Source organism: Amycolatopsis sp. WAC 04197 (assembly GCF_003947475.1).
GTDB lineage: Bacteria > Actinomycetota > Actinomycetes > Mycobacteriales > Pseudonocardiaceae > Amycolatopsis > Amycolatopsis japonica.
Map to the genome: position 1 here is coordinate 563,220 of NZ_QHJK01000001.1, position 54,808 is coordinate 618,027.

Consider the following 54,808-nt stretch of genomic DNA (forward strand, 5'->3'; position numbering starts at 1 on the left):
GCGCCACCCGGGTCCATCCCGCCGACGTCATCCGCGCGGTGCGCAAACTCGCGCCCGAAGACGCGATCGTGACCAGCGACGCGGGCAACTTCGCCCAGTTCATGCACCGCTACTGGTGTTTCACCGCGCCACGCAGCCAGCTCGGGCCGAGCAACGCGGCCATGGGCTACGCGGTCCCCGCGGCGGTCGCGGCGAAACTCGCCGAACCACGCCGCACGGTGATCGCGATGGCGGGCGACGGCGGTGCGCTGATGACCGGGCAAGAGATCGAGACCGCCGTCCGCTACCGGGTGCCGGTGACCGTCCTGGTGTTCCAGAACGGACTGCACGGCCCGCTCGCCGTGCACCAGGCGCGCAAACACGGGCGGCTGTCGGGCGTCACCGTCCCCGTCACCGACTTCGCGTCGTGGGCGCGCGGGCTCGGCGCCGCCGGGTACACCGTGGACGATCGGGAAGAGCTGGAGCCGATCATCGCCAGCGCGCTGGTGCGGCAACGGCCTTGTGTGATCGACATCCGCACGGATCCGGACGTGGTGACGCCGGACATCCGGCTGACGAGCCTGCTGGGCGCGTCGAGGCAGCAACAGGGCGGCCAGTAGGGGCCGCCACGCCGATTACCGGGCGGTACTTTTTCTCAGGGGATACACAGAAACCCTTGTGGTGCCGCCTTCACCTGCCCCAAAGGGTGGGAACGAGATGACGACTCGGCCGACTTTCGGTCGCGGACGCCGGATTTTGTCGGTCGGCCGTGGCACAATCGCGGCAACACCGAGAGTCCGATATGGACCGGGGCAATGGCCGGTGGGGTTGTTGGCACGCAGTACGTACCTAGAGCGTTGTGTTGACACTGGGAGAAAACATGGCTGACGAAGCGAAGCCACAGGACAAGTCCGTTTCCGGCGTGGTGCCGGTGCTGTTCAGCGCGGACGCGGAGACGCACGACATCGCCGTCGTGGCCACGAACCGGGAGGCGTTGCGCCGCTCGCCGTTCGGCAACGAGGCGCCGCTGCGCGCGGCCAGCGGGGAATAGCCCGGCCGGTCACCCCTCCTGCCGGAGGGGTACAGTGCGGCTGCGCACACCCGGGTGATGGCGCTTGTCGGCCTGCGTGAGGTGTGCTTTACTGCACCAGGTCTCGATTTTTGTGTTCGTGTTGGTTCACGCTCGCAGAACTCAGCGGGCGTAGTGTCTCCTCGTGTTTCCGGGGAAGCAAACCGTCTGGTCATGACCCGGGCTGCCGACGTGGCTTCCTGTTTGTTTGTGTTGCATATGGAGATTTTATGACTCAGGGCACTGTGAAGTGGTTCAACTCCGAGAAGGGGTTCGGCTTCATCACTCCCGACAACGGCGGCGGCGACGTCTTCGTGCACTACAGCGAGATCAAGGGCAACGGCTTCCGTACCCTCGAGGAGAACGCCCGCGTGGAGTTCGAGATCGGGCAGGGCGCGAAGGGTCCGCAGGCCACCTCGGTCACCGTGATCTGATCCAGGTTTTCCAAGCAGGGCCGTCATCCCCTCGGGGAGGCGGCCCTGCTGCTTTTCCGGGACCGAACCTGACGAAAGTCGAGGCCTCCGCCTGACTTTCGGGCGCTGTCCCGTGTCGCCCGTCCCGGCGACGATGCCGTCATGAACGGTGAAACCGGCCGATGGATCGGCGGAGTGGCCCTGATTCTCGCTCCACTCGCCTGGTTCGCGGGCCTGCTGCTGCGGCATCTGGTGCTCAAGGACTTCACGCCGGAGCAAGTCGCGTGGTTCGACGATCAGCCTTTCGCCGCACCCGGTCAGCTGGCCGCGTATGCCGCGAACCCCGGTTTGGTGACGGCCGCGTATTCGGTCTTCCTGCTCGGCGCGGTACTCCTGCTGCCGGCCTTCCTGATGCTGGCGAAGATCGTCGCGGAGAAGGCGCCGGCGTTGGCGGGCTGGGGATTCCTGCTCCTCGCGTTCGGTCTGGTCGCACGGGTCTACTTCGCGGGCGTCGACCTGACGGCCTTCGAGCTCGTCGACAAGCTCGGTCTGGACCAGGCGACGAAGCTCGTGATGGACGACTACGTCGACCTGTCCTACGGGTTGTGGCGGATCCCGGTCACCGCGTCGTTCGGCCAATACGCCGGAGGGCTGCTGCTGGCCATCGGGGCGTTCCGGGCAGGTACCTTCGGCACCGCGCGGGCGCTGCTGTTCCTCTGGCCGTGCACCCTCTGGATGGGGGTGCTCAAGGAAAGCGAGTTCCTGAGCGTCGTCACCGCGGTGGCCCTCGGCCTGGCGCTGGTGCCGCTCGGCGTCCGTGTCCTGACGGGCGGGCGGCCCGTTGACCGAAAGCCTCGTGCCCTTTCCTGGTGATGCAACCTCGTGCAACTCTTCCCTTCGTGGCCCGGACGTCGTTTCCTTGTAGGGACTTGGCGCGGCAGCGGAGGACATGTGGGCGAAGCGGTTGCGGGGATCGTGGCGAACCCCGCTTCGGAGCGTGACATCCAGAGCCTGCGTTCGGCACTGAGGGTGGCCGGCGTCGGCCGCGTGATGGTGTGGACCGACGCGGGCAAGATCATCGGCACCGTCCGCCGGATGGTGGACGCGGGTGCGAGCGTGCTCATCTGCCTCGGCAACGAGACCATGATGCGGGCCGCGGCGGCCGCCTGTGGCGACGTCCCGCTGCTGATGCTGCCGGCCGGGGGCGCCGACGAGTCCACCGTCGCCGGGCTCGCCGCGGGGCTGGTGGCCACCCACCAGGTGGACACGGACCTGGTCACGAACCGCGCCACCGTGCTCGAAGTCGTCACGAAGGCCCGGCGTGAGATCGCGCTGATCGACGTCAGCGTGTGCTCGGAGAGCCGGTGGGATCCCGCGTCGCTGACCGAGCTGTACTGCACGTTCGCGGTTCCGGACGGGGTCGGGCTGTCGAGTATCCCCGGACGGCTGTGTCCCAGCCCGAAGTCCACTGTGGACGGTGTCGCGGTCTCACTCGGACCGGTCGACGAGACGCCGTACGTCGTGCAGGCGCCGATCGCGCCCGGCGAGGTGCGGGCGGTGGGCGTACGCGGCTGGAGCGTGCTGGAAGCCGGGGTCCGCGTCGATCTCGCCGCGGGCGGCGGCTCCATCGCGCTGGACGGCCAGCCGCATTTCGTGCTCAAGCCTGGAGAGAGCGCTTTCGTGGAGTTGAAGCCCGACGGGCCGTGGTGCGTCGACGTCCGCGCCGTGATGGCCGAGGCCACCCGGACCGGCCTGCTGCTCGGCCGCAAACCGACGGCGGCCCTTCCCACGCCCCGCCTGGCGGACGCACCCTTCCTCTAGCCCAGGTCACAGAGACCTTCCGCTCCCCGGTGCGCCCGGGCACACTGGCCTGAACAGAGCAGAAGGAGTAGGCCAGGTGCAGCTCGAGGCGGCGCTGCCGGTCGGTGCGGATCCGCGGCGGCACGCGCGTGCCCTCGCCGAAGTGCGCGAGGCCGCGCTCGCCGGGACCACGCTCCCGGGCAGGCCACGTGCGGTGATCGGCGCGTCCTGGCAGCGTATGCGGCGGCTGGGCCTGGACCCGGACCGCGGCTCGCCGACCCCTCCGCTCGCCCCGGAACAGCTGGAAGCCCGGCGTCGGGGCAGCGGCCTAGCGACCGTCCTCCCCGCCCTTCGCGGCGGTCTGATCGGCCTCGCCGAGCAGGCCGCGCACATCATGGTCGTCGTCGACGCCGACGGCCGGGTGCTCTGGCGCGACGGCAGCGCCGCGGTCCGCCGCCGAGCCGACGGGCTCGGTTTCGTCGAAGGGGCGGACTGGCACGAACCCGCCACGGGCACCAACGCCATCGGGACGGCGCTGGTCGCCCGGCATCCGGTGCAGGTCTACTCGGCCGAGCACTACGTCAGCAACCAGCACGACTGGACCTGCGCGGCCGCGCCACTGCACGATCCGAGGAACGGCAGGCTGCTCGGCGCCGTCGACCTCTCGGGCCCGGCCTCCACCGTGCATCCGTCCACCCTCGCCCTGGTCGACGCGGTCGCGAAGCTCGCCGAAGCACATCTGCGCACCACGCATCTCTCGGATCTCGAACGGTTGCGCGGGCTGGCCACGCCCCTGCTCGCGAAGGTGAAGGGGCGGGCGGTCATCACCGACCCGCACGGCTGGATCGCGGCCTCGGCGGGGCTCGTCCCGGTCGGCCGCATCGCGCTGCCGAACGACGCCGCCCCCGGCCGCACCTGGCTGCCGACGTACGGCAACTGCCTGCTGGAGCCGCTGCCCGGAGGCTGGCTCGTCCGGCTCACCGAGGAGGAGGACGCGTCGCCGACCCGGGTCGTGCTCGATCTGAGGTCGTCGCGGGAAAGCACGCTGCGTGTCTCGGGCGCGGCAGGCACCTGGTCGCATCGGCTGAGCCCGCGGCACGCGGAGATGCTGTACGTCCTCGCGCGCCATCGTGCGGGGAGGTCGGCCTCGGAACTGTCGCTCGACCTCTTCGGCGACGCCGGGCGCACCGTCACCGTCCGCGCGGAGATGTCCAGGATGAGGCGGCATTTCGGCGGGTTCCTGCTGGCCAGGCCGTACCGGTTCGACGACGACGTCGAGGTCGTCATCGAACGGCCCGCCGACGGTGACGTCCTGCCGCATTCCGTCGCGCCCGCCGTCCGGTCTTGAGGTCCATCCCCGCCTCCACCCGCCGGTGGTCCCGCTCCACCCCTGGGCGTGCCTAACGTCCGTGACATGGGAAAAATGAACGTGAAAGGCCTGTTGGGGCTGGTGGTCGTGGGTGTCGTCGTGCTGCTCGGGTTCCTGGCCTACCGGCTGATCCTGGTCGAGATGATCACGCGACTGAGCGATCACTGAGGGGGGAAATGGGGAAGCGGGGGAAGCCGCTGCTGCCGGACACGATCGCGCCGAGCTGGCTGGTCGTCCAGGCGCTCGGCACGGCCGCGGTCGTGGTCGTGCTGCTGACCGCGAGCGAGTCCAGTCCGTGGATCTGGACGGCGTACGGCGTCAGCGGGGCCTGCTGGCTGGGTTTCGTGGCGGCCTCCCCGCGTTTCCCCCGGGTGGCGACCGTGCTGCTCGCGGTGGCGAGTGTCGCGCCGTCGATCGCGCTCGGCTGGGCGGAGGACTCCTCCGCCATCGTGCTGGCGGTGGTCACGGTCAGCCGGTTCGCCACCCTGACCGAGCCGTCGGTGGCCGCCATCCTGGGGGTGGTGGGGCTCGACGCGAGCCTCGCGGCGGTCACCGGCCTGGTCGCGGGCGCGACCGAACCGCTGGTGTTCGGCAACGTCGGTGTGCTGCTCGTGCTGATGCTGCTGGGCTTGAACCGGCGGCAGTACGAGGTGCAGGCGGTGCAGGCGGCCGCGTTGCTGGAGCAGACCAAACTGGCGCAATCCGAACACGCGCGGGCGGCGGCGCTCGACGAGCGCACCCGCATCGCCAGGGAGATCCACGACGTACTCGCGCATTCGCTGGGAGCACTGGGAGTCCACCTGGAGGTCGCCGAGGCGCTCCTCGCCGAGAAGTCCGATGTGGACGGTGCGCTCGGCAGGGTCCGGTCGTCGAGGAAACTCGCCGCGGACGGGCTCGCCGAGGCACGGGACGCGGTCGCCGCCCTGCGCAACGACGTCCCGTCGCCTGCCGAAGCCTTGCGGCAGCTGGCCGCCGCGCACCACGACGGGGCGACCTTCGAGGTGCTGGGGGCGCAGCGGCCGCTGTCGTCCGCCGCGGTGGTGTCGCTGGTCGGCGTCGCACGGGAGGCGTTGACCAACGCGGCCAAGCACGCTTCCGGGCGGCCGGTGTCGCTCCGGCTCCACTTCGCCGAAGGGGAGGTCCGCCTGCGAGTGTGGAACGAACTCGGCGAAACCGTCCGAACGGAGGACACCGGCGGCTTCGGTCTCACCGGGATGAGGGAGCGGCTCGCGCTCGCCGGTGGCACGCTGACCGCGGGCCCGGCTGACGGGCGCTGGACGGTGGAGGCGGTGGTGCGGGCGTGATCCGGGTGGTCGTGGTCGATGACCAGCAGGTCATGCGCGAAGGGCTCGTCGCGCTGCTCGGGCTGATCGACGGGATCGAGGTCGCCGGCGCCGCGGGCGACGGACGGCAGGCGCTGGACCTGCTCCACCACACCGCGGCCGACGTCGTGCTGATGGACCTGCGCATGCCCGTACTGGACGGGGTGGCCGCGACCAGACTGCTCAAACGCGATCACCCGGAGGTCGCGGTCGTCGTCCTCACGACGTACGCGGACGACGCTTCGATCGCCGACGCGTTGCGCGCCGGAGCCCGCGGCTACCTGACCAAGGACGCCGGACGCGCCGAGATCGGGGCGGCCGTCCGCTCGGCCGCCAACGGGCAGGCGATCTTCGCCGCGGAAGTCTCCGACAGACTTGTCGCCGCGCTCGACGCTCGATCGGTCACGCGGGCCAAGGTCGAGCTGCCCGACGGCCTCACCACACGCGAAGCCGAAGTGCTCGGCCTCATCGCGCGTGGGCTGTCCAATCCGGAAATCGCCGCCGAGCTGTTCATCGGTGAGGCGACCGTGAAAAGCCATATCAACCACGCCTTCGCCAAGATCGGTGTGCGCAATCGTGCGGAGGCCGTGCGGTACGGCCTGGAAAAAGGCCTCTGAACCGGCCGGGAGATCACGTGCCGATGACACACGCCGGTGTCACTGGCTGCGCTGATCCCGACTCGGATACCTTCTTTGCGGATGGAGCCAATGGGGAGGATCGGCGATGACGAGCACTGTGACCCGGCCGGGGAGCCCCGCGCCACCCCCCGCGCCGGAAGGCCGCGGCGGGATCGCCGGGCTGCTCGAGCTGCCGGGGAACGGGATCCGCGCGATCATCCGCTCCGCGGCGACCACGCCGGGCAGGCTGTCGGTGATCGCGATCGGGCTCGTCCTGCTGTCGCTGGTCGCGGGGCTGTTCGGCACGCTGGCGGCGCAGGACAAGAAGGACACGATCAACGGCCTGATCGACCACCGCGAACCGCTGGCCGCCGCCGCGCAACAGGTCTATCGCGCGCTTTCGGACGCCGACGCGACGGCCGCCAGTTCGTTCCTCTCCATCGGCACCGAGCCGCTCCCGATGCGCCAGCGGTACGACCGCGACATCGCGGAGGCCGGCGCGGCGCTGGCGAAGGCGGCGTCGGACTCGTCCGGCGCGGGCAAGGCGGCCGAGCAGATCAACATCCTCGGCCGCGAAATCCCCGTCTACACGGGACTGATCGAGACCGCACGCGTCTACAACCGGCAGGGTTATCCCGTCGGTGCCTCGTATCTGCGCGAGGCGTCGGAACTGATGCGGGCGAAAATCCTTCCCGCCGCACAGGATCTCTACCGGACCGACACCGACCGGCTCGCCGCCGAACAGGACGACGCCACCGGATTCCCTTGGCTGGCAACGGCTTTGCTGCTCGCCCTGCTCGCCGCGCTGATCGTCACCCAGGTGCACCTGACGCGGAAGACCAACCGGTTGCTGAACGTCGGGCTCGTCGTCGCGACCGCGTCGGTGGTCCTCGCCCTGCTGTGGGGCGCGGTCGCGCTGATCGTGCAGAGCACCCTCGTCGGCAGCGGTGAGGAGGACGGCTCGCACCAGGTGGACGTGCTCGTCCGGGCCAGGATCGCGGCGCTGCAGGCGCGAGCCGACGAAACGCTGACCCTCGTCGCCCGCGGCGACGGCGCGGCGTACGAAAAGAACTTCGGTGATCTCGCCGCGCAACTCGGCGGGACGGACGGCCAAGGCGGTCTGCTGGGCGAGGCCCGCGGACTCGCGGCGGGCGGCGCGGCCGCGGAGAAGGTGGACGCGGCCATCCAGGCGGCGTCGGAATGGTTCAAGGCGCACGGCGAGGTGCGGCGGCAGGACAACGACGGCTTCTATCAGGACGCCGTCGCCACGGCCACCCGCGACGACAAGAAGGGCGGCGCGGCCGGGGCGTTCCTGCGGCTCGACGAGAACCTGGTGGCCGCGATCAACGTGGGACGGCAGGAATTCCTCGACGACACCCGCGGCGCCGATCGCGCGCTGACCCTGCTCGCGCCGGGGATCGCGGTGCTGGCGGTGCTGGCGGCGGCGGGGTCGGCCTTGGGAATCCGTGAACGGCTGAGGGAGTACCGGTGATGCGGAACGGTCTGCGAACGGCCGTGCTCGGCGCGGTTTTGGTGCTGGCGACGGCTTGTGGCAGCGCGGGGGCGCCGGTCGACCCGGCACCCGTCGGCGACGTCGCGCCGCCGCAGCCCGCGAACGTCGGCGGGGCCGACAACACCGGCGGTGGCGGAACGACCGACACGAGCTGCAACCCCTTGGCCAGCCTGCGGCCGACCAACGGCACGTCGATCACCAGCGGCTCGACGATGGCGAAGATCAAGGAAAAGGGCAAACTCGTCGCGGGCGTCGACCAGACGACGTTCCTGTTCGGCTTCCGCAATCCGACGTCGGGTCAGCTCGAAGGGTTCGACATCGACATGGTCAACGAGATCGCGAAGGCGATCTTCGGCAACGCCGAAGGCCGTGTGCAGTTCCGGGCGATCCCGTCGAAACTGCGGGAAGAAGTGCTCGAGAAGAAGCAGGTCGACATCGTGGTGCGGACCTACAGCATCACCTGCAGCCGGCTGCAGAAGGTCAACTTCTCGACCGCTTATTACCAAGCGGGACAACGGATCCTGGTCGAATCCGGCTCGAAGGTCGGGCAGCTTTCGGACCTCGCCGGGCGGCGGGTGTGCGCGACCAAGACGTCGACCTCGCTGACGAAGATCGCGGCGGATCCGTCGAAGCCGGTGCCGGTGTCGGTGGACAACTGGTCGGACTGCCTGGTGATGCTGCAGCAGAAGCAGGTCGAGGCGGTGTCGACGGACGACGTCATCCTCGCCGGGATGCTCGCGCAGGACCCGACGCTGAAGATCGTGGGGGACCGGTTCACCGAGGAGAACTACGGCATCGGTATCCCGAAGGAGAACGAGGACATGGTGCGGTACGTGAACGCCGTGCTGGAGAACGTCCGCGGCGGCGCGTGGCAGGCGAGCTACGCGAAATGGATCGGGAACAAACTCGAGGGCGGGACGCCGCCATCGCCGGTGTACAAATGAGAACGGGCCGTTCGGGATTCGCTCCCGAACGGCCCGCTTCGTCTTACGGGGCCTTGTCGCCGATCACCGGCGGCACCGGTTTCATCTCGCCGTCGTAGCCGCCGAACAAGACGTCGGCGTCTTCCTCCTGCAGGTAGTTCGGGGCCTTCTTTTCCTTGTCCTCTTCCTTCTGCCCCTTGCCACCGGGCGCGCCCGCCCCCATCGGTCCGTGCCCGGCGTTCTTGCCCGCCGCGGCCGCGCCACCCCGGGTGACGCGCTCCTCCGGCAGCTTGCCCGACCCGGACCCGCCACCCTTGCCCGCGAGCTTCTCGGCCTCACCGGCCGAAACCTTGCCGCCCGCGAGCCGCTCGGCGACGTTGCCCGACCCGCCGTTGCGCCCGAACCCGCCGCCGCTGGTCAACCGGTTCGCCGCACTGCCACCCGGCCCGCTCGTCGTCCGGCCGGGTTTGCCGCGATACTGCTCGCTACCCAGCCGCCCGAGCCCGGTGGGACCAGGCCCGTTCATCGCCGCCAACCCCGGCCCCGGCCCCGGCCGGAACGACCCCGGCGGCCCGCTGACCGGCTGACCCGGCCCCGGCCCGCCGGTGTGCCCGCCGCCCGTGGTGATCCCGGGCCCCGGCGCCGGCCCGCTCGGACCACCCGGCACTCCCGGCCCTGGACCATTGGTGGGCCCAGGCCCCGGCCCGCCGCTGAAGCCCCTGGGTTCGGTACCCCCGGAAAACCCGGACGCCGTCGTCGACTCGCCCATCTCCGGCGGCGGGGCGAAGGTGGGCTGCTTGGAATTGACGTCGAAGAGCGACTGGTCGTAGTTGTGCATCACCTGCGCGGCCTGCTGATGCGCCTGGAACGACTGCTCCTGCTTGGCCGAGATGTTGCCGACCGTGTCCACCGCGCCCGCGAGGTTGCCCGTCGCGAGCTGGTTGAGGGCGTTCTTGTACTCGGCGTTGCGGTCGAAGGGGATCTCTTCGGGCATCGAGTTCTTCGCGGACGTGGCCGCGGCGGCGGACTGGGAGAAGCGGTTGGACGCGAGGTACGCGCCGTCGCCCGACGTTTTAGCCCAGCTGCTCAAGCTTTTGAAGAAGCCATGAGCTGAGTCGGCTGCCGTCCCCTGCCAATGAGCGCCTTCTTTGTTAGAGGCCCTCATGAGAGCGTCGCTGAATGTATGAAGCGCGTCTCCCTGGGTGTTCCAGAGTTCGCCCTGCCTGTCGACGTCAACCGGATCCAGGTTGTCGGTGACCATGTTCTTGAGTTCGCCATGTGGTCTCGCCTCATAGCGCTGGTCAGAAGCACTTAGGCATGATCGGAATTCCTGCCCCTGTGCTAGCTTCTCGCCTTGTTGTGCAGAGTATTCGCCTGCACGCATCTCGGCTGTCGCCTGAGCGGTGGCGGAATTTCCGCCAGGGCCTTCGATCGTCCTGTCATATTCTTCCGAATAGCGCTTCCCCTCATAGGTGCGGTGAACCTTGCCGGTCAAACTCACGTCGGTTCCGGAGTGCGTCCGGTCGAGGTCTCCAGCCATTGTCCCTCCGCTTCAGCTGCCTTGAGGTAGTTTCGGGGCGAGTAGTTCGGCAACTTCCCTGGAAGAGGCACACGCCTCTTCGTTCGAGCCCTTGACGAGAGTGGTCCCCACGGTCATGCGAGCTTTGGGGCCGACCGCGACACCGACCATGCAGGTGTAGGTGCCACCTGATCCCGGTATCTCCACGGCATCCCTGCCGGCGACCTGTGTGGCAGCCTTGGTGCCGCGACCCGGAGTGAGCTCATTGATCCCGGCTTCATCGACCAGGTAGGTGCTGATGACGCCATATTCGCTTTTCTGTGCCTGACATCCGTTGTCGCTCTCGTAGTTCTCTTCGGTGGGCTTCGAAAAGCCTTTCGATGTGGTCACGGGTTCGAGCAGTTCGCAGGCCTTCAATGCTCCGAATATCTTCTCAGGGGTCGCTGTCTGTGGCGAGGATGCGGCAGACGTGGGTGTTGGCACAGGACTCGGGGTACCTGCCTTTTCGGGTGAGCAACCCGAAGAAGTCAGTGCAATCGCTAGGATTGCGGGAATCGCCGCGCTACGGACGTTGGTCTTCATTGGCTTTTATCAGTCCCGATCAAGTTGCTTGAGATGGTCGGCGCCGTCCGAGTCCTGTTGCTTGTATTTCGTCATGGCGATTTCGATGGCTTCGCGCGCTCTGTTCGTAATCTCTTGCAAGGCGTCGAGCTGGGTCTTGGCCGAAAGGTCGTCACCCTCTGCCACGCGCACCGCGTGATCGCCGACCTGTTGGGAGTAGGGGCTCGTGCCGAGCTTGGGACTCTGGGCGAGATGTTCGAACCTCGTTTTCGTTCCCATCCAGCTGTCGATGTACTCGCGCAAGGCCGTCTTGTACGCCTCGCCCATTTCTGGACTGACGGCGAACCGTCCCTCTTTGGCTGCGGTCATCATTCGATCGGCCTGCGCCGAGAAGTCACCCAAGATGTCCGAGAAGTTGCCCGGCGGTCCGCCGGTGCCGTCCGTCATGGTCTCTCCCCTGTACCAAGTCCCGGTTACTCGTAGCGCTCGTCAGATCACGATATCAGCGGAAACGGCCCCGAAGGCCGCCTTCCGGCGAGGATCACGCGCTGCCGACGCGGGCGGCTTCGACCAGGTCGTGGACCCATCGCGCCAGGTGAGAGCCACTCGTCGGGGTGAACGTGCGGCGGACTTCGCCGTCGGGGAAGCGGTCGGTGGTGAGCATGAAGCGGCCCTGAAGGCTGTCGAACCACTGGACGCTCTTCTGCTGCGGTTTGCCCCGATCGTCGCGCAGGGTGACGCTGATCGTGCCCAGTCGCGCGAGCGGGTGTTCGAAGAAGCGGGCGGCCGCGCCCAGGCGGAGGTTGTTCGGGTCCTCGTCGAAAGGGTCGTCCGGTCGTTTGGCCGGGGGGAGAGTGCTGGACGTCGTCACTCGACCGGGGAACGGCTGCAGGGACGGCAGGTAGCCGAGCAGCGTCGCGACGACCTGTTCGGGGTAGACCGGCTCGAAGAGGATGTCGAAGCCGCGCTGCTGGCTCACGATGCCCAGGCGACTGTTCCACGCCCCCCGATAGAGGTATTCGGCGTCCTGCTCGACCTCGTGCGCCTCCATGGTGAGGACGAAATCCCCGGTGGCCCAGAGCCGGAGGGACTGTTCGTAGTCGCGCAGGAGTTCGCGGCCGCGGGCGAAGCCTCGGTCGGCCAGGCCCGCCCAGATCTCTTCGCAGTGCCGCTCGCGTTCGGTGATGGTGGTTCCGACGGTCGGGATCTCGAAGGGCAGCACGAATCTGCCGAGCCCGAGTTCTTCGAGTACGACGTCGAGCTGGGCCATCGACATCGAAAATGACGCAGGCACCGGTCCCTCCCCCTCATCACCTGCTGAATCGGTTCTCTCCCGCACCGTAGCGGGTTCGACCCGGCGCGGGCACGACCCGGCCGCTCACCTCTAGACTTGGGCCGACGTGGTCGCGGGGGATTTCGGGAGGTACCAGTGTCGGAAGAGCCGCGCCGTCCTCGGCACGCAGCGCCGGACGACGCCACGCCGGAGCGTGAGGCGGAGTCCGCGTCCTGGACGCCGCCGGCGCCGGTCCGCTGGGAAACGCCCGAACCGTCCATTTCCGGCAGGCTCGATCTCGCCGAGCCGTCGCGGCCCAAACCGGAGCCCCAGCCGGAGACGGACGCCGAGCGCACGATCTACCACGCGCCCGTCCAGCGTCCGCAGACTCCGCCGCGCGGCCAGCAGCGGCCGATCCCCGGCGCCGAGGACCCGACGCGTCCGCCGGGCGACATGGCCCCGGTGAGCCCGCAGACCCAGGTCGTCCGCCCCGCGTGGCAGGCACCCGCCGACGCGCCGCAGCCGACCAGCGTGCTCGCCTCGCCGGCACCGGAGACGCAGAGCATCATGCCGCCGACGCCGCGCGTCGACAGCGGACCCGGACCGTTGCCGGATCCGGGCACGGAAAGCGTCCTTCCCGAACGCTCCAGCGAAAGCCGGGGAACCGGCACCGGCACCGGATCGGGCAGTCGCGGCACCGGCACCGGGACCGGAACGGGTTCGTTCCCCGGCACCGCGCGCCGGACGTCGTCCCGCACGTCGCGCCGCGGCCGTCTCGGCGCCGGGCTCGTCGACGTCCCGCAGGTGCCGTATCGCGACCCGGCGTCCGCCGTCCTCGAGAACCCGATGGTGTCCGAGGAGAAACGCTTCTGCGGCAGCTGCAGTGCCAAGGTCGGCCGCGGCAAGGACGGCGAACCCGGCTCGCCCGAGGGCAAATGCGAGAAGTGCGGGAACCCGTTCTCCTTCGTCCCGAAGCTGCGGCCGAACGAGATCGTCGGCGGCCAGTACGAGGTGCTCGGCGCGCTCGCGTACGGCGGCCTCGGCTGGATCTACCTCGCACAGGACCACAACGTCAGCGACCGCTGGGTGGTCCTCAAGGGCCTGATCGACACCGGTGACGCCACCGCGATGGCCGCCGCCGCCAACGAGCAGCGGTTCCTCGCCGAGGTCGAGCACCCCAACATCGTCAAGATCCACAACTTCGTGCAGCACCCGGACGGCGACACCGGCAACTCGGTCGGCTACATCGTCATGGAGTACGTCGGCGGCCAGTCGCTGCGCCAGCTCGCGCTCGCGCACCACCGCGAGACGAAACGCCCCGAGCCGCTGCCGATCGGCCAGGTGATCGCCTACGGCCTCGAGATCCTGCCCGCCATGGGCTACCTGCACAGCCAGAACCTGCTGTACTGCGACCTCAAACCCGACAACGTCATCCAGACGCACGAACAGCTCAAGCTGATCGACCTCGGTGCGGTCCGCCGCATCGACGACTACGAGAGCCCGCTGTTCTTCACCACCGGCTACAGCGCGCCGGAACTGGCGACGCACGGCGCTTCGGTGGCATCGGACCTGTACACGGTCGGCCGCACGCTCGCCGTGCTCAGCTTCGAATTCTCCGGTTACACCAGCAAGTACAAGACGACCCTGCCCGGCCCGGACGTCGTGCCGCTGTTCGCGCTCTTCGGTTCGTATTACCGCTTCCTCAAGCGCGCGACGCACACCGACCCGGACCGCCGGTTCATCGCGGCCGAGGAGATGGCCGACCAGCTGACCGGCGTGCTCCGCGAGATCATGGCGCTGGGCACCGGGAAACAGCGTCCTGGCGCGTCGACCGTCTTCGGGCCGGAGACCCGCACGTTCGGCGTCGACATGGTCGTTCCGGAACACGGCGGGAGCGTGCCGCTGCCCGATCCGGGCGAGGTGGTCGCGGGGCTGCCGATCCCGCAGGTCGACACGGACGACCCGGCGGCCGGTGTGCTGGCGTCGACGGTCGCGCTCGATCCCGCGGGTGCGATCGAGTCGCTGGCCGGGGCACCGCGCGAGTCGATCGAGGTCCGGTTGCGCATCGTCCGCGCCCGGATCGAGCTCGGTGAGCTGGTCGAGGCGCAGCGGCAGCTGCAGGCCGCCCAGTACCTCGCGATCAAGGCGGGTTTCCCGCACGACTGGCGGATCGACTGGTACCGCGGCCTGATCGAGCTCGCGGGCGGACGGTCTCGCGTCGCGCAAGTCGCGTTCGAAGCGGTGTACGACGACCTGCCCGGCGAGATCGCGCCGAAGCTCGCCTTGGCCGTCAGCGCGGAAGGGGTCGGGGACTACTTCGGCGCCGCGCGCTACTACGAGCTGGTGTGGCGAACGGACCGCTCGTACGTCAGCGCCGCCTTCGGGCTGGCTCGCGTGTATCTCGCGCAAGGCGCCAGGGCCAGCGCGATCGAGGTGCTGGAAGCCGTCCCCGCGTCGTCGTCGCATCACGTCGCCGCGCAGGTGGCCGCGATCAAGATCAAGACCAGGATCAACGGCGGCGGCAAGGATCCGGTGATGGTGTCCGAGCGCGACCTCGTCGACGCCTCGACGCGTTTGGAACGCCTGCAGCTCGACGCCGAACGCCGCACGCGTTTGTCGGCGGAGGTCCTCGAAGCGGCGTACGGCTGGCTCAATTCGCAGAACCAGCCGACGCCGGGAGCGAAGGTCCTGGGCTGTGCCTTGGAGGAACGAGACCTTCGGTTCGGGCTCGAACGCTGCTATCGGACGTTGGCGCGGTTGGCCGGCTCGGTCGACAAACGGGTCGAACTCGTCGACAAGGCGAACGCGATCCGGCCGCGAACCCTCACCTAGCCCCGCATTTCGTCCTCTGAACGCGGTAGTTCGGTGTACGAACCACCGCATTCAGAGGACGAAATGCTCAGGGGTTGATGTCCCACTCGCGGGCGCGCTGGGCCTTTTCGTGCGCGGCGGCGAGCTTCTGCAGCGCCTCGGGATCTCCGTGGGTGCTGAAGTGCTCGAACTCGACCCGCACGAACAACGCCCGCGCGCGCACCGCGACAGGGCCGTCTTCGGCGTCCAGCCGACCGTCGGCGCTCACGTAGATCTTCCGGCCGGCGATGCCGTCCAGTTTCGTGGCGATGTACAGGGTCGAGCCGACCGGAACCGGCCGGAGGAAGTCCGTCTCCAGTTTCCCGGTGACGGCGGGGCGACGCAGCAGGTTGCCGACGGTCGCGCCGAGCGCCTCGTCGAAGGCGCAAGCCAGCAGTCCGCCATGGGCGAGGCCGGGCGCACCCTGGTGGGCGGAGGTGACGGTGAACTTGGAGTACACCGTCGTCCCTTCGCCCACCGTCGAGTGCAGGTGGAGCCCGGCCTCGATCTCGTCGCCGCACCCGAAACACTCACCGAAGTGGATGCCGAGGTGGCTGCCCTGCTTGGGGGCTTCCGGGTGGACGGTCGCCGGTTCGACTTCGACCGGCGGCCACGGCTGCGAGATACGGCTCATGGAAAGACGTTAACTCGCCGGTAGCTCCGAAGCGCCGCCGGGAGTGGCCGTTTCCGGTTTCCGGCGCCGCGCGATCCGCGAATTCACGATGCCGCGCAGCGACACCCCGGCCGTTTCGGGCAGCAGCAGGATCGGGATGGCCGCGATCGCCGCCGCGCCCATCAGGTAGTACGCGGGCCACAGGTTGTCGCCGGTCGAGGTCACCAGGCTGCCGATGATGTACGACGCCGTGCCACCGAAGGCCGCGGTCGAAACGCTGTACCCGATGGAGAAACCGCCGTAGCGCTCCTGCGTCGGGAACATCGCCGGCAGCGTCGCGGCCAGCACGGCCAGGATCAGCACCAGCGGCACCGCGATCATCAGCACACCGAGCGTGAGCTGCCAGCCGTTCTGGTCGTCCGCGGCCGCGCCCATCAGTGAAAACGCCGGGATCGGGAGCACCAGGAAGCTCGCACAACTCGCGATCAGGATGGGTTTTCGCCCGATGCGGTCGGACAGCATGCCGATCGGCACGATCAGGATCAGCATCAGCGCGATGGTCGCCAGGATGATCAGCAACGGCGCATGCCCGCTGAAACCGACCACGTCCTTGAGGTAGGTCTCCAGGTACGTGATCACGATGTAGTCGGCGACGTTCAGCATCACCACGATGCCGATGAGGTGCAGGATCGACGTCCAGTGCTTCTTCAGCAGCGCCCTCAGCGGCGACTTCTCGACCTGGTCCTTCTTCTCGATCTCCTGGAACAGCGGAGTGTCCTCCAGCTTGTTCCGCAGGTACAGACCGACGATGCCGAGCGGGCCCGCGATCAGGAACGGCAGGCGCCAGCCCCATTCGCGCATGGCCTCGTCGCCGAGCACTACGGTGAAGATCGTGACGAAGCCGGCGCCCATCGCGAAGCCGACGAGCGTGCCGAATTCCAGCCAGCTGCCCCAGAAACCCCGGCGCCGCGCGGGCGCGTACTCCGCGATGAACGTCGCCGCACCGCCGTACTCACCACCCGCCGAGAAGCCTTGGATGGTGCGCAACAGGATCAGCAGGACCGCCGCGGCCGGGCCGATCGTCGCGTAGGACGGCAACAGGCCGATGATGAACGTCGACCCGGACATCAGGATGATCGTCAGCGCGAGAACCTTCTGGCGCCCGATCTTGTCTCCCAGCGGACCGAACACGAAGCTGCCGAACGGCCGGACGATGAACGTGATCGCCAAGACCGCGAAGGTCGCCAGCGCGCCTTCGGAAGTGCTCGACGCGTTGAAGAAGACCTGTCCCAGAATGGCCGGCATGAAGCCGAAGACACCGAAGTCGTACCACTCGATGCAGTTACCCATCGCCGCTCCGGCGACGGCCTTTCTGATCTGCTCAGGTGGGGCTTCCGCCGGTTCCCCTTTTTCCTGATGTGACGCGCTCAGCGCCTCTTCGGCCATGGGTTTGACCTCCCGACCCACCCGTTTACTTACCCATCGTCGAGGGTTTGTTCCCTCGACCGTAGGGGTTCAAACGTGCGGGTTCAGCGTTTTGCAGCGGTCGTGCGAGCGCTGTTCCGCCAATACGGTGACGAACCACCAGGTGAAGCCGATGTCGGAGAATTTCCGATTACTTTGGGTCACACCTCGGGAATCGGACGTTCCGGACGCGAGATCAACGGGTCGTGGCCGTCGTCGGAGGCTCGCTCGGCTGCTTCGTCGGGGTGGGCGCGCGATGGGGACCGGTCGTCGTCGTACGGCCGGGCGGGAGCGTTTTCGGCGTCGAACGCGGCTGGTCGGTCATCGGCGCGGAAGAGGGGGGAACCGGCGTCCCGGGAGTGACCTCCGCCCGCGGGGGCGACTGGGCCGGGGCGGGGGAGACCGGTGCCGGGGCGATCGTCGACAGGCCCGGCCCGGCGGGTTGGACCGGCGCGGGCCCCTCACCACCGCGACCGCCGACGGCGATCGCGCCGAACACGATCACCGCGATCGTCGCCAGCGAACTGCCCGCCACGGCCAGCCGCTTGCGTCGTCGCCGGATCCGGCCACCCCGCTCGATGATGTCCGCCGCCCGGATGCCCAGCGGGGGACCGCTCGCGCCGTGCGAAAGCACGCCTCTGATGTCCTCGTCCATCTCCTCACCTCCCATCGTCGTGCGCTCCGCTCAAGGCCAGTTCACTGAAATGCGGACCGAGCCGTTTACGCAGGGTCGCCAGCCCCCGCGCGCCCTGGCTCTTCACGTTCCCGGTGCTGCAGCCCAGCGCCGTGGCCGTCTCTTCGACGCTGAGATCCTCGAAATAGCGCAGGACAAGGACGGCCCGCTGCTTCGGGGCGATGCCGGACAGGGCATGCCTGACCAGCATCTCCTGTTCCGTGCCGTTGTTTTCGCCCGGGATGTCGGGAAGAGCGTCCGTGAGCTTCTCCCGTTTGCGCCAGACGCGCCGATGCTCGGAGAGGAACGTCCGCAGCACGATCTTGCGCGCGTAGCCGTCGAGCGCGTCGTGCCGGGAGAGCCTCGGCCAAGCCAGGTACAGCTTCAGCAGCGCGGCCTGGGTGATGTCCTCGGCCTGGTGCCAGTCGCCGCACAGGAGGTACGCGGTGGCACGCAGGCTGTGCGCGCGCTCGTCGAAGTACCGGGCGAACTCGCCGTCCCACGGCGAGCCCGTCCCGGTCTTCGACGAGCGGCTCGGCGTCACCTAGTTACCGGCTCCTTCGACGATGGCGGGGAGGTGCAGATCCCCGGTCGGCCCGGCGGGAACGGCCTTGGGCACGCGGTGCTCGCCCGGCGCGGCGACGGCGGGGGTCTGCGGGACGCTCCGCGGCGGGGCGGTGGTGGCGCGGGGCGGCTCCGCCGGCCGCGTGGTGGTGGGCTCCTTGGCCGGCGGCTGGGGCGCCTGAGTGGCCGTCGGCGACGGCGCGCTCTGATCGGCCGACGCCAGCGACGTGGTCGCGAAGGCGGCGCCGCCCGCCAGCAGCAGCGCGCCGAGAGTGAGAGCGATACGAGTACGCAAGAGTGTCTCCTCGATCCGGGCGCCGCTCATTGGCCGCGGCGCCTTACGTCGTTAGACATGCGTCCCGCCCCGAGCGGGGTTGCATCGACTTTTCGGAACACGAACGGCCGGAGACCACAGGGGGTCTCCGGCCGCCCGGTTTCATGGAAGTCCCGTCAGCGCAGGGCAGACAAGCCCTGCCACTCCTCCCAGGAGTAGGTCCAGTCGCTGTAGTCACGCGCGCGGTTGATCTTCTGGGTGCTGCCCTCGATCTCGACCGGGTCCCCGACCAGGGCGCCGTCCATGTACGCCTTGGCGTTCGCCGGCGCCAGGTTCACGCAGCCGTGCGAGATGTTCTTCTTGCCCTGCGCCCAGATCGAAGGCGCGTAGCCGTGGATGAACTCGCCGTTGGTCGAGAACCGCACCGCGGACGGCACGACGATGTTCTCGTAGTCGTAGCGCTCGTTGGTCATCGAGTACGTGTCGTGCTTGGACATCACCACGTGCGTGCCGCTCGGCGTGACGCGGCCCGGGTCGGCGTCGAGGCCGTAGCTGGCCGGGTAGTCCGCGATCTGCTGCCCGTCGCGGATCACCAGGAGCCGGTGGGTCTGGGTGTTGCCCTTGACGATCTGCGAGCGGCCGATCGTGAAGCTCGCCGAGCGGTCTTCCTTGCCGTACACGCCTTCGCCGATTTTGACGCCGTAGATCTTGGCGTTGAACTTCACCGTGGTGCCGGGCTGCCAGTAGGCCTTCGGCCGCCAGTGGACCGAGGTGTCGTCGTGGACCCAGGCCCAGGAGCCCTCGGTCTTCGGCGTGGTCTCGACCGACAGCGCCTTCTCGACCGAGGCCTTGTCGGTGACCTTGGTCGGGAACGTCAGCGTGATCGGCATGGCGATGCCGTACGTCTGCCCGTCGAAGACGTTGATGTTCGCGCCCACCTGCTTGCGCGGCTTGACCGTGGTGAAGGCCCCGCCGATCTCGACGGGTTTGCCGTCGGTGCCGGTGGCCTTGCCGGACCACGTGTAGGACTTGCCGTAGCCGAGCTGCTCGGTGGTCGACCAGCTCTTCTTGTCCTCGGACGGCTGCCCCGCGACCTGCTTGCCGTCGGGGTTGGTCAGCACGACCTGGTCGAGCGTGCCGTCGGCGACGCTGACCTTGATGGGCTGCCCCGGCGCGACGTCCTGCGCACCCGCGGCGGGCTCGTACGTCAGCTTGGCCGGCGCGGGCGCCTTGCCGCCGGTGTCGCTGCTGATCGGCCCGCCGCCGTCCGGCCCGCTGGCCGACACGGTCGGCTCGCTGCTGCACGCCCCCAGCGTGAGAACGGCCACCAACCCCAGTGCCGCGATCGCCGCCCGGCGGCGCGCGGTTTCCGTGAACCTCAAAGCTTCCCCTTTGCTCCCCTGTACACCGACCATGACGTCCGGACAGCCCCGTAAGTTGATCCCATCGAGAGTGATGCGAGTCACAATTGGGTGGATCGTAGTTCACGATCGGGGCATGGCCGACTTCGGTCCGTGTCCGGCGATGACCTGAGGTCGGCGTGCGGCGACAGGCTAGCGAGGGGGTCCGACAGAAGCGGGATCGGTATACGACGTTCCGGTGACCTTGGTACTTGGGGGTGCCCAGAGTCCGATCACGGGCTTCAAATATGGCCAGATCCCGGTACGCTGCCATCAGGCCGTCGTTTTGCGTGTTCGTGGCTTCACACTCGCGGAACTTCTGACGCGAGCCATGAGCCGGTGACGCGCTCTTCGCTCGACTCGTTGGAACCGCCCGGGGCGGTCTGGGTGTCGCTTCGGAGGCACTCGAAGCGGATGTGCAACGAGGAGTACAGCGGTGGCGCAAGGCACTGTGAAGTGGTTCAACGCGGAGAAGGGCTTCGGCTTCATCGCGCAGGATGGCGGCGAGGGCGACGTCTTCGTTCACTACTCGGAGATCGAGGGTCGCGGTTTCCGCACGCTCGAGGAGAACCAGCGAGTGGAGTTCGAGGTCGGTCAGGGCCAGAAGGGCCCGCAGGCCCAGAAGGTCCGCGCGATCTGAGTCCGCCCTTCAGGCGTTGCTCAGACTGATCGGAAAAGCCCCCGGCGATCTCGCCGGGGGCTTTTCCCTTTGCTGTTCAAGCTTCTTCTGCTGTGCTGTTCCGTTCCGGGGCGACGGGTCAGCGGGGGACGGGCTGCTCCCACGCGTTGGCGTCGAAGCGGAATTCGTCGGTGTGGGCTTCCTCGTGGCGGCGCTGCTGGGCCGAGTTGGCCTGCGACTCCCACGAAAGACGTTCGAGGATCCATTCCTGCGCCAGCGCCTGCGGCGACAGGTTGCGCTCGGCCGCGGCGTCCTTGAGCTGTTCGCAGGCGATGAGGTTCATCCGCAGCTGGAAGACCTGCGCTTCGCCGAAACGCTTGCCGGTGCCGGTGCTCTCCGGGTCGTTTTCCGGGGCGAGGGCACGAAGGTAGCTGGTGAGCTCCGTGTCTTCGACGACCGCTTCGGCCTCCTTGGTGGGGGAGTTGCGGTGACGACCGGGGTTGACCGGCTTCAGGTTCGTGCGGCTGCCGCTACGACGGCTGAGGGAAGGAAGGGGCACCGGGCCACGATAACGGTTCGGTCTCGGCAAACCAACCACAGTGAGCCACGACACACCCATTTTCTTGTCTCGAATGGCCCAGCACCCAAACGGGGGACGCCACCGATGATCACTAAACGCGACCTCGGAGAGGCGAAGGAACCACTCGCGCGAGCGTCGCTGGGGCACGCGGCCGCCACCGGTCCGGGGCCCGCCAACCGCCACCTGAAGGAACCTGGGGTCTGGGGGTGGCCCCCAGAAAACGGAGCGACCCCCGCGCCAGGGGGAGGAACGCGGGGGTCGGAGGGGATCTCCACAGGCGCTGACCGGGGGTGTGTCAGCAAATCGATTGTTGCACGGTTTCCTGAGAAGGGCGAGTGGGCGCGGGCAGAATTCCGGTCAGGCGGCCACCTCTGGTTCGCCTGTGGTTCATGTGGCGCGGAGGTGCGCGTGATCGCTCTGCGTTGTGCGGAGCGTGGCGACAGGTTCACTCTCCGGGGGGCTGTGTGTCGCGGCCGGCTCTGGCTAGCCTCGCGGCCAAGCTGTTCGTTGGCCGTCTGGAGGAACCATGGGTGGGTCTGTGGAAGTGCGACAGTTCCTCCTTCGGTACGAAGGTGCCGATGGGGGAAGCTCGACGACGTTGGCCGGTGGTCTGCCAGCACAGCGCACGGGTCAGGGGGATGCCCAGCGGGTGTCCGACGACCAGGTGCGGCGTGCCCGGCTGGCGGTGGCCAACGGGGCGCTGGGCGTCGATGACTGTGTCCAGTTGCTGGACATGCTGGGGTTGACGCTGGACGAGGACGGGCAGGCGCCCGTCCAGCGCTGAGTTCGTTCGTTCACGAGGCCCGGTCGCGCGGGGTGTGCCGCGCGACCGGGCCTTCGTTCGTCCTCGACGGCTTCCCGGCAGTTGTGTAACACTGTTACTAAACAACTGGCGGGAAGGTGTGGCGACATGGCCGACGAAGCGGCGATCGTGGTGGCACGGGAGATCCGGGGTCCGGTGCAGGTGCTGGGCGGGAAGTTCATGACCTCGCCGGAGCTCGCCGAGGTCGAGGCGGAGGTGGGGCTGTCTCCGCGGTCGCTGTACCTCCGAGGCCGGTCCGCGGTGCTGGGCGACCCGCCGCCGAAGGTGGTCTCGGAGCTGTTCGGCATCTTCCCGTCCTGGCTCTTCGAGTTCGCCCTTCCGTCCGCGACGGCGGCGCTCGACGCGGCCTCCGCGGTCCGTGCCTACTCGCGGTCATCGGCGAACTGGGGGCGCGTCAACCTTTCGGGTGTCGACGACCCTGGCCGTTCGGCGGAGCTGCTGTTCCGTCTCGTGGACGCGGCGGACGCGAGCGGTCTCGCGTTGTTCGCCGGCTGGCAACGCGCCGAACGTCCGGCGGACGACGTCGAGCGGCTGGCGTTCGCGCTCATGGTCTTCCGCGAGTTCCGTGGCGGCATCCACTTCGCGGCCCTTCGCGCGGTGGGCCTGACGGTGCCCGAGGCGGTCGTCGCGGATCCGGAAGGCGGCCGTGGCCGTCTCCTGCGCACCGCGTGGTCCGAGGAGGCCGCCGACGGGCTGATCGCCGCGGCGGAGGCGAAGGGCGAGCTGCGGCAGCGGTGGCGGCAGGCGGAAGACCTGACCGATCGGCGCGTGGCCGAACTTCTCGCCGTCACTCTGACGAGCGACGAGCAGGACGAGCTTCTGCGCCGTCTTGGAGCCCTTCGGGCCGCCTCGGCCCTGATATCCTGAACTCGCCGCGTTCTCGCAGGTCCCAGCCCTGTGAACAACTAGAGGACCCCCTGTGCGGGAGCCGAAACAGGGGTGTCCTATAGTTATGTTCGCTCCCGGGGACACCGGAGAGCGCGGGTCGGTCGGTTCGCCGAAACCGAACCGGGCTCCCATCGTCCAGCGGCCTAGGACTCCGCCCTTTCAAGGCGGCAACGCGGGTTCGAATCCCGTTGGGAGTACGCAGTACGGTTACAAAGCAGTATGCAAGGCCCTGTGGCGCAGTTGGTTAGCGCGTCGCCCTGTCACGGCGAAGGTCGCGGGTTCGAGTCCCGTCAGGGTCGCAAGATCGTTCGGCTCCTCGCCGGCGTTCCCGGCCAGGTAGCTCAGTTGGTACGAGCGTCCGCCTGAAAAGCGGAAGGTCGCCGGTTCGACCCCGGCCCTGGCCACCGCTCTTGAAACCGCCTTGACCCAGGTCAAGGCGGTTTTTTCATGTCCGGGGTCGATCTTGAGTCTGTCCACTGTTGACCGTGGTTGACCCGCTTTGGCTGCCGCTTGTCGCACGTATGTTGCACGCCTCGGGGCCGCTGTCGCTCGCTGAAGGCTTCGCGTGCCTGTTCGCCCCCGTTCCCTCGCCCCTGCCATCTCTAGCGCCGGTTCGGTCGCGTCAAGGCACGCTTTCCCGCCTTGATGCGGGCGGGCCGGTGTTAGACGCTGAGAAGCGAGGGACCACCTGGTGACCACTGCGCGTCGGCTGGGTGGGGCGGGTGATCTCGCCGTGTGGCTCCTGGGTCTCCGTCGTCGTTGGCGGCGCGCTGCGGGTGCTGCCCTGCGGCGGGCTCGCCCGGCGGCGCCTGCCGGAGCGGAGCGGGAGGCCGGCGTCGCCTCTTGGGCGTAGCCCGCCGGACGGGTGGTGACCCGCGCGCCGCCAACGGCGGCGCCTTGATCCCATAGAGCCAAATTCGGCAGGACTCACTCGTCTGCGCTTCGGCGACCGCTCGGGGGCGCCAGGGTGAGCTACACGCGCAGCGTCTTAACGATCTCGTCGGCAAGGCTGGCGTTACCGGCGGCAACGAACTTTTGGCGCGGGTTCATCGCCGCGGTGATGTCAGCGAGCGAATCGAAGCTGTAGTCAAGGGAGAGCGGTCGGCCCTGGAGATCGACGACGGTTCCGCCTGCGGCATGAAGCACGTAGTGGCCTGGAGCTAGGTCCCAGATGGCGAACCCCTTTGCGAACTCGACAGTGGCGTCGGTCAGACCAGCGGCCACATGGCACAAGCTCACTGAACCGAAGTCGACACCGATGCGCCCCTTCTTCTTGTCCCCGGCGGACGGTGCGCTGAGAGCGGCTAGGAATCCCTCCTGCTGTGCAAGGGGAGCGAACCGCGCATCTGGACGCATCAAGTAGTTGGTCACCAGGGCTTCCGCGAGGCTGGCTTGCGAGGGCTGGTCGAGCGCGTACTTCATGGAATCGGCTGTGACCATGAACGCCCGGTCAACGCCTTCGTCGTCTCGCGCGCCGACGTAGAGCTGAATGTGGTGGAAGATATCTCCGATCACCGAAACGATCGGCCTGGCGAGAGTGCGAGAGTAGATCATGATGTGCGTATAGCCGTAGAGGCTTCGTACTGCGAGTTCGCTGGTATCCAAGGGATCGACAAGAACGCAAAGATCAGGATCGGAGTCCGGACCGATCACTTCGGGGTCGTCCTCCTCCGATGCGTAGACGAAGGACGTCAGGTGTTCGGCAATGGCCTCCTTGTAGCGCCGATGCATCCACAGGTCAAACTCCGAAAGGAAGTTGTCACTATGGCGAACGTTCTCGTGTTCTCCACGATTGCCTGTCAGGGCAGCGTTCACTAAGCGAGGCCGGATTTCGAGCATCATGACCTTGACCAGGTCGGCAATGCGTGCGGCTAAGTCAGGGATTGCCGGTTCGCTGTTCATCGAGTGGGCCACCTTCGTGATCTATCGCAGTTCCAGCGGAGGTTCAATGCCGGGAGGGCTCATGGTCGCGGCGATGAAGATAGCGGAGAAGTCTGCCTTCCGCAGGTTGTGCACGCCTGCAAGGTCATCGAAGCTGTAGGCGCGGGGATCGTCGCCCTTGGTCATGGCTCCGAATACGGCAAAGTACAAGTCAGCAGTCGGGTAGCGTGCGCGAACCTGCTTTTCTAGGTAGCCGATAGCGTCGGAATGCTTGACCTCGAAATCGCACAGAACGATAGTCGGGTGATCTTTGGCCTCAGGGAAAACGGAAGCGTCGTCAAGCTCGATACCACCGCGAACCTTGTTGCAGCGCAGGTAGCCGATGGGGCATCGCGAAAATCGTGAAGACGAAAGAAAAGTCGCCATGACCAAGCCTGCTTCGTTGATCCCGAAGCAGATATCGACGTCGAGGCGGCTGCCGAGATTCTTGATCTGATTGCCGAGTCGCTCGATTCCCAGTCCGAATGTTTCCCAGTTCAAGTCCAGTAACCGACCTGGCTGCGGGTTCGGTAGCGACAAGACGTCGATAGTAGAATCGCCGAATTCGGCCCTGGGGATCGCAAGGGCGAATTCTTCGCCGACCTGGTTTCCTGGGGCGGCTCGGGCCCCCTCTGTGTGAATCGTCTGAGGGGGAGACTCTTGGACAGGGGTTTCCGCCCTTGTCTGGGGTGGCTCGGGTACAAACTCGATTCCGCCTTCGTGTGGCCCGAAGAGTTGTTCGGCTTGCCAGCCGGGAAGCATTGCTTCGAGGATTCGGCAGTGGTCGGCGTAGGGCAGGCCGACGAGTTCGCCGGACAGCCATCGATAGAACTGGGCTTTGCTGGGAAAGCTGCCCCTCAGGCTCTTGTCGACCTTCTCGGCCACCTTGTCGTACTCGCGGCAGAAGGCGCGGTAGCTCTGCAAGTGTCGTCCTCTGAGCAGGACTTTGAGGACGATCGGCCGGGCTTCCTGAGCTGTGGTGTCGGGGCTCATGAGACCAAGCTAGCACGGGAGACGAGACAAGACGAGACAAGGTGAGTGCGAGACGCTGTGAGGCGAGACCTAGACGGTGTCGTGACGGGACACTCATTTGGCCGATTGTTGTAGGTACGCCGGTAAAGGCGTATCCGACAAGCGGGAAGGTTCACTACGACATGGCGATCGAAAAGGGCATCCGATTCAGCGTTGACCACGATGACGCGTTTCCGCAGGGTCTTGTGATGGTGGGCGAAGTGTCGCCGGACAACGAATATCAGTCGCGTGAGGAGAGGGCGCAGGGGCGGCCGACGAGGCAGCGGGTGGACGAGGTGACCGGGAAGCGGCAGTGGAAGTTCATGGCGACAGACCCCGGTGAGACGAAGGCGAAGCGGGCTTCGTTCGAGATCACGCTGCTGGCCGATGTGCAGCCGGTGCCGACGACGGGCGAGGTGATGCCGGGTATGCGCCCGGTGGAGCTGGACGGGTTGACCGCTGAGCCGAAGGTGGCCGGGCAAGGCGAGTACAAGTACCTGTCCTACGTTTTCCGCGCTACCGGATTCAAGGCGGCGGGAAGTGGCGCGGGCGGGAAGGCTTCCCGGTCGACGGCGGGTGAGTCCTCGGCCAAGGCCGCGTGACGGCACTGACTTCTAGAGGGAAGTGGTGTCGTGACGTCGAAAAAGCAGGTGTCCGCGTGGGAGTCGGCGTATCGCGTTTATCGGGACGCGGCGGACGTGGATGCACGGTCGCGGGGCGCGAATCCGGATGTTGCGCGAGAGATGGCGGCGGCGTCGCGGTTGGTCGCTCAGGCATGGCGAGCGCTGGGCAGTGATCCCGACCTGCCGTGGTGGGTGGTCGCCGCCGTGGTGTCGGCCGCGCAAGCCTTCGAGGAGCAGTCGCGGGAGTGGGAACGCAAGGCGGGAGGTGACGAGTATGCGGGAGGGGTTCGGCCCAACGTGGGTGATCAGCCCGTGGGACGAGGTGACGGTGGAGGAGACTGGTTCGGGTCCGGGGTCGCCCCCGGCGCTGGTGCTGTCGGGCACAGCGGGATCGCTGACGATCCGTCCTCCCGAACATCGGGGCGACTGGCTGAGCCGGGCCGTCTTCCTTCGCCGACTCCGCGATTGCGCGGACGAACTGGCGGCACTGCTCGAAAGCCGCGCACGGGCCGGGGTCTGTGATGACGACTCCGGGCAGGAATGAGCCGCAAACACTCAAGGATGCGCACGACGTTGCGGCAGCGACTCGTCCGCTGCCAGGGGCGAGCCTGTCGACGTGGCTGAAATGGCGGCAGGCCAACGCCAGAATGTATCGCGCGGTGTCCGATGTGGACCGTTTCCATCACCACGAGATTCGGTACTGGGTCGCGCACGAGGACGGCAAGGCGGAAGAACTGGCCGCGAGGATTCAGATGGAGAAATCGGATGCCAAGTAGGCGCGTGCAGGAATGGGGAGGCAACGGCGACGGCTCGATGCTGGACGGCAAGACGGCGGCGCAATGGTTGCGGCGGGTACGTCGGTTTCGGCGGCTGACTCAAGCTCAACTGGCCGCGCGATCCGGCATCAGCCCTCGGCACCTCGGCCAACTGGAGCGGGGCGAACGGCCGTTGACCACGGTGACTACAGCGGTCCGCCTGGCGGATGGCCTGGATATCGCACGGGAGCACGTGTGGTTGGTCGCGCTTCGGGAGTTCGAACGTAAGGAGCGCGCTCGGTCGCAGGACTGACTCGATAGGCAAGAACTGAATATCGAAATTTTCGCACGTGGGGACGTGTGGCGGATAAACGCGTCCTCACGTGGCTAAAAGTGTCCCTTAAAACGCAGAACCGGCCCTTGGCTACCAACCTGTTCCGGTTCTGCGCCTGTCCACTGGAGCAGTGAACAATGACGAAGATAAATGACGGCACACAGTGCGAGTCAACGGGGGTCACCCGAACGCGCTGTACGGAATGCAAACGGTTCACTCGGCTGCTGCCGGGTGAGGAGAAGTGCTCCCCGTGCCTGGGGATGCTGCCGCTGCCGATCGTGGTTCCCGCTGCTGGTCTGCGGGGTGGTCGGTGATGAACACGCAGGAGATCATGACCACCCTCGCGGTCGGCGGCGGCCTGGCGGTGGTGTTGTGGGTGCTGGCCAAGGTCGGCCGTGTCCTGGCGAGTGCGTTCGAGGCGCTGGCCGCGCTGGCGGTGCTCGGTGTGGCGCTGTGGGGCCTGCTGCGGGCGGTCGGCTGGATTGTTCGGCAACTCGTCGGACACTGGCGTACCTGCCTGGCGCTGCTGGGGTTGTGGGCCTGGTGCACAGTGCTGGGCTGGGTGTCCCTCGTCGTCACGGTCGGCGTGCTGGCGGTCGTGCTGCTGGCGTGGTGGCGGCTGGACGAGGTGGGCTACGACCTGTGGTGCGGGCGGTGGCTGCGGGCGTGGTGGCTGCGCTGGGCGCTCTACGGTCGCAAGCTCGCCGGTTGGCTGCACGCCTGCGGGCTGACGGTCCGCGATGACGCGATTCCCGTTGATGTGACGGTGAACCTGGTATCTCGTCGGCGCAAGCGTGAGGCGGTCGCGAAGGCGCGTCAGGCGTCCGGGGTGGCGGTGCCGAAACTGCTATCGGTCCGCTCCGGCCCGTCCTGGGATGAGGTCCGGGTCCGGTTGGTCCCTGGGCAGAAGCCGGAAGACTTCGATGAGGTCGCGCGAGAGCTGGCGGTAGCGCGCAAGGTCCAGCGGTGCCAGGTGCGGGAGCTTGAGCCGGATGTGGTGTCCATCGACTTCATGCGCCGCGATCTGCTTGACACGGCGGTGACGTGCCTGCCGGTCCCGGAAATGGTCTCCGTGGACGGCTCGGGCGTGGATCTGCGGGCGGTCTATGCGGGTTCGACCGAGTACGGGACCCCGTGGACGCTGCCGCTGGTCGGTGGTGAGGCGCACACGCTTGTGGCTGGTGCGTCGGGGTCGGGGAAGGGCTCAGTCCTGTGGGCTCCGCTGGTGTCGGCTGCGGCACCGATCCGCGCCGGTCTCGTCCGCGTGTCCGGGATCGACCCGAAGGCGGTCGAACTCGCCTACGGGCGCGGGATCTTCGCCCGCTACGGCGTGTCCGGCAAGGAAGCCTTGGAGGTCCTCGACGCGCTGATCGAGGAGCTGGAGAACCGGAAGCGCGTCTTCGCCGGAAACACTCGTCAGGTCCCGGTCTCGACGGAGTATCCGGTGGAGCTGCTGGAGTTCGACGAGATCGGCGCTCTGACCCGCTACACCGACCGCAAGACCCGTGACGCGATCGTGGAACGGGTCGCGATCCTGACCACTCAGGGGCGGGCGCTCGGGTTCGCGGTCCGGGGCTATGTCCAGGAGCCGACCAAGGAAACGGTTCCGGTGCGGGAGCTGTTCACCCGTCGTATCTGCCTGCGGGTGACCGCGAAGAGTCAGGTCCCGATGGTCCTCGGGGACGGCGCGTACGAGCGCGGGGCGTGGGCGAACCGGATTCCGGAGTCGGCGGCCGGTGTCGGCTACGTCTGGGGCGAAGGCATCCGCGAACCACTGCGCGTGCGGGCCGGTTGGGTTCCGGACCAGACCATCAAGCACCTGGAGCACTACGTCACCAACGGCGGTGCCTCGGTGACCCACCTGTCAGACCGGCGCGGTGAGAGGGGGACGGCATGACCACGACAGATTCGCAGGTCGGAGCAGGTCCGGCCTCCCCGCCGGCCACGAATGGACGAATCCGCGGTGCCTTGTCGGCGGAGGTCGTGAAGGCCACCGCGGAGAAGCACGGCGTGTGTGTCCGGCCGTTCACGATGGAGGTCGGAGACACCGAGACCGGCGAGATCCGCTACGTCCCGGTGCCGTGCGGGTCGACGGTTGAATCGGTGTGCCTTCCGTGTGCTCGCAAGGCAAAGGCGCTTCGTCAGGCGCAGTGCCGTGAGGGCTGGCACATGACCGAGGAACCCGTCATCGCCCGCGAGACGCCGTCGAAGACGCAAACGGAGCTGGTGGCGTTCCGGGCTGATCTGGCGGCGGCCTATCGGGAGGCGCTGGCGGTCGGTGATGAGGTCGAGATGGAGGAGCTGCGGGCAGAGGTCGCGTCGGTGGACGAGGAGCTGCGGGCGTCCGGGATGACGGGTCGCCTGCCCGCTCTCGATGTCCCGGAGAAGCGTCCGGTGAAGCGGTCGACCAAGCGGCGGCAGGACGCGCCGAACCTGCCACGCCGCAAGGTCACCAAGACCACCGTGGGCCGTGAGTACGCGGGACGGTTCCGGCCGTCGATGTTCGTCACTCTCACCTGCGACACCTACGGCCCGGTCCGGTCCGATGGTTCGCCGGTGAACCCGTCGACGTATGACTACCGGCGGGCTGCTCGGGACGCGGTGCACTTCTCGGCGCTGGTGGACAGGTGGTGGCAGAACCTGCGGCGCGTGGTCGGCTGGGACGTGCAGTACTTCGCGACCGTGGAACCCCAACGGCGGGCGGCTCCGCACCTGCACACCGCTCTCCGTGGCTCCATCTCCCATGAGGTCATCCGGATGGTCACGGAGGCCACCTATCACCAGGTGTGGTGGCCCAACCATGACGAGATCGTCTACACGGACCGGGAACCTTTGTGGGACATGCATTCCCGGACGTTCGTGGACCCGGACACGCGGGAGCCACTGCCGTCGTGGGACGAGGCCGTGGATACGGTGGAGGAACCGGCGCATGTGGTCACGTTCGGCCGTCAGGTGCACTCCAAGGGGATCTTGGGCGGTACCGAGGAATCCGGGCGTCACATCGGGTACCTCACCAAGTACCTGACCAAGTCCACCGGCGAGGTGGTCGACGCTGACACCCCGGCCCAGCAGGATCACCACGACCGTCTTCACGCGGAACTGTCGGTGACCCCGTGCTCGCCTCGGTGCGCGGTGTGGCTGCTGTACGGCATCAACCCCAAGGGAGCCAACGGAAAGACCGTCCCCGGTCACTGCAAGGGACGCGCTCATCGTCGAACGACGCTCGGGCTACCGGGGCGGCGGGTGTTGGTGTCGCGGAAGTGGTCGGGCAAGACCGTGGCCGATCACAAGGCAGACCGGAAGGGCTTCGTCCTGGACGCACTGGCCGCTGTCGGCATCACCAAGGAACAACCCGAACCGGACCGGTTCGTCTGGCGCAAGGTCGAACCCGGAGACACCCACTGCCCACCACGGGACCACCTGGTGATGCGCGCCATCTCCGAACGGATCACCTGGAAGGCCGAGTACGACCGGGCGCTACTCGCGGCACAGGGGCCACCCGGTGAAGGTCCGGAAACTTCGGCAACTCGGCAAGCGGCCTAGGAAGGGGGAGACGTGGAGAAGAACTATCTGACAGTCGATGAAGCGGCTGAGTACCTGAACACGGGTGTCCGGTTCGTGCGGCGGCTGATCGCGGAACGGCGGATCGCTTTCCACAAGGTCGGCGTTCACGTTCGGCTGGCGGTCGCTGATCTGGACGCGTTCGTGATGGCGGGACGCGTCGAGCCGGTACGGGTGAGCTGGTCCGCTGGTCGGGCGGTGGCGTGATGGCGAAGAAGCGGAGGCGGTTCGGGTCGGTTCGGAAGCTGCCCTCCGGCCGGTTTCAGGCGTCGTTCCTCGGTCCGAACGGAGTGCGCCAGTACGCGCCGGACACGTTCCGGACCAGGACAGACGCTGATCGATGGCTGGTCGGCGTAGAGGCCGATATCAACAAGGGCGCTTGGCTGGACGACAAGCTAGGACGAGAAACGTTCGGCAACTACGCGGGTGCCTACCTGCGCGACAGTCCGAACATCGGGGACAGGTGGGAGGAGACGTGTCGGCGGAACATGCGCCTTCACATGACTGAGCTGCTGGACCTCCCGCTGATCGCGATCACCCCGCCGGTGGTGCGGAGCTGGTACGCGAAGGCCCTGCTCGGAGCGGGCGGGAAGACGTCGATCGGGCAGTCGTACCGCTTCCTCCGTGCCGTGATGAACTCGGCCAAGAGGGACGGGGCGATCATGATCAACCCCTGCCAGATCCCCGGCGCGGGCACGGACAAGGCGAAGGAACGGGGCATCGCCACCCCTGGGCAGATCGTCGACCTCGTCGAGGCGATCACTCCTCGCTACCGGGCGGCCGTGCTGCTGGCGGCCTGGTGCGGCCTTCGTCGCGGTGAGGTCTGCGGCCTGCGAACGGCTGACGTCGACCTGGTGGACGGCGTCGTGTGGGTCCGGAAGAACCGGGTGGAGCTTCTGGAGAGTCCGAAGAAGTATGACAAGGACCCCAAGACGGACGCTGGGCGTCGGCCGGTGTCGGTCCCTCCGCACGTCATGCCGTACCTGCGGGACCACATGAAGGAGTGGGCGGGGCGTGATCGGTTCTTCATCGGCAAGGACGGACAGCCGATGCGGGGGAACGCGGTCTATCAGGCGTTCGTCCGGGCGCGGGTGAAGGTCGGCGTGGATGTGAGCTATCACGACCTGCGGCACACGGGGCAGACGCTCGCAGCGAGTGCGGGCGCGACGCTGGCTGACCTTAAGAAGCGGCTCGGGCACGCGTCGGCGGCTGCGTCCCTCCGGTATCTCCACGCGGTCGAAGGGCGGGATAGGGAGGTAGCCGACCAGTTGAGCAAGCTCGCCGCGCACGGGAACGCCGCCAAGCTGCCCAAGACGATCATCGTGAAGCACTGAGGGCGAACAGTCTCTTGAAGATCAATTCCCGGTGTCGTTTTGGCGACTTTGCAAACAGGTTCAATAGTCGTGCCGACTTGGAAGGCATGAAGTCGGACGTGCCGTTGTGGGTAGCTCTGCTGGTTCCTGCTGTCGGCTTCCTGGGCGTCTTGGCGGGCCAGTGGTTGACGTCCCGCCGGGACGCCCTCGGCCGTCGAGAGCAGCGGAAGCTGGCTAGGACGGAGACCTACGCCGAGTTTTACCAGTCTGTCGTCAAGTTGGTCGACAACGTCGAGCACGCGCGCCGAGACAAGTTTGGTGCATCTGGGCAGGCCGTCGTGCGCAAGTACTTCCCCCTCAGCATCGTGGCCTCGCGATCTGTGGATTGGGCCGCTGCGAAGCTTGCTGTTAAGGCGGGGTCGCTGACATCTGATCAGGCCATCTCTGACGCGGACGTGAAGGCGCTAGAGACGGATCTGTCCGACATGGCCGCTGTCGTCTTGAAGCGGATGAAGAGCGACTTAGATGGCGAGCATCGCGGGTGGGTGTATCCGCTCTGCGGGTGGGTCCGGCATCCCGGATGGTCGGCTCAGCGGTTGAAGCTTCGAGTACAGGACCGGTGGGGAGGGTTCAAGACGGAGCTTGAGGATGAATCCAAGGCACGGCCGGTTGTCGAAGGTCCAGAAAAGCACGATGTTGCACGTGTGACGCACGCAGCCGATCCGCAGCCCTCCTGACCAGCGGTAACGTCTGTGCCTGAAAAGCGGAAGGTCGCCGGTTCGACCCCGGCCCTGGCCACCGCTCAACGAACCGCCTCGATGCACATCGAGGCGGTTTTTTCATGCCTGGGGCCGATTACAAGGCAATGCGCGGTGGCGTCCGATGTCGCAGGAGCATCGGGCGCCACCGCGCGGTGCGGTGTCCTGGGTGTCCTACTTGCCGGTCTGCTGCTTGATCCAGTCGGTGAACGCGGTCACGTCGGTGTAGATGCCCGGCATCTCCGGGCAGCTGGCGGTCTGGCCGCGGCTGGTCGCGCCGACCAGCGTCCACTTGTCGCCGGCCTTCACGACGGCGGGGCCGCCCGAGTCGCCGTAGCAGGCGCTGGCCTTACCACCCTGGTTGTCCATGCACAGCTCGCTCTCCGCGTCGTAGGCCCCGGAGCCGGAACAGTCGGAGTCTTCGGCGATCTTGGTGTCGAGCTGCTGGAGGACCACCGGTGCCTCACCACAACCGCGCGTGGGGCAGGTCAGGCCCCAGCCGATCTCGCGCACGTCGGTACCCGCCTGCGGCGACTGGCCGATCTCGATTGGCGCCGCCTCGGCGGCCTTGGTCAGGTGCACCAGGGCGATGTCGTACGGGCCGGAGCCGTCGTACTTCTCGTGGACCACGAACTTGTCGACCTCGGCGACCTCGCCGCCCTTGGTGTGGTCGGTGGTGTTGATGCGGTACTGCCAGTTCGACGGCTGCTCGCCCTCGACGCAGTGCGCGGCGGTCACCAGCCACTCCGGCGCGATCAGCGACGCGCCGCAGTTGTGGTCACCGCTCTTGGTCTGCATGGACGCCATGAAGGTGTATGTCTCGGTCGCGTCCACACCACCCACGATCAGCGGCTGAACGCCCGAGGGCGGTTCGGCGGCGGAAGCCGGCATCGCCAACCCGAGTACGGCGGCCGCTCCGGTCAGCAGACCGGCGACGAGGGAACGAGTCCTCATCTGCTTTCTCCTTCCACACCGGTGTGTTTCACCGGTTCACTCCGGAAGGGTGGCCAATCGTCACTCGTTCGTGGAAGTGACGAAAGTCGGTGGCCGTTGCCAGTTACCAGTTGGCCGATCTTGACTTCGAGTTAGGTGGAGGTGTCAATCTCGAGGCATGACAATCACAGCTGAGCAGGTCGACGAATGGACCGTCGGCACCCTCGACCTCGACGCGTACCTCGGCCGGATCGGTCAGAGTCGCGCGACGCCCTCGGCCGCAGCGTTGCGTGAACTGGCGAAGGCGCACATTCTCGCCATTCCGTTCGAGAACGTCGACGTCGTTTTGGGGCAGCACAAGGGGATCGCGCTCGAAGACGTGGTCGGCAAACTCGTCGGCCGTAGTCGTGGCGGCTATTGCTACGAGCACGGAAGCCTTTTCGCCGCGGCCGCCGAGCAACTCGGCTATTCCGTGCGCCGCCTGGTCGCGCGCGTGCAGCCGCAGAAGAACGGCCCGTACACGCATATGACGCTCGCGGTCGAGGCGGACGGCGTGCAGCACCTGGTCGACGTGGGCTTCGGCGCCGGGATGCTGGTGCCGATGCCGCTGGTCGACGGCGCGGTCGTGGATCAGGCCGGCTGGCCGCACCGGCTCGTCGCCGACGGAGACTGGTGGCGCCTGCAGAAGAAGGAAGGCGAAGACTGGACCGACCTGCACGCCTTCACGCTCACGCCGATGCACCGGATCGACTACGAGGTCTACCACCACTACACGTCGACACATCCGCGGTCGCCGTTCACCGGGCAGCTGGTGGTCATGCGGCTGGAGGAAGGGCTCAGCCGCAAACTGGTCGGCGAGGAGCTCATCGTCGAACGTCCGGACGGGACCAAGGAGACCACCAAGATCCCGCCGGAGCGGCTCGACGCGACACTGCGCGAACTGGACGTCGTCCTCACCGAGGACGAGCTCGCGAAACTGCTGAAGATCTACCCGGGCTGAGGGGTCAGAGCTCGAATTCGGCGCGCTTGTCCTCGGGGACGAGGTCCTCGTACTCGCGGTGCTTCGCGATGAAGGAACGCACGTACGGGCAGTAGGGCAGGACGGACCTGCCCTGCGCCCGGACGTCGTCGAGCGCGGCGGTCACGAGCTTGCCCGCCAGGCCCTGGCCCGCGAAGTCGTCCGAGATTTCGGTGTGCAGGAACAGGATCGCGTCGGTGCGCGTGCGGGTTTCCAGGAACCCGGCGGTTTTCCCGTCCACGACGATGTCGTAGCGGTCTTCTCCGGCTTTGATCTCGACACTCATCCAGCTGCTCCGAAAAGTTCGTCCGGCGGCGCGGGGCGACCGAGATGGAAGCCCTGCGCCTGGTCACAGTGCAGCTCACGCAGGACCGCGAGCTGCTCTTCGTCTTCGACACCTTCGGCGACGACGATCAGGTCGACGGCGTGCGCCATCGCGATGATGCTCTTGACGATCGCGGCCGCGTCCCGCGATTCCGCGATGCCGATGACGAAGGTGCGATCGATCTTGAGCGTATCCAACGGGAGCCGTTGCAGCTGGGCGAGCGACGAGTAGCCGGTGCCGAAATCGTCGATCGCCAGCGAGACACCGAGATCGCGCAACGACGTCAGGACTTCGGCGGCCGCCGCCTGGTCCCGCATCAGCGCGCTCTCGGTGACCTCGAGGGTCAGCGCGTGCGGCGGCAGGCCGGTGGTCTTCAGCGCGTCCTGCACCCCGGCCACCAGATGCGGATCGTCCAGCTGCCGGGCCGACAGGTTGACCTTGAGGTTCAGGTCGATGCCGAGCTGCTCGCGCCGCCTGGCGATCTCGCGGGTGGTCGTGCGCAGGACGTACTTGCCGATCAGGTTGATGAGGTCGCTTTCCTCGGCCAGCGGGATGAACTCGGCGGGCGAGATCGTGCCGTGCGCGGGATGTTTCCAGCGCAGCAACGCTTCCACGGCGACCATCTCGCCGGATTCGATGTCCACCACCGGCTGATACGCCGTCCAGAGTTCCTCGTTCTGCAGGGCGTCGCGCAGGTCCTGCTCCATGCGCAGCCGCCGCTGCATCCGCTCGCGCAGCTCGACGTCGAAGAACTCGTAACGTGCCCGGCCGAGCGTTTTCGCTTGGTACATCGCGACATCCGCGTCGCGCAGCAGGTCTTCGGCGGTCCGGGTGTCGTCGTTGGCCGCGGTGACGATGCCGATACTGGCGTCGATGTGCAGCTGCCTGCCGTTGACGGTGATCGGCTCGGTCAGCGCCTCGCGCAGATGTTCCGCCAGCGCCTTGATCTCGTCCGGTTCGGTGATCTCCGCGGTGACGACGACGAATTCGTCGCCGCCGAGCCTGCCGACGAGATCGTTCTCGCCGATGCCCCGGCGCAGCCGTTCGCCCGCGATACGGAGCACCTTGTCGCCGACGGAATGTCCGAGGGAATCGTTGATCACCTTGAACTTGTCGAGGTCGATGAACAGCAGCGTGGTCAGCTCGGCGCGGCCGGCGCCGGACAGCGCCTCGGCGAGACTGTCCAGTACCAGCGTGCGGTTCGCGAGTTCGGTGAGCGGGTCGTGCGTCGCCTCGTGGGCGAGCCGCTCGCCGATGGCGCGGCGTTCGGTGATGTCGGTGAACGAGGCGACCACGGCCTGGGCCGACGGGTCTTCCGGGGTCAGCAGCCGCGACGTCAGCGAGATCCAGACGTCGTCACCGGCGGGCCTGCGCAGCCGCAGCACGAGACCGGTCAGCGTGGCCCCGGTGCGCCGGGTCACCACCGATGGCATCCGGGCGGGCGGGATACGGCCCTGTTCGTCGTACAGCTCCAGCGTCACGCACGGGACACCGATGAGGTCGTCGTGGCCGACGCCGATGATCCGGCACGCCGCGGGGTTGGCCGATTCGATGAGCCCGCCAGGGCCGATCACGACCACGCCTTCGTCGAGCGACGCGACCACCGTGCTGTAGTGCTGTTCCGCCCGTCGGCGGGCCGTTTCGTCGGCGCAGACCAGGACGAAACCGTCGTTCATCTCGGCGGCGGAGATGCGGATGGCCAATGTCGAACCGTTGCGGTGGCGGTGGGTCGTCTGCATGACGCCGCCCCGGCGCAGCACCGTTTCCGGGTCGAGCGCGGCGCCGACGAGCTCGCTCACCGTGCCGCCGATCGCCTCGCCCGCCGTCCAGCCGTAGACGTTCTCGGCGGCGGGGTTCCAGCTGGTCACCACGCCGCTGCCGTTGGTCGCGATGATCGCGTCGCTGACGTGGCTGATCAGCGCGGCCTGGTAGCGCAGCGTCGCTTCGGCGGCCTTCTGCGCGCTGATGTCGCGCATGATGACCTGGAACGCGGGCCTGCCTTCCCAGGTCGTGCGCACGGAAATGCTCTGGACCAGGTACTTCGTGCCGTCGAGACGGAGCATGACGGTGTCGGCGGGAACGGTCGACGCGCCTTGGCGGTGCAGTGACGCGATCCGGTCCAGCAAGGCCGGAAGCGATTCGTCGGCCACGAAGTCCATGATCGGCCGCCCGATCAGCTCGGCGGTCGAGGACGCACCGAGCGCGGTGAGGGCCGCTCGGTTGACGTAGGTGACAACGCCGGCTTCGTGGACACAGACCGCGTCGGGGCTGAGTTCGACCAAAAGCCGGTAACGGTCAGTGAGATCTTCGAGGGTCTGCCGGTTCTCGCGGACGTCGGTCACGTCGGTGGCGATGCCGAGCAGCCCCGACGAGCCGTTGTCGTCGCCGATGGTGCGGGCGCGCAGCCGGACCCAGCGGATCTCGCCTGCCGGGTTCCGGAACGACTGCTCGAGCTCGAATTCGCGCCAAGGCGGGGAGGTGCGGGTGCCGGCGGTCAGCGGGGCCACCAGATCGGCGAGCCTGGACTCGATCTCGGCTTCGGTGAGCGCGCCTCCGCCGAGGAGGTTCTCCAGTCCGGGCAGCCAGGACAGGGTCTCGGCCTCGAAGTCGTACGACCAGATGGCGGCGTGGTCGCCCGCGAGGCCGAGATCGCCGAGCGGCTCGTTTCCGAGCGGCGCGCCTGCCGAACGACCGGAATTCCCGGCCCCGGGCACGGCGAGGGCGTCAGCCTCCATGATCCGTCCGAACCCCCTCTTCCGGTGCTGGCACCGTCGATTACACCACCCGCGGAGGGCGCTGTATACGCGAGCCGAAGGTGGGCCACCGCCGATATGCGCGGGAGCAGATGAATACACGCTGTGTGACTGGCCTACGCTGGCGTGTTCCATCGGGTGAATAATTTTTGGTTAACTTCACCCGTTCGGCGGTGAGTTGCGGTAAAACTACTCCTCGCTCGTTCCCGGTGCGAAAGGTTTCAGCTGGTGGATGACGACGATGTTTCGGTCGCCGACCTGCTTATTCGTGAGGGCTGGGACGACCACGAGGAGTCACGGGCAAAGTCACGCTGGAGAGTTATCGCGGTGGTGATCGCCGTGGTCGTCGCCTGCGGTGCGGCCGCCGTTCTCGTCGGGTTCGACGCGGATCCGGAACAGAATGCGGCGCCGAACCCGATCAGCGTCATCGAGATGCCGAAGCGGCCTTCGGAAAACAGAGGAGCCGACGCGACTTCGGCCGTTCCGTCCACCGAAACGGTCGAAACCGGCGACGGCGGGACGTCGACGCGGCCCAGCAAGACGACGTCCAGCCGCCGTACGTCGAGTTCGGCCGCGCAGACGTCCGACTCGCCGGACCCGGCCACGCCGACTTCGTCGAACGAGCCCGCGGATCCGCCGCGGACCACCGGGTCCACGGTCGTGCCGCAGCCGCCCAACCCGACTCCGCCGCCGCCCTCGACGACGCCGACCGAAGAGTGCAATCTGTGGCCGAAGTGGCTCTTCTGTTAGGGCGCTTGCAATAGGTCAGGGTCTCGGCGTTTGCCGAGGTGGTTGAACAGCAGATTGAGGGTGAACGCGACGATCGCGGCGACCGTGATCGGGCTGCCGCAGATGGTCTGCAACCACGCCGGGAAGTGCTGGAAGAAGATCGAATTCCCGAACTGGTTCGTGGCGAAAGCGGGCAGCAGGCCCACGCCGACCGACACCGCGACGATGAAGGTGTTGTGGTTGCCGGAGAACTCCACCTTCTTCAGGTTCTGCACGCCGACCGCGGCGACCATCGCGAACATGACCACCGCGACCGCGCCGATCACCGGCTCCGGCACGGCGGCGACGAAGGCGCCGACCTTCGGCACCAGGCCCATCAGCACGAGCAGGCCGCCCGCCATCGCGACCACCCACCGGCTGCGCACCCCGGTCATCTGCACGAGGCCGACGTTCTGCGCGAAAGCCGTGTCCGGGAACGAGTTCATCGCGCCGCCGAGGATGGCCGAGAGACCATCGGTGGCGAGACCGCGCGCGAGGTCGGAGTCCGTCGCCGGCCGTCCGGTGATCTCCCCGACGGCGACCAGGTCCGCGGTGGATTCGGTGTAGGTCACCAGCATCACGACGCACATCGAGAGCACGGCCGCGATCGGGAAGGTCGGCGGGCCGAAATGGAACGGCGACGCGAGGCCGAACCAGTCGGCGTCGGCGATGCCCTTGAAGCTCACCAGTCCCATCGGGATCGCCGCGACCAGGCCGATCAGCAGCGCCAGCAACGGGCCGATCTGGCTCGCGAATCCGCGCAGGACCCGGGTGAACAGGACGATCACCGCGATCACGCCGAACGCCAGCGCGATATTGGCGGGCTTCGCGTACTCCGGCGATCCGGTGTCGTGGCCGGCGATCAGGCCGACGCCCGGGCCGATGAGCGAGATGCCGATGACCATGAGCAGGGTGCCGGAAACCAGCGGCGGGAAGAACCGGATCATCTTCGCGAAAGGTTTGGCGATGAGCAGGCCGAACACACCCGACGCGATCATCGCGCCGTAGACGGCCTGCATGCCGTACTGGGACGCGATCATGATCATCGGGTTGACCACGGTGAACGTCGCGCCCGCCACCACCGGAAGCCGGATGCCGAAGATCCGCCCGATCCCGATCGCCTGTATCAGCGTCGCGATACCCGCGACCAGCAGATCCGCGTTGACCAGCAACGCGATCGTCGCCGCGTCCAGTTTCAGCGCGCTGCCCACGACGAGCGGGACGGCCACGGAGCCCGCGTACATGATCGTCATGTGCTGGAGGCCGAGCAAGGTCAGCTTCGGCAGTGGCGGGCGGGCGTCCACCGGGTGGACCTCGGGACGGCTCATGGGCATGACCGTAGCGCGTCCGCCGCGCGCGGATCACGTGTCGAAAGGGCCAGAGCTGTGTTGAATGGAGGTCGGGCACAACGGAAGGAGCGCCGATGGAGACCGTCCTCGTCGTAGGGGCCGGGCAGAGCGGGTTCGGGGTGGCGACCTCGCTGCGGGACAAGGGGTTCGGCGGGCGGGTGGTGCTGATCGGTGACGAACCCGGGCTGCCGTACCAACGGCCTCCGTTGTCGAAGGGCTATCTCGCCGGGACCGCGGGCGACGCCCAGCTGCGTCTGCGGCCCGAAGACTTCTTCGCGGAGAAGAACATCGAGCTGATCCCGGGCCGCGTCGCGTCGGTGGATCGCGACGGGGCGAAGGTGGTGCTCGAAGACGGGAGCGCTCACGAGTACGACCATCTGGTGCTGGCGACGGGATCGGTCAACCGGGTCCTGCCGGTTCCCGGGTCCACTTTGGACGGCGTGTTCACCTTGCGCACCAAGGACGAGGCCGATGTGCTGCGCGCCGCACTGGAAAGCGCGGAGAACGTGGTCGTGGTCGGGGGCGGGTTCATCGGGCTGGAGTTCGCCGCGCACGCCGGGCGGCCCGTGACGATCGTCGAGGCGCAGGACAGGCTGATGGCCCGCGTCGCGACTCCGGAGGTCTCGGCGTACTTCGCCGCTCTGCACGAAGAGGCCGGCCACACGATCCTGCTCGGCAAGGGGGTCGCCGCGCTGCGCGGCGAGGGCCGGGTGGCCGAGGTCGAACTGAGCGACGGCAGCCTGCTGCCCGCCGATCTGGTGCTGGTCGGGGTCGGGGTCGAGCCGCGGACACGGCTCGCCGAAGGGGCGGGGCTCGCCGTGGCCAACGGTGTCGTCGTCGACGAACACCTGCGCACGAGCGACCCGAAGATCTCGGCGGTCGGGGACTGCGCGAACTTCCCCTGTGTCCAGGCGGGTACGGCGACGCGGCTGGAGTCGGTGCAGAACGCCGTCGACCAGGCGCGGGCGGTGGCCGCCGTCATCGCCGGCGAACCCGCGCCCTACGACAGCCTGCCGTGGTTCTGGACCGACCAGCTCGGCGCGAAACTGCAGATCGCCGGGATCCTGACCGGGGCGGAGAAGACCGTCGTGACCGGCGATCGGGAGGGTGGGAAGTTCTCGGTGCTGTCGTTCCGCGACGGTGTGCTCGCCGGGGTCGAGTCGGTGAACCGGCCGCCGGACCACATCGCCGCGCGCCGTCTGTTCGCCGCGGATCCGGCGCCCCGATTCGAGACGCTGGAGGCCAACGGCTTCGATCTCAAGGCGACCTTTGCGTCAACCCGTGGTTGACGATTGGCGAGCGTCAACCTAGAGTTGACGGCATGACGAATCCAGTGCGGCTCGACGACCTCATCTCCCACATCAAGCAGCAGCATCCCGACGGCGACGTGCTCGGCCAGCTTTCCGACGCGGTCTTCCTCGGCGAGCACCTCGGCGAAGTGGCCGACCATCTGATCGGCCACTTCGTCGACCAGGCGCGGCGTTCCGGCGCGTCCTGGACCGAAATCGGCAAGAACATGGGGGTTTCCAAGCAAGCGGCGCAGAAGCGCTTCGTCGAGTCCAGCGGCTCGTCGCTGGAAGACCTGGTGAAGGTGTTCAGCCGCTACACCGATCGGGCGCGGCACGTCGTCGTCGCCTCGCGGGACGCCGCGGTGTCGGCGAAGAGCCCGCAGATCGAGCCCGTGCACCTGGTCCTCGGGCTGCTCTCCGAACCGGCCGCGCTCGCCGCCGGGGCGATCGTGGCACAGAAGGTGACTCTCGAAGCCGTCCGCGAGGCCGCGGAGGCGAAGCTGCCGGAACCCGCCGCCGAACCGGTGGAAGCGGCGAAGATGGCGTTCGGCGCGCAGGCCAAGAAAGCGCTGGAGCTGACCATGCGGGAGTCACTGCGGCTCGGGCACAACTACATCGGCACTGAGCACATCCTGTTGGCCCTGTTCGAACTCGGCGACGATTTGCTGACCGGGCTCGGCCTCACGAAGGAGAACACCGAAGCGGTGATCGTGCGGGCGCTGGCGGAGATCGTCGCCGCACGCGGGGAGGGCTGAAAGCGTCCTTCACTGCGTCAGACGCGGTGAAGGACACTTTCGTTTGTCAGGCGGGGGATTCCGGGCGACCGTCGGCGGCCCAGGCGGTGTGGAACGAGCCCTCGCGGTCGACGCGGCGGTACGTGTGGGCACCGAAGTAGTCCCGCTGGCCCTGCACCAGCGCGGCGGGGAGCCGCTCCGCGCGCAGACCGTCGTAGTAGGCCAGCGCGGTCGAGAAGCCCGGGGTCGGGATGCCCAGCCGCACCGCGGTCGAGATCACCGAACGCCAGGAGTCCTGGGCGTCCTCGACGGCCTTGCGGAAGCCGCCCGAAGTCAGCAGCGTCGGCAGCGCGGGCTCTTCGGCGTACGCGGCCGTGATGTCGTTCAGGAACTTCGCGCGGATGATGCAGCCACCGCGCCAGATGGACGCGACCTTGCCGAGGTCGATGTCCCAGCCGTATTCGGCGCCGCCGGCCTGGATCTGGTTGAAGCCCTGGGCGTACGCCACCACCTTCGACGCGTACAACGCCTGCTCGACGTCGTCCGCGAAAGTGTCCAAAGCGGACCCCGTCAGCGGGGCGCGCGAGGGGCCGCCGAGACCGCGCGAGGCCTCACGAAGGTTCGACGAACCGGACAGTGAACGGGCGAAGACGGCCTCGGCGATGCCGCTGATCGGCACGCCGAGGTCCAGTCCGATTTGGACGGTCCAGCGGCCGGTGCCCTTCTGCTCGGCCTGGTCCGCCACGATGTCGACGAACGGCTTGCCGGACGCGGCGTCGGTGTGGGCCAGCACCTGCGAGGTGATCTCGATCAGGTACGAATCGAGCCGCCCCGAGTTCCAGGTGCGGAAGACCTCCGCGATCTCGGCGGGGGAGTAGCCGCCCGCGCCGCGCAGGAGGTCGAACGATTCGGCGATCAACTGCATGTCGGCGTACTCGATGCCGTTGTGCACCATCTTCACGAAATGCCCGGCGCCGTCCGCGCCCACGTGCGTGCAGCACGGCTCGCCGTCGACCTTCGCCGAGATGTCCTCGAACAACGGCCCGAGCGACTGGTACGACTCCTTGGACCCGCCCGGCATGATGCTCGGCCCGTGCAGCGCGCCCTCCTCGCCGCCGGACACACCGGTGCCGACGAAGTGGATGCCCTTCTCGCGCAGCGCGGCCTCGCGGCGCCGGGTGTCCGCGAAATGCGCGTTGCCCGCGTCGACGATCACATCGCCCTTCTCGAGGAGCGGGACGAATTCGTCGATCACGGCGTCCGTCGGCGCGCCTGCCTTGACCATGATCACGACCTGGCGCGGACGCTCCAGCGCGTCGACGAAGTCCTGCGCCGAATACGCCGGGATGAAGTCGCCCTCGTCGCCGAACTGTTCGACCAGTTCCTTCGTCCGCTGCTCGGAGCGGTTGTGCAGGGCCACCGTGTGCCCGTGCCTCGCGAGGTTCCTGGCCAGGTTGCGGCCCATGACCGCCAGGCCGGTGACCCCGATGCTCGCCTTCTTGCTCATCCGCACCCTTCCGCTTCGATTCCCGTGCCGAGCCTATCCCCGATGAGGGATACGGCGCCGGGGCGAAAAGGGATCAACCGGGAGTTGTCCACAACCGGGCCCACCTGTGGACAACTCGCCTCGCGCGGCCTGGCGCGGCGCTTGCGGCGGTACGCTGGGATCGGGGTCGCCCCCCAGGGACGGGTGGGGGCTGCTTGTGGGGCGCTGGGCGGGATTTCGGTGTCTTGAAGGGAGCCTTTGGGACGTTGAATGTCTCGAAGGTGGCCTTCGGGACGTGCGGGGACGCGGGCAGCGGCCGGGAGGGTTGCGAAAGCCACTTTCGCAACCTTCAACGTTGCGAAAGTGGCTTTCGCAACACCCGCCGCAGGAGAGCGCCGGCGTCAGGAGAAGCACCGGATGGGCGCACCGTTGAAGGTGACCATGTCCGCCAGCGCCGCCCCCAGATCGATCGCCCCGCCCCACGCCAAACCGTCCAGTTCGGCATAAGCCCGGTGCAGGTTCGCCGGAAGCCGTTCCTGTTCGGACAGTGCCTCGTAAGGCCCCAGATCCGCTTCGCGAGCGGCCTGCAGGGGCGTCAGCCCGGCGGCCTTCCCGTACGAAGCGAGTTTCTGCAGGAAACCCAGGTATCCGTCGACGACGTCGATCGCCTCGGGGCCGCACACCGCGCCGTGGCCCGGCACGATCGTCTCCGGCTCCAGCGAGCGGACCAGCTCCAGCGCCTTCCGCCACCCGGCGGGTGAGCCCATCAGCGCGAACGGGCTGCCGCCGTTGAAGATCAGGTCACCGGCGAACAGCACCCGCCGCTCCGGCAGCCAGACGAGTACGTCGTTGGTGGTGTGCGCGGCGTGCCCGGGGTGGATCAGCTCCAGCCGGACGTCGCCGGCGTGCACGGTCAGCCGGTCGTCGAACAGCACCTCGGGCGGCCGCAGCTCCAGATGACCCCAGTCGTTCCCGGTGAACGAGTTCTCGTAGGTGTTGATCCCGGTCGCGACCATCACCTCGCGCGTCTTCCGGTGCCCGACGATCGTCGCGCCGGTCGCCAGGTAGTTGCCGTTCGTGTGGTCGCCGTGATGATGCGTGTTGACCACAGTGGTCACCGGCGCCCCGGCGGTCGATTCCGCCGTCGCCAGCAGCGCCCTGGTGCGCCGTTCGGTCGAACAGGTGTCGATCACCACCGTGTGATCGCCCGCGGCGACGAAGCCGCAGTTGTTGATCCACCACGAGCCGTCGGGCTGGACGTACCCGAACACACCATCGGTGACCTGCCTGGCGAAGGGGGATTGGTCCACTCGGTCACTATGCCCGACCACCGTGCCCGAAATGTGACGAGATCGCTCCGCCACCAGGGTGACGTACCAGGTGACTGGTGTTTTCGGCCGTTTCCTGGAACGCTGCGCAATGTCATCATCGAACCCCGCAAGGTGAAGTACCCTGGGTGGGTTCGAGTATTCGCGCGCAGGACGGCGGGCAGCCGCGGTCCTGGTCTATGTGGTCCGGGAGAGCAAGGCGATGGCCAGCACCGTCACCTCGCGCCGGAAGCAGCTCGGGAACGAGCTCCGGCATGCCCGCAACGCCGCGCGGATGACACAGCAGCAGGTCGCCGAAGTGCTCGGCTGCACCCAGGGCAAGGTCAACAAGATCGAGTCCGGTGCCGTCGGGGTCAAACTCGGGGATGTGCGATCGATGCTGAACGCGTTCGGGATCAACGGCGACGAGGCCGACACGTTGATGAACCTGGCCCGCGCCGCGGCCGGGCAGCGCGGCCACTGGTCCGGCTACCGATCCGTGGTGCCGCACTGGTTCCGCACCTTCACCGACCTCGAACCCGCGGCCGCGGAGATCCTCACCTGGCACGGCGAGCGCATCCCCGGCCCGTTGCAGTCCGAGCACTACATGCTCAAGCAGTTCACCGAAGCCGGCGCCACCGACGTGACTTCGCTGGTCCGCAACCGCTTGGACCGCAAGGCCGTCTTCGAGCAGCAACAGCCGCCGTACTACCGGTTCATCATCAGCGAGGGCGCCTTGCGCCGCGCTCCCGGCGGCTCCGCCCCTGCGGTGATGCTGGACCAGGTCGAACATCTGCTGGCGTTGGACAAGCATCCGCGCGTGTACGTGCACGTGCTGCCGTTCGGCGCGCGGCTCGCCGCCGTGCCCAACGACTTCACCATCATGCGTTTCCCGGACCGCACCAGGGATTTCGTCTACATCGAACATTCCGCGGGCGGGTTGTACCTCGACGACGTCAAGGACTTCAACATCTTCGTGGACTCTTGGGACAGATTGCGCGGCGCCGCGCTGGAGCGTCAGGAGACCCGGCAGTTCCTCAAGGAACTCGCCGAGCTGTACAGAACACAGATGCAAGCCTGAGATGGACCCGCGGTTCCTCCCCGAAGGCGTCGATCTCGAGCGGCCCAACGCCGCCCGGATCTACGACTGGGCGCTCGGCGGGACCGCGAACTGGGCGGTGGACCGGGAATTCGGCGAACAGCTGGTCAAGACCTTCCCGCTCATCCGCGCCCTCGCCAGGGCCAACCGCGCCTTCCTCGGCCGCGCGGTGCGGCATTGCGCCGAGCACGGCGTGAACCAGTTCCTCGATCTCGGTTCCGGCGTGCCGACGGTCGGCAACGTCCACGAGATCGCCGGCGAGGTCGACGGCGACAGCCGGTGCGTGTACGTCGACAACGAGCCGGTCGCCGTCGCGCACGCCCGCATCCTGCTGGAGAAGAACGGCGACCCCGCCAGGCACGCGGTGATCGGCGGAGATCTGCGCGAGGCGGACGAAGTCTGGGAACACGCCTTCGACACCGGCGTGCTCGACCCGGCGAAACCGGTCGCCCTGCTCACCGTCGCGGTCCTGCATTTCGTGCCGGGCCCCGCGCTCGGCGACGTCATCGCGCGCTATCGGCGGCTCCTGCCCGCAGGTTCCTTCTACGTCCTTTCCCACGTCACGATGTCCGGCGTGGAGGGTGACGAGCTGGCCCAGATCCAGCGCGTCGTGAAGCAGTACGAACAGTCGAGCACGCCCGCGTCCTTCCGCGACAAGGAAGAGATCCTCGGTTTCTTCGGGGATTTCGACCTCGTGGCACCGGGTCTGGTCCCGGTCGGCGCATGGCGGCTGGACGACCCCCGCTCGCCTGCGCTTAACTGCGCCATCGGCGGGGTCGCCCGCAAACCCGGTTCCTGACGAGGTGTGACGGAATGACGACGCAGCACGACCCCATCGACCCGGTGGCTCCCGAGGGGGTCGATCTCGAACGCCCCAACGTGGCCAGGGTGTACGACTGGTTCCTCGGCGGTTCGGCCAACTGGGCCATCGACCGCGAGTTCGGCTCGCAGGTGCTCAAGCAGTTCCCCGAGGTCAAGACGTTCGCCCGCGTCGGCCGCGACTTCCTCGGCCGCGGCGTGGGATACCTGGCCCGCCAAGGGATCACGCAGTTCCTCGACATCGGTTCCGGCGTGCCCACCGTCGGCAACGTCCACCAGATCGCGAGCGCGATCAACCCGGACAGCCGGGTCGTCTACGTCGACATCGAACCGGTCGCCGTCGCGCATTCCCAGCTGCTGCTGGAACGTGAGGGCCTGCTCGGCAGGCACGCGGTACTGCAGGGCGACGTCCGGGATCCCGCCGACATCTGGAAACGCGCCCTCGAGACCGGGGTGATCGACCCCCGCCAGCCGATCGGGCTGGTCCTGGTCGGCTTGCTGTACTTCCTCGGCCCGGAGGAGCCCGTCCACGAGATGGTCCAGCGCTATCTCGATTTCCTGCCGTCGGGTTCGTACTTCCTGTCCTCGCATCTCACCGAGGACGGCGTCACGCGCAAGGAAGGCGACAACCGGGAGAACGTCCAGGAGCTGTACAAGAAGACCAGCGCGCCGTTCCATCTGCGGTCCCGCGCGGAGTTCACCGCGTTCTTCGACGGGCTGGAGCTGGTCGAGCCGGGTATCGACTGGATGGCCACCTGGCATCTCGACGAGGCGGATTCCCGGGCCAGCGACCGGTTCGCGGACGACCCGACGGTCACCGGAGGCCTCGGCGGCTTGGGCCGCAAGCCCTGATTTTCGTCAGGCCCGGCCGGTCAGATGCCCGATCAGGGGCGTCAGCTCGAACTGACCTTCGAGCGGCCGGCCGGTCCTGATCAGGTCCCGGTGCGCGCTCGGCGAATCGACTTCGGAATTCCACGGCGGCTGCTTGCGCAGCGGAGCCTGGATGAGGCTGAACCCGAACCGCCGGCGCAGTTCCAGTCCGATGGTGTGGTGGTGCTTCGCCGAGGCCAGGCGTTCGTCCTCACGGCGGAACAGCAGCGTGGTGAGGCGGACGGCCATGGCGGTCACACCCCCCGGCTCGGACGCGGCAGCCGCGTCTGGTCGGCCGAACCGGCGAGACCGAGGCAACGTTCACAGGGCATCCCCGAACCGACGGGGACCCATTCCAGGTGGTCGTACGGCATCGCCGCGCCACAGCGGGCGTGCAGGAACTCGGGGTGCGATCCCCCGGAGTGCAAGTCGAAAAGATGCGCGGAGCGGCGGCTTTCGCCCGCCGTCCCGGCCATGAGCCTGCCGACGGCGAGTACCGTCGCCGGCATGGTGTCCTGAATGATCACGCTGATCCTCCCCCACGAGGTCGGCGGTGGGTGGTCATGCGCCGCGGGACCGGTGTCCCCGCTGGTCACCTGCCGTCGATGGCCTGCCGGAACGGCGAAACGCACTGCGAGCGATTCACCAACAACCGAGCCCCGGCCGCTGCGATTAATCCTACTCCTGGAATAATCTTCATGTCGAGGGTGGGCGGAGTTGATCACCCACTTGGCCGTGCGGGATAGTCCCGTTGAGGCAGGGAGAAGCCGGGACCGTGACGGTTCGCGCAGGTCGCGACCCGCACCCCCGACCGACGTTCGGAGGTACGACCAATGGCCGATTATCCATCGGCGGCGGATTACGATCCGACCACGGCCGTGTCGCTGTTCGACGACTCCGCGTGGGAGAAGTCCTTCGCGAGCGAGCCCAACGGGGGGAACTGCGTCGAGGTCAACCTCGCCCGCGAAGGCCTGGTGGGGGTCCGTGACACCAAACTGGCCAATAGTCCCGTCTTCGTCTTCGATTCCGGTGAGTGGAACGCCTTTCTCAAGGCGGTCAAGGCCGGACAGTTCGATTTGAGCCCATGACGAAAGGCTCGCGCGTCCATCGGGACACGCGAGCCATCCGATCTTCGTCACTTCGAGTCACACCGTCGCGGGAAGTCCGTTCCCGCGCAGCCGGGATTTCGTGCGCCGCCAGGCGACGGCGATCAGGACGGCGAGGACGATCAGCGGGATCAGGCTGATCGACCAGCTCACCGCCATCGGCGGCCCCGGCTGTTCGAGCACCGCCAGATCACGGAGTTCTCCCGCGCCCTTGCCCGCGGGCCCGTCGATCTCGAACCGGAACGTCCACGAGCCCTGGGTCTGCAGGGCCCGGATGTCCAGTCCCCACACCTCCAGTTTCCGCGGATGTTTCGCCAGCGGCTGGGGACGGCCCAGCCGCCCGGTCTCCGGATTGAGGAACGCGAGCGTCCCCGACTTCCCGGCGATCCCGTCGTCGGGGATGAACGTGAAGTCCAGCGATTGCATGGCGCGCAACGGCCACGTGCTGAAACCGACGGTCATCCCGTACGGTCCGACCTGGACCCGTTCGGTGTGGACGATGTTCACCGGTTCGTAGGCGTTCGCCGCGGGCGTGGTCGCGAACAGCAATCCGATCGCCGCCGCCAAGGCCAGCAATGTCTTACGCATGTGCGTTCTCCCCCTTCGCCGGGGCCAGCAGCCTCAGCATCCCGCCGAACCGCCACCCGGCGAAGCCGCCGAGCAGCCCGACCACCGCGCCGGCGGCACCGGTGGCGAACACGACCGCCCAGGGCATCCGGTCGGAGCCGTAGACGATCGCGTTCTGGATCGGCATGCTCGCGCCGACCAGCAGCCCGCCGATCACGCCTGCCAGCACCGAAACCCGGCCCGCCGTCCAGCGGCGTGAGAGCAGGTACACCGCTTCGAGTACGGCCGCGATCGGCAGCAGCGCCATCGGCATCATCGAAGGCATCGCGGGAACGCCGTCGATGTAGTCGCGCATCGGCAACCCGACGGCGCTCGCGTACGCCTCGGCGGCCCACGGCGAGAACCACCAGGTGATCGCCTGGATGACCGCCAGCGCCGCGGCGACCCGGACCGCGCCGCCCGGCCGTCCCCAGAACCCGGCGCCCGCCGAGACCAGCAGCACCGAAAGCAGCGCGATGCCGACGGAGACGACGTCGAGCCCGTCGATGTCGATCTGCTGCAGCCCCAGCACGGTCACCGTGCTGAACGCGATCAGCACGCCGAGGCTGCCGACCACACCGACGGTTCCCCAGCGGTGTTCCCGCGCGGCCGCGAACACCATGACCGTGCCGATGATGCTCAGCGTGATCGACAGCAGCAGCCCGATATGCGGCGGCGAGTCGATCACCGCGTCGAAGCCGTACAGGCCGTGCCACCACTGATCCCACAGGCCGTACAACAGGAACATCGCCGCGCCCGTCCCGGTCACCAGGTAGCCGGCCGGTGCGGCGAAGATCTTGCCGAAGACGTTGATCGCGCGGCCGCCGACCCGCGCGTCGACCGGACGTCCCGCCCGGCGCGCGGCCGTGGTCATCAGCACGACCACGAGGCTCGCGAGCCCGGAGATCGCGCTGCCGGAATACAGGAACAGATGCGGCATCGTGAAGAACGTGTCCGGGCCGACGTCGCCGTGCCACTGGATGTCCCAGGTCAGCCCGACCAGTGAGATCACCGACCCGGCCAGCACCGTGCCCGCCGGTACGAGACCGGTGCGTTCACTGCGCGCCACCGGGACGGCCCTCGCCCCTCCCGCGGTGAGATCCATACCCCCGACCTCCCTCTCTTACTTGACCAGCAAAGGAAAAACGTGCTGCGTGGCGCCGGATGGCCCGCGCAGTGAAACGGTGATCTCCCATTGCCCCGACATCGGCAGCAGGACATCGCCGGTGCGGAACCGGCCCGGCCCTTCCGCGATCGCGGGCGACGGCGCGAGCGCGTGCCCCATCTGGGGCATCACGGGTTCGAGCGTGACGACGTCCGGCGTGGCACCGGAGACGGTCAACGCGAAGACATTGCCGCCCTGGTGCGGATCTTCGACCGACATCTGCACCGTGTACGGGCCCTGCGTCGAACGCTGTACCTGCGCCCCGCCGCTGCTCGGCCACACCAGCCAGGCCACGATCGCCACCGCGAGCACGGCGACCACGGAGATCAGCAGCACCGGTTTTCGTCTGTCCACTGTGGAACTCACTGAGGTGCCCCTTCCGCCGGGACGTCGATCTCCATGGGCACGGTCAGCACCGTGTAGTCGCGTTCGGCCTGCAGCCAGACGCGGTACTTGCCGGGCGCGGCGAAGGTGTAGGTGAACGGGACGTCGGGGCCGTACGCGGCGACCGTTTCATCGGGTTTACCCGGCATTCCCGGCGACTGCGGGATCATCGAGTGAACGTGGGCCCAGGTCGGCGCGGCAGCGGCATCCGCGCCGACCCGGTGGTCGCCGGTGATCGGGCCGACGACGATGAGGTGGCCGAGCATGCCCAGCCAGGGTTGGAGATCGGCCTTCCCGAACCGCGCGGTGATCGTGGTCGGCGTTCCCGGCCGGATCTCGACATCGACCGGATTCCCTTGTATCACTCGTTTTCCGGCTCCGGTGGGCACGGGTTCGGCGGGGGAGTCCGTTCCGGCCGCGACACCCAGTGTGGTGCGGAGCAGTTGCACGCCGCCGCCTCGCCGGGCGAGTTCCGCGGCGACGGCGTAGGTTCCGGCCTCGGGCGGGGTGAACTTCATCCGGTAGTCGCCGGGTCCGACGCGCACCGGATGCAGATGCCAGAGCCTGCCCGTCGGCGAGATGACGACGAGATGGATCAAAGCGTTGTCGTGCACCAGAAGGTCGTCGACGGGGCGGCCGGTCGAGCCGTCGGCGAGGGCGAGGCGCACCTCGGCGAGCGCGCCGGCTCGCGCGTTCGGTGACCGCACGGCCAGATTCACCGGCGGTCGCGAGAAGTCCACTGTGGACATCTGAGCGTTCGCGTACGGGTCTTGGATGTTGTCGATCGTCGGATCCAGGGCCGTACCGGGCGCGGGCGGCGGCGGAGTGGACGCCGACAGCATCGCGCCGGTGATCGCGACCGCGAGCGCGGCGACCATCCCACCGGCGGGGATCAGCGCGAGTTGTGGCCGCCGGACGCGCAGCGCGACGACGAGACCGAGCACCAGGAACACGCCCGCGGCGACGAAGCCGCCGAAGGTGGCCTTCTCCCACGGAGGGATGACCCTGGCCGGGACGATGAACGGGATCGACGCGGTGTCCGTCCCGTCGTCCAGGCCGAGCTCCCACGGGCCCGGCTGATCGACCCGCAGCTGTGCCGCATGGGCGCCGGGTTTCCCGTCGAGCCGCACCGTGGTTTCGGAAAACGTGGTCCCGGCGGTGGACGCGCGCAGTTTCAGCGTTCCCGGCGCGCTTCCGGTGTGCGTCACGACGTCGACGTGCAGCGGCCCGGGCGCGACGTCCATCCGCCGCAGGATGACCGTGAGATCCCGGGTGCCGAGCGTCTGCGCGACCTGGACGTCCGCGCCGCTCGACACGCCGTCCGCCCGCGCGGTGCCGGACAGCAGAACGGACGCCAGCGCGCAGAGCACGAGTACGCGGGCGATGACCATCGGCGCCGTGCGCCGCCCCCTCGGTGAATTCCCCATCCCGGCTGAAGTTAACGTCGACGGCCCCGGAAAGCGTCACAGCGCCGGGTGAATCGGGGTCCCCCGTACAGGGGACTTCGCCCCTTACTCCGGTGGGGGTCAGCCCCCGAGGAAACGATACGCGCGTGGATGCGCCCGGAACCAGACGTTGAGCCTGCCGATCCGCCGCACGAGCGAAGACCGCAACGTCACCGGCACCAGGCCGCCGATGAATCGCACCGCGCGACGGAATCGGTCGAATCGGCGCTGGTCACGGTCGGTCCACTGTAGACCGAGGCGGTCTCGCAGCGCGGGTGGCAGCGTGGCGCGGATGACGAACATCTGTCCCCGATGCTGCCACCGCTGAAGCCGGACCCACCGTTTGTCGGGCAGCCATCGCCACGGTTTCTTCACCGTCCGGATCGTTTCGAACAATGTCGAAATCGTTTCGTTCGGGCCGAAACCGTCGATCATGTCCGCGTAATACCGCTCGAATTCGGGCCACGTCGGCGGCAGGTCTTGTTCGCGCAGGCCGAGAAGCCGCCCGACGTCGCACATCTGCGCGTAGTATTCGTCCACTTCGGACGGAGTCATCGGGGTGCCGTAGAACCTTTGCGTGTCAACGGGAACCATGACGAGCGTGGCGTGCACCCAGGCGTACGCGTGCGGGTTCAGCGCGCTGTAGCGGCGGCCGTCGTCGACGCCGGTGAACGACCGGTGCAGCGCGCGCAGCCGGTCCGCCTCGTAGCGCGCGCCCTCCGGGCCACCGTAGATGTAGATGGACAGCGACGCGGCCGTGCGCATCAGCCGGGTCCACGGATCCTCGACGTAGTCGGAATGATCCCGCACCCCGGCCGCGACCACCGGATGCGCGACCTGCAACACCAGCACCTGGCCCGCCAGCAGCCCGGCCCGGAAGTCGCCGAAGTACTTCCACGCCGCCGTCCCCTTGACGATCGGCGGACCGGTCATGACGCGCCGCGGACGAGCATCATCAGCGACTGCGCCACCCCGACGCCGTCGTCTCCCGTGGCCAGCCTGCGCAGCTGCAGGCCGGCGATCAGCGCGACGACCGGACCGGTCAGCCGTTCCGGCGACGGCACACCGAGCGTTTTCAGGATCACCAGCGCGAGTTCGTCGTACGCGGCGAAGCAGCGGGCGGCCGCGTCCTGGAGTCCGGGGTCACGGGCGGCCTGCAGGTACAGCTCGTGCGCGCCGAGTTCGTCGGTGCCGAACGGCAGCTGCGCGATGACCTGCTCGACCACCGACGCGGCCTGCTCGACGCTCAACCCCTGCTCGCGGTACGCGTCGACGAACCCGGTCAGCTTCGTGGTCTCTTCTTCGACGAACAGCAGCATCGCCTCGCGCAGCAAGGCGGTCTGGCTGGGGAAGTGGTAGGTCAGCGTGCCGAGCGAGACGCCGGCCGCGGTCGCGATCCGGCGGTTGGTCAGCCCGCCGACACCCTGTTCCCCGACCACCTTGAGGGCGGCGTGGAGGATGGCCTCGCGGGTGTTCACCAAGCGGTCTCGGGTTTGCGGTCCTGCCACCGTTCGACCTCTTCCAGTTGCGCGGCCAGCGAGATCAGCCGCTCCTCGGCGTGCGAGGGGCCGAGCAGCTGACCGCCGAGCGGCAGGCCTTCCGGGCTCAGCCCGGCGGGGACGTTGACCCCCGGCCAACCCAGCACGTTCCACGGCCAAGCGTAGGGGCACGCGGCGATCATGGCCTGGTCGGTCTGCCAGCCGGAGAGCCGGTCGAAGCTGCCGATCCGCGGGGGCGGGGTGGCGGTGGTGGGCGTGAGCACGACGTCCACCCGCCCGAACACCGAGCCGATCTGCCGTTGCAGCAACGGTTCCGTGGCGCGGGCGAGCCGCAGCGCCGGACCAGCCAGCGCGGAACCCTGCCGCGCGTTGGCGCGGGTGCGCGGATCGAGCCGCGCCTGGTCCGGGACGCGCCGGGACCAGTCACGCACGCCGACGAGCGAACGTGGCAGGAAGGTGAGGCCGATCAGCC

Annotated in this window: 60 protein-coding genes and 3 tRNA genes (2 of these 63 only partly in view); 35 read left to right on the forward strand and 28 right to left on the reverse strand. The window is 67.9% G+C overall.

Annotation, left to right across the window (positions count from 1 at the left end; genetic code table 11):
- The 11 genes from DMC64_RS02765 to DMC64_RS02805 form a co-directional block, all read left to right on the forward strand.
- On the forward strand, positions 1–599 hold the 3' portion of the coding sequence (locus tag DMC64_RS02765; RefSeq protein WP_255355312.1) for a thiamine pyrophosphate-binding protein. The gene continues 1,063 nt to the left of window position 1, outside the view; only the last 599 of its 1,662 coding nucleotides appear in the window; the start codon falls outside the window, past its left edge; it ends in the stop codon at positions 597–599.
- A gap of 260 nt (positions 600–859) precedes the next feature.
- Complete coding sequence (locus tag DMC64_RS42920) at positions 860–1,030, forward strand: hypothetical protein (RefSeq protein WP_162836881.1); 171 nt, start codon at positions 860–862, stop codon at positions 1,028–1,030.
- A gap of 248 nt (positions 1,031–1,278) precedes the next feature.
- Entirely contained in the window at positions 1,279–1,482 is a 204-nt protein-coding gene (locus DMC64_RS02770) for a cold-shock protein (RefSeq protein WP_005163378.1), read from the forward strand.
- A gap of 141 nt (positions 1,483–1,623) precedes the next feature.
- Positions 1,624–2,334, forward strand: a complete 711-nt coding sequence (locus DMC64_RS02775) for a hypothetical protein (RefSeq protein WP_125731866.1) — start codon at positions 1,624–1,626, stop codon at positions 2,332–2,334.
- 78 nt (positions 2,335–2,412) lie between these two features.
- On the forward strand, positions 2,413–3,282 hold the full coding sequence (locus DMC64_RS02780) for an ATP-NAD kinase (RefSeq protein ID WP_052120249.1): 870 nt from the start codon (positions 2,413–2,415) through the stop codon (positions 3,280–3,282).
- 76 nt (positions 3,283–3,358) lie between these two features.
- Positions 3,359–4,609, forward strand: a complete 1,251-nt coding sequence (locus tag DMC64_RS02785; RefSeq protein WP_199754860.1) for a GAF domain-containing protein — start codon at positions 3,359–3,361, stop codon at positions 4,607–4,609.
- A 66-nt stretch (positions 4,610–4,675) separates the two neighbouring features.
- Positions 4,676–4,798, forward strand: coding sequence for a hypothetical protein (locus DMC64_RS43470; protein WP_255432399.1), 123 nt, complete (start codon positions 4,676–4,678; stop codon positions 4,796–4,798).
- Positions 4,799–4,806: 8 nt separating this feature from the next.
- A complete protein-coding gene (locus DMC64_RS02790) occupies positions 4,807–5,934 on the forward strand; it encodes a sensor histidine kinase (protein WP_125731870.1) in 1,128 nt (375 codons plus the stop codon).
- Complete coding sequence (locus DMC64_RS02795; protein ID WP_125731872.1) at positions 5,931–6,569, forward strand: response regulator transcription factor; 639 nt, start codon at positions 5,931–5,933, stop codon at positions 6,567–6,569. Before DMC64_RS02790 ends, DMC64_RS02795 begins: the two co-directional genes overlap by 4 nt.
- A gap of 106 nt (positions 6,570–6,675) precedes the next feature.
- Positions 6,676–8,061 (forward strand): hypothetical protein, encoded by a 1,386-nt coding sequence (locus tag DMC64_RS02800; RefSeq protein WP_125731874.1) that lies wholly within the window; start codon positions 6,676–6,678, stop codon positions 8,059–8,061.
- Positions 8,061–9,026 carry a glutamate ABC transporter substrate-binding protein gene (locus DMC64_RS02805; protein ID WP_037333168.1) on the forward strand — a complete coding sequence of 322 codons (966 nt, stop codon included), beginning with the start codon at positions 8,061–8,063 and terminating at the stop codon, positions 9,024–9,026. The genes DMC64_RS02800 and DMC64_RS02805 overlap by 1 nt, the downstream gene beginning before the upstream one ends.
- A gap of 43 nt (positions 9,027–9,069) precedes the next feature.
- Here DMC64_RS02805 and DMC64_RS02810 read toward each other — a convergent pair whose 3' ends face one another.
- The 4 genes from DMC64_RS02810 to DMC64_RS02825 all read right to left on the reverse strand — a co-directional run bounded on the left by DMC64_RS02810 (position 9,070) and on the right by DMC64_RS02825 (position 12,379).
- Positions 9,070–10,095: a hypothetical protein gene (locus tag DMC64_RS02810; protein ID WP_233629542.1), complete on the reverse strand. Its 1,026-nt coding sequence runs from the start codon at positions 10,093–10,095 to the stop codon at positions 9,070–9,072.
- A gap of 462 nt (positions 10,096–10,557) precedes the next feature.
- Positions 10,558–11,106, reverse strand: coding sequence for a DUF3558 family protein (locus DMC64_RS02815; RefSeq protein ID WP_125731878.1), 549 nt, complete (start codon positions 11,104–11,106; stop codon positions 10,558–10,560).
- 9 nt (positions 11,107–11,115) lie between these two features.
- Positions 11,116–11,532, reverse strand: coding sequence for a hypothetical protein (locus DMC64_RS02820; protein WP_125731880.1), 417 nt, complete (start codon positions 11,530–11,532; stop codon positions 11,116–11,118).
- A gap of 94 nt (positions 11,533–11,626) precedes the next feature.
- Entirely contained in the window at positions 11,627–12,379 is a 753-nt protein-coding gene (locus DMC64_RS02825) for an ESX secretion-associated protein EspG (protein WP_233629543.1), read from the reverse strand.
- A gap of 135 nt (positions 12,380–12,514) precedes the next feature.
- Between DMC64_RS02825 and DMC64_RS02830 the strand changes: the two genes are divergently transcribed.
- Positions 12,515–15,190, forward strand: coding sequence for a tetratricopeptide repeat protein (locus DMC64_RS02830; protein WP_037333158.1), 2,676 nt, complete (start codon positions 12,515–12,517; stop codon positions 15,188–15,190).
- A 67-nt stretch (positions 15,191–15,257) separates the two neighbouring features.
- Here DMC64_RS02830 and DMC64_RS02835 read toward each other — a convergent pair whose 3' ends face one another.
- The 6 genes from DMC64_RS02835 to DMC64_RS02860 all read right to left on the reverse strand — a co-directional run bounded on the left by DMC64_RS02835 (position 15,258) and on the right by DMC64_RS02860 (position 20,211).
- Complete coding sequence (locus DMC64_RS02835; RefSeq protein ID WP_016330842.1) at positions 15,258–15,842, reverse strand: PaaI family thioesterase; 585 nt, start codon at positions 15,840–15,842, stop codon at positions 15,258–15,260.
- 9 nt (positions 15,843–15,851) lie between these two features.
- A complete protein-coding gene (locus DMC64_RS02840; RefSeq protein ID WP_037333156.1) occupies positions 15,852–17,267 on the reverse strand; it encodes an MFS transporter in 1,416 nt (471 codons plus the stop codon).
- A 214-nt stretch (positions 17,268–17,481) separates the two neighbouring features.
- Positions 17,482–17,940, reverse strand: coding sequence for a hypothetical protein (locus tag DMC64_RS02845; protein WP_233629544.1), 459 nt, complete (start codon positions 17,938–17,940; stop codon positions 17,482–17,484).
- A 4-nt stretch (positions 17,941–17,944) separates the two neighbouring features.
- Positions 17,945–18,502, reverse strand: coding sequence for a SigE family RNA polymerase sigma factor (locus DMC64_RS02850; RefSeq protein WP_125731884.1), 558 nt, complete (start codon positions 18,500–18,502; stop codon positions 17,945–17,947).
- Positions 18,503–18,847, reverse strand: coding sequence for a hypothetical protein (locus DMC64_RS02855; RefSeq protein WP_037333150.1), 345 nt, complete (start codon positions 18,845–18,847; stop codon positions 18,503–18,505).
- Positions 18,848–18,972: 125 nt separating this feature from the next.
- Complete coding sequence (locus DMC64_RS02860; RefSeq protein ID WP_037333148.1) at positions 18,973–20,211, reverse strand: Ig-like domain-containing protein; 1,239 nt, start codon at positions 20,209–20,211, stop codon at positions 18,973–18,975.
- A 421-nt stretch (positions 20,212–20,632) separates the two neighbouring features.
- Here DMC64_RS02860 and DMC64_RS02865 point away from each other — a divergent pair, with 421 nt between their 5' ends.
- Positions 20,633–20,836: a cold-shock protein gene (locus tag DMC64_RS02865; protein ID WP_003097368.1), complete on the forward strand. Its 204-nt coding sequence runs from the start codon at positions 20,633–20,635 to the stop codon at positions 20,834–20,836.
- A 118-nt stretch (positions 20,837–20,954) separates the two neighbouring features.
- Here DMC64_RS02865 and DMC64_RS02870 read toward each other — a convergent pair whose 3' ends face one another.
- Positions 20,955–21,374, reverse strand: a complete 420-nt coding sequence (locus DMC64_RS02870; protein WP_016330848.1) for a hypothetical protein — start codon at positions 21,372–21,374, stop codon at positions 20,955–20,957.
- Between the two features lie 547 nt (positions 21,375–21,921).
- Between DMC64_RS02870 and DMC64_RS02875 the strand changes: the two genes are divergently transcribed.
- The 5 genes from DMC64_RS02875 (at position 21,922) to DMC64_RS02895 (ending at position 23,510) form a co-directional block, all read left to right on the forward strand.
- A complete protein-coding gene (locus DMC64_RS02875) occupies positions 21,922–22,179 on the forward strand; it encodes a hypothetical protein (protein ID WP_020633070.1) in 258 nt (85 codons plus the stop codon).
- Positions 22,180–22,305: 126 nt separating this feature from the next.
- Positions 22,306–23,085 carry a hypothetical protein gene (locus DMC64_RS02880; RefSeq protein ID WP_125731886.1) on the forward strand — a complete coding sequence of 260 codons (780 nt, stop codon included), beginning with the start codon at positions 22,306–22,308 and terminating at the stop codon, positions 23,083–23,085.
- A gap of 145 nt (positions 23,086–23,230) precedes the next feature.
- Positions 23,231–23,303, forward strand: a tRNA-Glu gene (locus DMC64_RS02885).
- Between the two features lie 28 nt (positions 23,304–23,331).
- Positions 23,332–23,405: transfer RNA gene (locus tag DMC64_RS02890), tRNA-Asp, on the forward strand.
- Positions 23,406–23,436: 31 nt separating this feature from the next.
- Positions 23,437–23,510 (forward strand) — tRNA-Phe (locus DMC64_RS02895).
- A 568-nt stretch (positions 23,511–24,078) separates the two neighbouring features.
- Here the strand turns inward: DMC64_RS02895 and DMC64_RS02900 are convergent.
- Entirely contained in the window at positions 24,079–25,008 is a 930-nt protein-coding gene (locus DMC64_RS02900) for an inositol monophosphatase family protein (protein ID WP_125731888.1), read from the reverse strand.
- Positions 25,009–25,029: 21 nt separating this feature from the next.
- Complete coding sequence (locus DMC64_RS42925) at positions 25,030–26,019, reverse strand: hypothetical protein (RefSeq protein WP_199754861.1); 990 nt, start codon at positions 26,017–26,019, stop codon at positions 25,030–25,032.
- 161 nt (positions 26,020–26,180) lie between these two features.
- On the opposite strand from DMC64_RS42925, the gene DMC64_RS02910 reads away from it, so the two are divergent.
- The 9 genes from DMC64_RS02910 (at position 26,181) to DMC64_RS02950 (ending at position 33,360) form a co-directional block, all read left to right on the forward strand.
- Positions 26,181–26,639, forward strand: a complete 459-nt coding sequence (locus DMC64_RS02910; protein ID WP_125731890.1) for a hypothetical protein — start codon at positions 26,181–26,183, stop codon at positions 26,637–26,639.
- A gap of 295 nt (positions 26,640–26,934) precedes the next feature.
- Positions 26,935–27,204 (forward strand): hypothetical protein, encoded by a 270-nt coding sequence (locus DMC64_RS02915; RefSeq protein ID WP_125731891.1) that lies wholly within the window; start codon positions 26,935–26,937, stop codon positions 27,202–27,204.
- Positions 27,182–27,436 carry an AMED_5909 family protein gene (locus tag DMC64_RS02920; RefSeq protein WP_125731893.1) on the forward strand — a complete coding sequence of 85 codons (255 nt, stop codon included), beginning with the start codon at positions 27,182–27,184 and terminating at the stop codon, positions 27,434–27,436. Before DMC64_RS02915 ends, DMC64_RS02920 begins: the two co-directional genes overlap by 23 nt.
- Before the next feature lie 4 nt (positions 27,437–27,440).
- Positions 27,441–27,728, forward strand: coding sequence for a helix-turn-helix domain-containing protein (locus DMC64_RS02925; RefSeq protein WP_158634203.1), 288 nt, complete (start codon positions 27,441–27,443; stop codon positions 27,726–27,728).
- Between the two features lie 334 nt (positions 27,729–28,062).
- Positions 28,063–29,646 (forward strand): FtsK/SpoIIIE domain-containing protein, encoded by a 1,584-nt coding sequence (locus DMC64_RS02930; protein WP_125731897.1) that lies wholly within the window; start codon positions 28,063–28,065, stop codon positions 29,644–29,646.
- Positions 29,643–31,292, forward strand: coding sequence for a replication initiator (locus DMC64_RS02935; protein WP_125731899.1), 1,650 nt, complete (start codon positions 29,643–29,645; stop codon positions 31,290–31,292). The genes DMC64_RS02930 and DMC64_RS02935 overlap by 4 nt, the downstream gene beginning before the upstream one ends.
- A gap of 12 nt (positions 31,293–31,304) precedes the next feature.
- Positions 31,305–31,517 (forward strand): helix-turn-helix domain-containing protein, encoded by a 213-nt coding sequence (locus DMC64_RS02940; RefSeq protein ID WP_037333131.1) that lies wholly within the window; start codon positions 31,305–31,307, stop codon positions 31,515–31,517.
- 293 nt (positions 31,518–31,810) lie between these two features.
- A complete protein-coding gene (locus DMC64_RS02945) occupies positions 31,811–32,644 on the forward strand; it encodes a site-specific integrase (protein WP_199754863.1) in 834 nt (277 codons plus the stop codon).
- A gap of 14 nt (positions 32,645–32,658) precedes the next feature.
- The gene (locus tag DMC64_RS02950) at positions 32,659–33,360 is read left to right on the forward strand and encodes a hypothetical protein (RefSeq protein WP_125731903.1); all 702 of its coding nucleotides are present in this window, start codon (positions 32,659–32,661) and stop codon (positions 33,358–33,360) included.
- A 195-nt stretch (positions 33,361–33,555) separates the two neighbouring features.
- Here the strand turns inward: DMC64_RS02950 and DMC64_RS02955 are convergent, their stop codons facing one another.
- Positions 33,556–34,335, reverse strand: coding sequence for a trypsin-like serine protease (locus DMC64_RS02955; protein WP_125731905.1), 780 nt, complete (start codon positions 34,333–34,335; stop codon positions 33,556–33,558).
- A 157-nt stretch (positions 34,336–34,492) separates the two neighbouring features.
- Between DMC64_RS02955 and DMC64_RS02960 the strand changes: the two genes are divergently transcribed.
- Complete coding sequence (locus tag DMC64_RS02960) at positions 34,493–35,314, forward strand: arylamine N-acetyltransferase (protein WP_125731907.1); 822 nt, start codon at positions 34,493–34,495, stop codon at positions 35,312–35,314.
- Positions 35,315–35,318: 4 nt separating this feature from the next.
- Here DMC64_RS02960 and DMC64_RS02965 read toward each other — a convergent pair whose 3' ends face one another.
- Together DMC64_RS02965 and DMC64_RS02970 are read right to left on the reverse strand one after the other, a co-directional pair.
- The gene (locus DMC64_RS02965; RefSeq protein ID WP_037333121.1) at positions 35,319–35,618 is read right to left on the reverse strand and encodes a GNAT family N-acetyltransferase; all 300 of its coding nucleotides are present in this window, start codon (positions 35,616–35,618) and stop codon (positions 35,319–35,321) included.
- Positions 35,615–38,392: an EAL domain-containing protein gene (locus tag DMC64_RS02970; RefSeq protein ID WP_125731909.1), complete on the reverse strand. Its 2,778-nt coding sequence runs from the start codon at positions 38,390–38,392 to the stop codon at positions 35,615–35,617. Before DMC64_RS02970 ends, DMC64_RS02965 begins: the two co-directional genes overlap by 4 nt.
- Before the next feature lie 246 nt (positions 38,393–38,638).
- On the opposite strand from DMC64_RS02970, the gene DMC64_RS02975 reads away from it, so the two are divergent.
- Positions 38,639–39,160, forward strand: a complete 522-nt coding sequence (locus tag DMC64_RS02975) for a hypothetical protein (RefSeq protein WP_037333117.1) — start codon at positions 38,639–38,641, stop codon at positions 39,158–39,160.
- Here DMC64_RS02975 and DMC64_RS02980 read toward each other — a convergent pair.
- Positions 39,157–40,506 (reverse strand): nucleobase:cation symporter-2 family protein, encoded by a 1,350-nt coding sequence (locus tag DMC64_RS02980; RefSeq protein WP_125731911.1) that lies wholly within the window; start codon positions 40,504–40,506, stop codon positions 39,157–39,159. The genes DMC64_RS02975 and DMC64_RS02980 overlap by 4 nt on opposite strands.
- A 95-nt stretch (positions 40,507–40,601) precedes the next feature.
- Between DMC64_RS02980 and DMC64_RS02985 the strand changes: the two genes are divergently transcribed.
- Positions 40,602–41,816 (forward strand): NAD(P)/FAD-dependent oxidoreductase, encoded by a 1,215-nt coding sequence (locus DMC64_RS02985; RefSeq protein ID WP_125731913.1) that lies wholly within the window; start codon positions 40,602–40,604, stop codon positions 41,814–41,816.
- A 32-nt stretch (positions 41,817–41,848) separates the two neighbouring features.
- Entirely contained in the window at positions 41,849–42,571 is a 723-nt protein-coding gene (locus tag DMC64_RS02990; RefSeq protein WP_037333111.1) for a Clp protease N-terminal domain-containing protein, read from the forward strand.
- A gap of 46 nt (positions 42,572–42,617) precedes the next feature.
- Here the strand turns inward: DMC64_RS02990 and gndA are convergent, their stop codons facing one another.
- Entirely contained in the window at positions 42,618–44,057 is a 1,440-nt protein-coding gene (gene gndA / locus DMC64_RS02995; protein ID WP_038520275.1) for an NADP-dependent phosphogluconate dehydrogenase, read from the reverse strand.
- A gap of 380 nt (positions 44,058–44,437) precedes the next feature.
- Positions 44,438–45,346, reverse strand: a complete 909-nt coding sequence (locus DMC64_RS03005; RefSeq protein ID WP_125731917.1) for an MBL fold metallo-hydrolase — start codon at positions 45,344–45,346, stop codon at positions 44,438–44,440.
- A 220-nt stretch (positions 45,347–45,566) separates the two neighbouring features.
- Here DMC64_RS03005 and DMC64_RS03010 point away from each other — a divergent pair, with 220 nt between their 5' ends.
- From DMC64_RS03010 to DMC64_RS03020, 3 genes are read left to right on the forward strand one after another with little or no spacing between them, the layout of a single operon-like run.
- On the forward strand, positions 45,567–46,424 hold the full coding sequence (locus tag DMC64_RS03010; protein WP_037335949.1) for a helix-turn-helix transcriptional regulator: 858 nt from the start codon (positions 45,567–45,569) through the stop codon (positions 46,422–46,424).
- 1 nt (position 46,425) lies between these two features.
- Positions 46,426–47,241: an SAM-dependent methyltransferase gene (locus DMC64_RS03015; protein WP_125731919.1), complete on the forward strand. Its 816-nt coding sequence runs from the start codon at positions 46,426–46,428 to the stop codon at positions 47,239–47,241.
- Between the two features lie 14 nt (positions 47,242–47,255).
- Positions 47,256–48,113, forward strand: a complete 858-nt coding sequence (locus DMC64_RS03020; protein ID WP_125731921.1) for an SAM-dependent methyltransferase — start codon at positions 47,256–47,258, stop codon at positions 48,111–48,113.
- Positions 48,114–48,119: 6 nt separating this feature from the next.
- On the opposite strand, the gene DMC64_RS03025 is transcribed toward DMC64_RS03020, so the two are convergent.
- Positions 48,120–48,380 carry a hypothetical protein gene (locus DMC64_RS03025; RefSeq protein ID WP_199754865.1) on the reverse strand — a complete coding sequence of 87 codons (261 nt, stop codon included), beginning with the start codon at positions 48,378–48,380 and terminating at the stop codon, positions 48,120–48,122.
- A gap of 5 nt (positions 48,381–48,385) precedes the next feature.
- On the reverse strand, positions 48,386–48,658 hold the full coding sequence (locus DMC64_RS03030; protein ID WP_037333101.1) for a hypothetical protein: 273 nt from the start codon (positions 48,656–48,658) through the stop codon (positions 48,386–48,388).
- Positions 48,659–48,964: 306 nt separating this feature from the next.
- On the opposite strand from DMC64_RS03030, the gene DMC64_RS03035 reads away from it, so the two are divergent.
- The gene (locus tag DMC64_RS03035) at positions 48,965–49,219 is read left to right on the forward strand and encodes a DUF397 domain-containing protein (RefSeq protein WP_016330866.1); all 255 of its coding nucleotides are present in this window, start codon (positions 48,965–48,967) and stop codon (positions 49,217–49,219) included.
- Between the two features lie 57 nt (positions 49,220–49,276).
- On the opposite strand, the gene DMC64_RS03040 is transcribed toward DMC64_RS03035, so the two are convergent.
- From DMC64_RS03040 to DMC64_RS03070, 7 genes are all read right to left on the reverse strand, one after another.
- On the reverse strand, positions 49,277–49,825 hold the full coding sequence (locus DMC64_RS03040) for a hypothetical protein (RefSeq protein WP_037333098.1): 549 nt from the start codon (positions 49,823–49,825) through the stop codon (positions 49,277–49,279).
- On the reverse strand, positions 49,818–50,948 hold the full coding sequence (locus DMC64_RS03045) for a hypothetical protein (RefSeq protein WP_125731925.1): 1,131 nt from the start codon (positions 50,946–50,948) through the stop codon (positions 49,818–49,820). The genes DMC64_RS03040 and DMC64_RS03045 overlap by 8 nt, the downstream gene beginning before the upstream one ends.
- Before the next feature lie 18 nt (positions 50,949–50,966).
- Positions 50,967–51,374 (reverse strand): FixH family protein, encoded by a 408-nt coding sequence (locus DMC64_RS03050; protein ID WP_081975691.1) that lies wholly within the window; start codon positions 51,372–51,374, stop codon positions 50,967–50,969.
- A complete protein-coding gene (locus DMC64_RS03055) occupies positions 51,371–52,819 on the reverse strand; it encodes a hypothetical protein (RefSeq protein WP_233629545.1) in 1,449 nt (482 codons plus the stop codon). Before DMC64_RS03055 ends, DMC64_RS03050 begins: the two co-directional genes overlap by 4 nt.
- A gap of 99 nt (positions 52,820–52,918) precedes the next feature.
- Entirely contained in the window at positions 52,919–53,770 is an 852-nt protein-coding gene (locus tag DMC64_RS03060) for an oxygenase MpaB family protein (protein ID WP_125731927.1), read from the reverse strand.
- Positions 53,767–54,315, reverse strand: a complete 549-nt coding sequence (locus tag DMC64_RS03065; protein ID WP_192747670.1) for a TetR/AcrR family transcriptional regulator — start codon at positions 54,313–54,315, stop codon at positions 53,767–53,769. Before DMC64_RS03065 ends, DMC64_RS03060 begins: the two co-directional genes overlap by 4 nt.
- Positions 54,312–54,808 carry the end of an amidase gene (locus DMC64_RS03070; RefSeq protein WP_125731931.1) on the reverse strand. 886 nt of this gene lie beyond the right edge of the window, so the window shows 497 of its 1,383 coding nt (coding positions 887–1,383); the start codon falls outside the window, past its right edge; the stop codon is at positions 54,312–54,314. Before DMC64_RS03070 ends, DMC64_RS03065 begins: the two co-directional genes overlap by 4 nt.

Excerpts from the sequence above, each read along its gene's own strand:
- DMC64_RS42920 (WP_162836881.1), top strand. The coding sequence starts at position 860 with ATGGCTGACGAAGCGAAGCCACAGGACAAGTCCGTTTCCGGCGTGGTG.
- DMC64_RS02770 (WP_005163378.1), top strand. The coding sequence starts at position 1,279 with ATGACTCAGGGCACTGTGAAGTGGTTCAACTCCGAGAAGGGGTTCGGC.
- DMC64_RS02775 (WP_125731866.1), top strand. The coding sequence starts at position 1,624 with ATGAACGGTGAAACCGGCCGATGGATCGGCGGAGTGGCCCTGATTCTC.
- DMC64_RS43470 (WP_255432399.1), top strand. The coding sequence starts at position 4,676 with ATGGGAAAAATGAACGTGAAAGGCCTGTTGGGGCTGGTGGTCGTGGGT.
- DMC64_RS02790 (WP_125731870.1), top strand. The coding sequence starts at position 4,807 with ATGGGGAAGCGGGGGAAGCCGCTGCTGCCGGACACGATCGCGCCGAGC.
- DMC64_RS02800 (WP_125731874.1), top strand. The coding sequence starts at position 6,676 with ATGACGAGCACTGTGACCCGGCCGGGGAGCCCCGCGCCACCCCCCGCG.
- DMC64_RS02805 (WP_037333168.1), top strand. The coding sequence starts at position 8,061 with ATGCGGAACGGTCTGCGAACGGCCGTGCTCGGCGCGGTTTTGGTGCTG.
- DMC64_RS02815 (WP_125731878.1), bottom strand. The coding sequence starts at position 11,106 with ATGAAGACCAACGTCCGTAGCGCGGCGATTCCCGCAATCCTAGCGATT.
- DMC64_RS02820 (WP_125731880.1), bottom strand. The coding sequence starts at position 11,532 with ATGACGGACGGCACCGGCGGACCGCCGGGCAACTTCTCGGACATCTTG.
- DMC64_RS02835 (WP_016330842.1), bottom strand. The coding sequence starts at position 15,842 with ATGAGCCGTATCTCGCAGCCGTGGCCGCCGGTCGAAGTCGAACCGGCG.
- DMC64_RS02840 (WP_037333156.1), bottom strand. The coding sequence starts at position 17,267 with ATGGCCGAAGAGGCGCTGAGCGCGTCACATCAGGAAAAAGGGGAACCG.
- DMC64_RS02845 (WP_233629544.1), bottom strand. The coding sequence starts at position 17,940 with ATGGACGAGGACATCAGAGGCGTGCTTTCGCACGGCGCGAGCGGTCCC.
- DMC64_RS02855 (WP_037333150.1), bottom strand. The coding sequence starts at position 18,847 with ATGAGCGGCGCCCGGATCGAGGAGACACTCTTGCGTACTCGTATCGCT.
- DMC64_RS02860 (WP_037333148.1), bottom strand. The coding sequence starts at position 20,211 with ATGGTCGGTGTACAGGGGAGCAAAGGGGAAGCTTTGAGGTTCACGGAA.
- DMC64_RS02875 (WP_020633070.1), top strand. The coding sequence starts at position 21,922 with ATGGGTGGGTCTGTGGAAGTGCGACAGTTCCTCCTTCGGTACGAAGGT.
- DMC64_RS02880 (WP_125731886.1), top strand. The coding sequence starts at position 22,306 with ATGGCCGACGAAGCGGCGATCGTGGTGGCACGGGAGATCCGGGGTCCG.
- DMC64_RS02900 (WP_125731888.1), bottom strand. The coding sequence starts at position 25,008 with ATGAACAGCGAACCGGCAATCCCTGACTTAGCCGCACGCATTGCCGAC.
- DMC64_RS42925 (WP_199754861.1), bottom strand. The coding sequence starts at position 26,019 with ATGAGCCCCGACACCACAGCTCAGGAAGCCCGGCCGATCGTCCTCAAA.
- DMC64_RS02910 (WP_125731890.1), top strand. The coding sequence starts at position 26,181 with ATGGCGATCGAAAAGGGCATCCGATTCAGCGTTGACCACGATGACGCG.
- DMC64_RS02915 (WP_125731891.1), top strand. The coding sequence starts at position 26,935 with ATGCGGGAGGGGTTCGGCCCAACGTGGGTGATCAGCCCGTGGGACGAG.
- DMC64_RS02920 (WP_125731893.1), top strand. The coding sequence starts at position 27,182 with ATGACGACTCCGGGCAGGAATGAGCCGCAAACACTCAAGGATGCGCAC.
- DMC64_RS02930 (WP_125731897.1), top strand. The coding sequence starts at position 28,063 with ATGAACACGCAGGAGATCATGACCACCCTCGCGGTCGGCGGCGGCCTG.
- DMC64_RS02935 (WP_125731899.1), top strand. The coding sequence starts at position 29,643 with ATGACCACGACAGATTCGCAGGTCGGAGCAGGTCCGGCCTCCCCGCCG.
- DMC64_RS02945 (WP_199754863.1), top strand. The coding sequence starts at position 31,811 with ATGACTGAGCTGCTGGACCTCCCGCTGATCGCGATCACCCCGCCGGTG.
- DMC64_RS02955 (WP_125731905.1), bottom strand. The coding sequence starts at position 34,335 with ATGAGGACTCGTTCCCTCGTCGCCGGTCTGCTGACCGGAGCGGCCGCC.
- DMC64_RS02960 (WP_125731907.1), top strand. The coding sequence starts at position 34,493 with ATGACAATCACAGCTGAGCAGGTCGACGAATGGACCGTCGGCACCCTC.
- DMC64_RS02965 (WP_037333121.1), bottom strand. The coding sequence starts at position 35,618 with ATGAGTGTCGAGATCAAAGCCGGAGAAGACCGCTACGACATCGTCGTG.
- DMC64_RS02970 (WP_125731909.1), bottom strand. The coding sequence starts at position 38,392 with ATGGAGGCTGACGCCCTCGCCGTGCCCGGGGCCGGGAATTCCGGTCGT.
- DMC64_RS02980 (WP_125731911.1), bottom strand. The coding sequence starts at position 40,506 with ATGAGCCGTCCCGAGGTCCACCCGGTGGACGCCCGCCCGCCACTGCCG.
- DMC64_RS02985 (WP_125731913.1), top strand. The coding sequence starts at position 40,602 with ATGGAGACCGTCCTCGTCGTAGGGGCCGGGCAGAGCGGGTTCGGGGTG.
- DMC64_RS02990 (WP_037333111.1), top strand. The coding sequence starts at position 41,849 with ATGACGAATCCAGTGCGGCTCGACGACCTCATCTCCCACATCAAGCAG.
- gndA (WP_038520275.1), bottom strand. The coding sequence starts at position 44,057 with ATGAGCAAGAAGGCGAGCATCGGGGTCACCGGCCTGGCGGTCATGGGC.
- DMC64_RS03010 (WP_037335949.1), top strand. The coding sequence starts at position 45,567 with ATGGCCAGCACCGTCACCTCGCGCCGGAAGCAGCTCGGGAACGAGCTC.
- DMC64_RS03015 (WP_125731919.1), top strand. The coding sequence starts at position 46,426 with ATGGACCCGCGGTTCCTCCCCGAAGGCGTCGATCTCGAGCGGCCCAAC.
- DMC64_RS03020 (WP_125731921.1), top strand. The coding sequence starts at position 47,256 with ATGACGACGCAGCACGACCCCATCGACCCGGTGGCTCCCGAGGGGGTC.
- DMC64_RS03025 (WP_199754865.1), bottom strand. The coding sequence starts at position 48,380 with ATGGCCGTCCGCCTCACCACGCTGCTGTTCCGCCGTGAGGACGAACGC.
- DMC64_RS03035 (WP_016330866.1), top strand. The coding sequence starts at position 48,965 with ATGGCCGATTATCCATCGGCGGCGGATTACGATCCGACCACGGCCGTG.
- DMC64_RS03040 (WP_037333098.1), bottom strand. The coding sequence starts at position 49,825 with ATGCGTAAGACATTGCTGGCCTTGGCGGCGGCGATCGGATTGCTGTTC.
- DMC64_RS03045 (WP_125731925.1), bottom strand. The coding sequence starts at position 50,948 with ATGGATCTCACCGCGGGAGGGGCGAGGGCCGTCCCGGTGGCGCGCAGT.
- DMC64_RS03055 (WP_233629545.1), bottom strand. The coding sequence starts at position 52,819 with ATGGGGAATTCACCGAGGGGGCGGCGCACGGCGCCGATGGTCATCGCC.
- DMC64_RS03060 (WP_125731927.1), bottom strand. The coding sequence starts at position 53,770 with ATGACCGGTCCGCCGATCGTCAAGGGGACGGCGGCGTGGAAGTACTTC.